Here is a 57,671-nt window from a genome sequence, read left to right as displayed (position 1 = left end):
GAGCTCGTTTTTTATTTTATTTTTTTGAGAAGAAGGATTGGCAACCGGGCGAAAGGCCACCCCTTAATGATATTGTTAAAGTGAAAAATGTTTCCCCTCAAGCGGTTCGCAACTTTAATCAATTTTTGAATTGGCGACTAGAGCGTATCGCCCAAATGATGGAATTACTTAAAAATGCTCATGATGACTGGGCAGTCACCGGTTGGAAGGATCATATCTTAATGGAGACCGAATCTTTTGAGTTTAATAAGGCTTGCAAGATTTTAGAGGAGAATGGCTTTGGAGATGATGAATTTGTCTTAGATGTGGAATATACCCGTCTTTGGGGCGTTCTCTAAGCTTATATCCTAGAACAATGATACAGAAATCTCTCAGGGAACACTATTTACCTGAGAGATTTTTTTATTATTTGACAAAATGTCATGACAAAATGTCATGCCATTTTGTCGATTTTGCCATTTTGTCAAAAGAATATATAACAATAGATTAAACTCAAGGAAGCATTTAAAGCATAAGAAAACCCTATTAACTGTATTTGAAATTACTTTACTTCGTTTTAGGAAGGTTGGCATGAGAATTGCATTTAATTTGGGAAGAAGTACTTTGCTAAAGCATTATAGGTACTAGATTTCATATTCACATAGGAGGTGGTATGCCTAATCGAAGATACTGTTCGATCTGTAGCATTATATTTATTCAAAAGTCTTAATTAGGTATTGGAGGTTTAATAGTAATGGCTGTACAACAGGAAAAAAAGCCCACATCGCCTTCTGGAGGATTTTCAGCTCTCTTCAAAAAGGAAGATTATTGGGCGGTTTGGCTCGGACTTGGCATAGTACTTATCTCAATCCTTTTATGGGCAAGTGGAAGTTCGTTCATGAAAGGGATTGCTATTAAAGTGCCTACTTGGAGTGAATTCGGTACTGCAACAGAGTATTTGGGCAAGAATATCCCTGGAATTATTGGTTTATTCTTAGGTTTTTTACTTCTTTTTTCAATTGCGATAAAGATCTTAGGGCATAATGTTTCTAAGTTCGTTGTTGGTTTCGCAGTTCTCTTCATCTTTAGTCTTTTTGTAACAGTAATGGGTTCTTGGACTGTTGCTAAAGATTTTAACTTGGAAGCTCCGTTGCTCGCACTTGCTTTTGGGCTTATCATTGGAAACTTTGTGAAGATTCCTGCCTGGCTTGATTCGGCGCTAAAAACAGAGTTTTATGTTAAAACGGGTATCGTTCTCATGGGTGCAACCCTTCCCTTTACCCTTATTATGAAGGCTGGTCCTGTAGCATTTTTACAAGCTACAATAATTTCCGTAGTCACTTTCTCAACAATTTATTTCGCTGGAACACGATTATTCGGACTTGACCGCCGTTTTGCTTCTACTCTAGCAGCTGGTGGTTCCATCTGTGGTGTATCTGCCTCAATCGCTATCGGTGGTGCAGTTAAAGCAGATAAAAACTATGTGTCTGTAGCAATCTCACTGGTTGTGGTATGGGCTGTCGTTATGATCTTCAGCTTACCCATCCTAATTAAAATGTTCGGTATCGATGCTGGCCCTGCTGGGGCATGGATTGGAACTTCGGAGTTCGCTGATGCAGCCGGAATGGCCGCAGCAGCAGCTATCGGTGAGCAATCGATTAAGACCTTCACCTTAGTTAAAGTTGTTGGCCGTGATATGTTCGTTGGAATTTGGGCCTTCCTTATGGCCATTATCTCTGTTACCCAATGGGAAAAAAGAGTCGATGGAAGTAAGCCAAACGCTGGTGAAATCTGGGGACGTTTCCCTAAATTCGTTCTCGGTTTCTTCGTTGCCTCCATTATTGTCACGATCTTAGTTGCCTCTAATGGTGACGCTGCTCAAGCAGGCATTGAAGCAGCCGTAATTAAGCCTTTAAAAGAGCTAAGAAACTGGGCCTTTATCTTCACCTTCTTGTCCATTGGCTTTACGACACGTTTCAGAGATTTAACCTCAGTTGGTTGGAAGCCTTTTGCAGCATTTACCACAGGTGTATTAGTCAATGTTCCCCTTGGCTTCCTCTTATCCGTACTCGTTATGGGAAATTATTGGGCTAACGTTTAATTTATTGAAAAACTAGCTTGAAAAGGGATGGAGGCTCAAAAAGTCTTCATCCCTTTTTATTTACATGATAAACTAGAATAGATAAGTGGGGACAACCACGATCAGGTCATTGATTGAGCGCGACTTTCTTCAGAGTGGAAATTGGCCTCACTGAAGGTTAGTCTGTGACAACGGATAGGGTAAGTGGAAAGTAGGTAAGCGCGTGAAAACCAGCACTAGTCCTTGGTGGATGCGAATAAAGGCTCATGTTCTTCTCTTTGGTGTCTGCATGTCGATACTCCCTGTATTTTTTCTAGGGTATCTGAGCTTTACCTCTGTGAAGCAACATTTAGAAGAGAATATTTATGAACAAAATCATCAGCAGATTATAATGCTAGCAAGAGAATTAGAAGCGTTTTATACAAATCTAGAGATTACCTTAGCCCAAACGACAGAGGCCAATGCCAGGACCTTATTAGGCCAAGACCAAAGCATGCGTCGGATTGTGTTAGGTACCCTCATGCGAACTGAGCCTTTTATCGATGAAATAAAGGTCGCAAATCTAGATTATATGACCATTGACCATGTAGCACGAAGTGAGGATGTACCAAGGAATTTTTCTTCGGGAAAAATTGAGAATCCACTCAAAAATGATGAGTCTATCGGCTCAAGCCCTATGCTTTTTTCTCAGGATGGGCGACCGGCTATGTATTTAACTATAAAACTGAAAGACCCCCTAACTCATATGCCCTTAGGGTATCTGCAAGCTAAAATTGACCTAAAGGTAATCAACGATAGGTTTGTAAGTACGCAGCTTGATCCTTTAGAGTATATTTATCTTATTGACGAATCAGGGAATCTAATCGGTCATACTGATTTTAGCCTCGTTTTACAGCAGACCAAGATAAATAATGACTCTGTGCAAGGCTTCTTCGAGGGAGAAAACTATTCTTTCGGAAGTAGATATAAAAATATCCAAGGGATTTCTGTTATTGGGTCTTTTGTATCCTTAGACAATCCTAAATGGGCTATATTTATTGAACAGCCTACCAGCGAAGCCTTTAAGCCTATTCATAACTTTGCCCTAAAGCTTATCGTCATAGCACTCTTAATTATGATTATTGTTCTTATTTTGAGTATTGGATTTGGGCTAAAGCTTGTGGATCCGATCGAAAACGTGGAAAGTCGAGTTAGAGAAATCATCTCAACGGGTAACTTAGAAAATCATTTGCCTATTGAAAATCGAAATGAGATAGGACGTTTAGTCCAATCTTTCAATCAGCTACTGAATTTCTTAGATCAGAAAAATCTAGACCTTGAAGAGGAAAAGGAGCTCTTGACTACCGTCGTCGACGGAATTGGAGCGGGGATGATCCTTTTAAACTCCGAAAGAAAGATTATCTGGTGGAATCCAAAGTTTGTCGAATGGTTTGGCGATCAAATTATCAATTTACCTTACGACAATGTTGTTCGTAATGTTACCCTATCCTTTAATGGTGTAAGTCGCCACCTTCGCCAGATGGAATATAAGCTCTCACCTGATAACCCAGAAAATGCAGCCTATCTTCTGCTCATTGAGGATGTCACTCAAGAGGTAGAATTAGAGGCTAGAATGCTCAAGACGGATAAGATGGCTGCCATTGGTCTTCTGGCTTCGGGTGTTGCTCACGAAATCAATAACCCCTTAGCTATCGTAGCCGCTCATAGTGAAGATCTGCTTGATCGCCTTGAAGAAAAAGACCCTGAGCTTACGGATGAGGAAATTACCCAAGGTTATCATATAGTTTTAGAACAAATTGCCCACTGCAAAAAAATCACAGCGAATTTATTAGGCTTTGCACGTAAAAATCCAACAGAAGAATTGGTTGATCTGAAAGCAGCCACTTTGAAAACCTTAGAACTATTAGCCTATAGGGCAAAACAAAACAGTGTCTTGCTTAAGAATGAGCTTGAAGACGATTTATTAGTATGGGGAAATGAAAATGAGTGGCAGCAAGTCGTTCTTAATATTGTAACCAACTCTTTAGATGTATCAGATAGAGAAAGTATCATAGAAGTCAAGGGATATAGGGATATAGAAAAAGACAGCCCCGATACTATGGAAAATTACGAAAGTAGTACAGATGGTGTAAAAGAAGTCATAAGGATTGAGGTAAAGGATTATGGCCCTGGCATTTCGGCAAGAGATCAAAAAAGTATTTTTGATCCCTTCTTTACCACAAAATCCGTCGGTAAGGGAACAGGGTTGGGATTGTTTGTGTGTTATGAAATTATTCGTAAAATGCGTGGTACAATAGAAGTTGAAAGTATTGAAGGTGAAGGAACCCTTGTAAGAATGACGATACCCCTTCATAAAGAGGTGAGCTTAAATGAAACGCATACAGAAGGTTCTGATCTTAGATGATCAGGATGCTTTACGTGAGATAATCGCCAAAAGATTAAAGCGTAAAGGTTATGAAGTAATACAAGCAGGGACAGCTGCCGAAGGACTAGCACTAATAGAGGATACCTTGTTTGATACGATTCTGTTAGACATCAAATTACCGGATGGAGATGGACTGAATCTTTTGCCTCAGATTAAAGCGCTCCAACCAGACCTTCAGGTTGTAATGCTTACAGGGCATGGGACCATCGAGTCAGCGATAGATGCCATGAAACTGGGCGCCTATGATTACCTAACGAAACCTTGTAATTTATCAGAGCTTGAATTGACACTCCAAAAGGCGATGGAAAAAAGGGAATTGCTCCTTGAAAATACTGGACTTAGACAAGTAGTGCGTCGCCAAGCTTCCGGATTTACCCTTATTGCTGAAAGCCCGAGGATGCTAGAACTCCTCGAACTTACGCGAAAGGTGGCCCAGACGGATGCCTCAATCCTTATTCAAGGTGAGAGCGGTGTAGGCAAGGACCTAGTGGCTCAAGCGATTCATGCTTGGAGTGCACGCTCAAATAGCCCCTACATCCCTCTCAATGCAGGTGCAATCCCAGAGGCCTTGATGGAAAGTGAGCTTTTTGGGCATGAAAAGGGAGCCTTTACAGGAGCGGGAGCTCAGAAAATTGGCCTTGTTGAAATGGCAGACCAGGGAACCCTTTTTCTCGATGAAATTGGGGAAATGCCTTTAAGTTTACAGGTAAAGCTTTTGCGATTTTTGGAATCAGGTGAGTTTCGTCGTGTAGGTGATACTAGGCTAAGACGTGTTAACATTAGAGTCATTGCCGCGACTAACAGCAACCTTCAAGAGGAGATAAAGGAGGAGCGTTTCCGCCAAGACTTTTATTATCGCTTAAATGGTGTCACCCTTGGTGTTCCACCTTTGCGTGAACGGCGTGAAGATATTCTTCCCCTTGCGGAATATTTTCTTGAAAAAGCCAATAAAGAAGAGTTATCCAGTAAATCCTCAGTACTAGCTCCTGAAACAAAGCAAAGCTTGTTAAATTATGACTTCCCGGGAAATGTTCGAGAGCTTTCCCACCTTATAAAAAGAGGACAAATACTTGCCACGAATGGGGTCATTGCTCCCTCAGATATTTGGCCTGAAAAAGTCGAAGTAAACCTTAAGAACTCTATAGCGCTTGATCCTGTCGAGGGAATTAACTCTATTGCCCAAAGTGACAATCTCCTCAAGCTTGAAGAGGTAGAGAAACATTATATCCTGGCAACGCTGGAAAAGCTTAACGGCAATAAAGCACTGACCGCAGACCTTTTGGGAATTAGTCTGAGAAATCTATACCGTAAGCTTCAGAGCTATGAGAGCACTAATGGCTAATGCAGTTCAAATAGAAGATCTATAAGCATTTTCGTTTGTGACATCTAGGACACCTGAAAAGATGTTGTTCTTTCTCGTCACAAAGCTTATAGTCACCGCCTTCGATAAGTATTCTGTTCCCTTGGACTAAAGAGGTTGCTAGTTTCTTGCGAGCATCGTAATAGATTCTTTGTACTGTTGTGCGAGCAACATTCATACGCTCTGCACACTCTTCCTGGGTCATTCCTTCTAAATCAACAAGACGAATGGTCTCATATTCATCCACAGTCATGGTGATCATTTCACTTTCGCTATCGCTCATGTTAAGAGGTCCGAATAAGTTGTTTGCTGGTAAACAGCATACCTTCTTACACTTTCTGGGCCGTGGCATTTTTTCACCCCCGAATAGCTGAGTTATTGACATATGCCATTTATGAGTTTATTATTGTGGTTAAAGGGCATATGTCAATTATATTATAAGACATAAGGCTACTTTATAAAAGTGCTTTGGAGGAATGTTTAATGCTGAAAATTGCCTTACCATCGCGTCAGAATCGTATTGACGATCATTTTGGGCATTGTGAATACTTCACTATATTCACTGTCGATGACACGAGTAAAGAAATCCTTGATCAAGAAACTGTCGCTTCCCCTGCAGGCTGTGGCTGCAAATCAAATATCGCGCAAACCCTCTCTGAGAAGGGAGTAAAAGTCATGCTCGCTGGCAATATGGGCGAGGGAGCTGTAGGGGTTCTAAAAAACTCAGGGATAGAAGTTTTACGTGGCTGTTCAGGTGATGTTAAGACGGTCGCTCTCCAATGGCTGGAAGGATCACTAAAGGATTCCGGGGACTCATGCCACGCGCATGAACATAGTTGCCATAGCTAAAGAAGATTCCAAGAGAATTTGGCGACAAAAATGGAAACAACGATAGCTTAGCTTGCTTCTCAAGTAGCTAAGATATCGTTGTTTTTATTTGCTATTAATTAAAGAAGCAAGACTTAAAATATCTTTTATCTCAAATAAGAATTTATCTTTAAATCATAAACGAAGGTTTTCGCTCCGATGCCGGTGAGAGTGGTGTTAAAACATTTTCTTGTGGATAGACACCACGAATCGTTGTTAGAAGAACGCAACAACAGCATGTTAATATGTGAATGTCAGGGCTAGTATATTTGCGTTAGGAGTTGTGAGAAAATGGACAAAATTAAATACGACTTTGTACCCCACATCATTACTCGGCAAAAGGAGAGGGAACGGGCCTTCTTAGACGATTTCGAGTCCGGTCATTACACACTGAATAATCCACTGGTCAAAGTTAACCCATACGAAATTTGTCCTTTGACAGCCATGGTTATGTTTAAAACTCCGGTAGCTACTGAAGTTACGATCCTAGTAAAAGGTAAGGAACACCCCGGAGATATCCGGCATACGTTCCCGGCTAATACCACGCATGTTCTTCCGATTTATGGCTTATATGCTGGCTATGACAACACCGTTGAAATTATCCTGACTAACGGTAAGAGAAATTCTATGACCATTACAACTGAGCCACTACCTCAGGATGTAGTGCCTGCAACTTCGATTAAGACGACACCTGAGTATTTTGGGGACAACCTGATGTTCCTTACATCTGCCACGTCTCGGACGATGGCAGTGGGTATCGACTATGCCGGTGACGTTCGTTGGCACACCACGGTCGCTTTATCCTTCGATATGAAACGGATGCCCAACGGTCATATTTTGGTCGGTACCGAACGCTTAGTAAAAATGCCTTACTTTACTTCAGGGCTCTATGAAATGGCCTTTAGTGGTAAGGTTTTTAAAGAGTACCGCATCCCCAGCGGCTACCACCACGACCAATTCGTGATGGAAGATGGAAACATTTTGGTGCTTACCTTTGATGGTCATTCCCATACAGTAGAGGACATGTGTGCGCTGATCGACCCTAATACAGGGGAGATCTTAAAAACCTGGGACTATAAAACCGTTCTTCCCCAGGATGTGGCAGGTTCCGGCAGCCAGGATGCTCACGACTGGTTCCATAATAATGCGGTTTGGTATGACAAAAAGACCCATAGCCTGACCTTCTCCGGACGTCACCAGGATGCGGTGATCAATATCGACTTCGAAAGTGGTAAGCTGAACTGGATTATCGGTGACCCTGAAGGCTGGCCCCAGGAAATGGTGGACCGATACTTCTTCACCCCAGTTGGAGAAGGTCTTGAATGGCAGTACGAGCAACATGCCTGCGTCATTCTTCCTGATGGAGATGTCATGCTCCTCGATAATGGGCATTTTCGCTCTAAAAATAAGGACAAATACCTTCCGAATAAGGACAACTATACACGCGGAGTTCGCTACCGGATTGATACTGAGAAGATGACCATTGAACAAGTGTGGCAATATGGTAAAGAGCGGGGCGCTGAGTTCTTCTCCCCCTATATTTGCAACGTGGAATACTACGATGAAGGGCATTACATGGTTCATTCCGGAGGTATCGGTTATGAAAATGGTGAGACCTGTGAAGGAATGGCCGTTATTAAATCCACATTACCAGAATTCAAGGGCAATAAATTTGAGTTTAACTCCATAACCTGTGAATTAGTAGATGATGAGCTAGTCTATGAAATGCAGATTGTAGGCAACTATTATCGCGCAGAAAAACTCCCCCTCTACTATGCTAATGAAACTGCTGAGCTCGGGGCAGGACAAATCCTTGGTAGCTTGCTTGATACAGAAACAACGAAGATGAAAATCAAGGCCACAGAAACTGGCGAGCTTATTCCGGAGGATTATCTCGCAAACATCGTTGAAGAAGAGGATCGCTTTAACTTTAATGCGATAATGGAAACGGGTGAAATGGCCCAACTACTCCTGGTTAACGAAACAGGCGAAACCTTACGCTATCCTATTAACACCGTACCCCAAGTGTTCCAAGCTATGTGTGTTGGAACCTTCCAAAAGGAAGATCCACGTAACGTCGATACCTTCATCAATAAAACCGGCTTGTCTGGTAAATACCAAGTCAAATTGGTTGCGCGTGATCAAGTATTTGAGACGGGTGTGACAATAACCGCTTAAACATTAAACCGCGTATAGAAAGTAGGGCGTTCAATAACAAGGCAACCAAAGCCCTCGCTGGTAGATTTTTCATTCTTTCTACTCGCGAGGGCTTCTCTTGGGATGGTTAAGCTTTATGAAGTTTATATATGGGAAAATAAATATATCATAGAATATTGTGATATTTAGTAGAAAAATGAGGAAAGAAGTCGAATTGTGAAATCAATGAGGTACAACTTATAGGAAAAGCGGGGTATTGACTGATATGAAACTTTCAACAAAACTAATCTGGAGTTATTCAGCTCTTATTTTAATAATGTCAATTATAGTCGGTGTTGTCTATTATCAAGTGAATAACCTTGGGGAACTGGCTGAAGATGTTTCTGGATACCATATTGAGATGCAAAATACGGCCCAAGATATCGCCTTACAATTTGCACTTCAAACATCGGCTCAACGCGGGTATTTTAGCTCGGGTAACGAAAAATTTTATGACGATTTAAAACAAGCGATCAATAAGGCAAATGAAGACTTAAAGAAGCTTCAAGATATTGTATTACCGGAGGATAAAGAGCAGCTTGACGTCGTTGTCGCAGCAATGGCTGAATTTGCTCCCCATCAAGCCAAATTAATCGAATTATACCAAACAAACGGTGGAGTTGTAGCTAACAAATATGGATCAGAGGTTGCCTCAAAAGTTAATGCATCTACAACAAAAGCGCTCCAAGATTTTATCACCTATCAAGCTGATGAGTTGAAGAGTACAGAAATGGAAATGACGGCTCGTATTAGTCAACTTATTACAATGATACTTACTATCTTAGGGATTGCGGTTGTAGTAGCCTTGCTTCTTACATACTACATTCTTCGTTCTGTTAAAGGTTCTATTGCAAAGGGGCAGGCAGTTGCTGAAGCTCTGGCGAACGGTGATTTTACAGTTGAGGTCCAAGGCGGTAACGATGAAATTGGGCAACTCGTAAAAAAATTAGGAATTGCTTCAGATAATTTGAGGGAATTGATTAAGAAATCAATGGTCGTAACCGAAGAAGTTAATCATGGAACCAACGATTGTACTGAGGCGGTTTCAAATGTCGCAAGTAGTTCAGAGGAAATGGCAGCTTCGACGGAACAAGTATCGGCAGGTTTCCAAGAAATTGCAGCGGCTGCAGAAGAAATATCTGCTTCAAGCGAAGAACTCCAACGCAACATCTCCGAGCTTAAAGCTAAGGCAGATGACGGAAGTAATCAAGCCGATCAGATAGAAAAACGAGCCCAAGGATTAAAGAAACAAGCGATTGCAGCTCAAACTAAAGCAGCGGGTATCTACGAACAAGAAAAAGAATCCCTTGAAGTAGCGATTGAGAGATCAAAAGTCGTTCAGAAAATAGGCGAACTGACTCAAGGTATTTCGGCAATTGCTGATCAAACGAATTTACTCGCCTTGAATGCAGCAATCGAAGCGGCTCGAGCAGGAGAAAATGGCAGAGGGTTTGCAGTTGTTGCTGAAGAAGTGCGTAAATTGGCGGAACAGTCCGCCGCCTCGGTTGAGGAAATAGAAGACTTAGTGAATCATGTCATTGGAGCTCATGAGGACCTTTCAGAAGGGGCCCTAAGGACATTGCGCTTTATCAATGAGGTTGTCATACCTGACTATGATCAACTTGTAGAAACTGGGAACCAGTATCAGAACGATTCGGACATCGTATCCAGTTTGACCCATGAATTTTCAAGTACGACGCTAGTATTAGAAGAAATGGTTAAATCTGTGTCTGAAGCAATGAATAATGTTACCCAGACAATTAGCCAAGGAGCTGCCGGTGCAGAAGAGCTTGCTGCATCTGCCGCGACTGTATCAATAGAACTTGAAAAAGTTAACCAAGTTATGGCAAGCTTAAATGATAATGCAAACGAATTGGTGAATACCGTTGATAAATTCGCAGTAAATTAATCGGCAGGACTTTTACATGGAGGCACATCAAATGCTTAGAACAATGCCCTCCTGCGTGCGTTAAACGTTGGAGGGCATCGTGTTGTTTATCCAAGCTTGGTTTAAGCTCTTCCCTGCGCCTGTGATGGACAGCCTCGATGAAGTGGTACTACTAGCTCAAAAAGACGTCGCTCTCTACATGAGAGCCCATCGTAGTGTTTTGCAAAAAGTTATGCGTTAGATTATAATGTTAGTGTAGAATGGGTAGAACAGTAGGATGCTTTGCATAGTAAGATTAAATTTGAGTAGGTCAGTAGGACGGTAGATAGGTTTAAGGTGGTCTAAGTTTGTCCTGCACTCCTATGGGGTGCTTTTTTATTTGCCAGAGATTTTAGTCCGACTGAGCATCTCCCATCATCTACATAAAAAAAGAGAAGAGGAGTGTTCAAATGTCCAACGTTAAGTTTTATTCGGGTGAAAACATCCCCCTCGAAATGCATAAGGTTCGGATTGTGCAAAAATTAAATATCTGGCCGATTGAGCGGCGTTTAGAAGCTTTGCAGGAGGCTGGGTTTAATAATTTTCTCCTGAAAAACCGAGATGTCTTCATGGATATGCTGACCGATAGTGGGGTCAATGCCATGAGTGATAAGCAATTGGCAGCCATGATGGAGGCGGATGACAGCTATGCCGGATCAGAGACCTTTTCAAAGCTAGAAAATAAAGTTCAAGAGATCTTTGGTAAAAGCTTCTTCTTACCGGCCCATCAAGGAAGAGCGTGTGAAAATGTGATTGCCCAATCCTTTGTTAAGCCGGGATCCATCGCTATTATGAATTATCACTTCACGACCACCAGATCCCATATCGTGAGAAATGGTGGTCGTGTTGAAGAATTACTGAGTGAAGAAGGGTATCAAGTCAATAGTGAATGTCCCTTTAAAGGTAATTTGGATATCGCCAAGCTAAGAGCCTTGATTGCGGAAAAGGGCGCTGAAGCGATCTCCTTTGTGCGGTTTGAAGCGGGGACCAATCTTATTGGTGGCCAACCCTTCTCATTAGCTAATCTAAAGGAAGCCCGTCAGGTCTGCGATGAATTTGGGGTGATGTTGGTTTTAGATGCCAGCCTTTTAGCCGATAATCTCTACTTCATCAAGGTTCGTGAAGAGCAATGCCGGGATATGAGTATTCGCGAGATCACCCGCGCTATTGCCAATCAGGCCGATGTCATTTACTTCTCCGCACGGAAGCTGGGATGTGCTCGGGGAGGCGGAATCTGCACGAACAACGAGCAGCATTTTGCTAAGATGCGCGAGCTTATTCCTCTCTACGAGGGGTTTCTCACCTATGGCGGGATGTCCGTCCGCGAGATGGAGGCTATGGCGGTAGGTCTTGAGGAGACCATGGATGAGGATATGATCAACCAAGGCCCTCAATTTATTGCCTATATGACGGAAGAGCTACAGAAAAAAGGAGTTCCCGTGGTCACACCGGCGGGGGGATTGGGGTGCCATATCAACGCAATGGAGTTCGTTAAGCATGTTCCTCAGCAAGAGTACCCGGCAGCAGCCTTAGCGGCAGCCCTTTATCTGGTGAGCGGTGTGCGCGGTATGGAAAGAGGGACTATGTCTGAGGATAGGGATGCTAACGGTGTAGAACCTCTTGCCGACATGGAATTGGTGCGCCTAGCGATGCCCCGTCGCGTCTTTACACTTTCCCAGGTCAAGTACGCCGTGGACCGTATCGCTTGGCTTTATGAAAACCGCGAGCTGATCGGTGGGATGAAATTCGTGGAAGAGCCGAAGATTTTGCGCTTCTTCCTAGGAAGATTAGATACGATGACGGATTGGCCTACGGCTCTAGTGCAAAAGTTCAGAAGTGATTTTGGCGATAGTCTATAAAGAAGGATTATTTTTGATGTTTGGGGAATTAATATCCATTGACCAGTAAATCAGACTCAATAAGGTCTTACTGGATTTCTTGACAAATATCGTTTAAGGAGGCTCCCCAAATGTTGGATCAAAAGCTTTTAGAAGTGCTACAGCACCCTGCCGATGGAGCGATAGCTATCGTGACTCAAGGTGCCGGTGAACCCCATGTAGCCAATACTTGGAATAGTTATGCTAACATCACTGCCGATGATAAGCTCCTTTTCCCTGCTGCGGGGATGAATCAAACTCAGCAAAACATCGAGAAGAATAATAAAGTCCAACTTACTGTTGCCAACCGTCAGGTTCAAGGCAAAATGTATCCGGGAACAGGGTTCTTAGTCAAAGGCACCGCTCGGTTCATAACTGAAGGAGCGGAAGTTGACATGATGAAAACAAAATTCCCTTGGCTGAGGGCAGTGCTGGAGATAACTGTTGAGTCTGCAGTGCAAACTCTCTAGAGCTAAACCCTTAGAAATAAACCTCTAGAACTAAACCTCTACAGCGATATCTTAGAGATGAACTCTACAGCAAATCCTTAAGAGTGATCTAAAGCATGCGGATGCCGCATGCATGGAGTGACTTAATATTAGAAAAATAGAAGCGGCTGACTAAGACATCTACTTAGTAGCTGCTTCTATTAGTATTTCTCCTATGATATTTCTTCTATTGGTAATTATTTATTAGAATTATTGTGCTAAGCTCGTTTATTTGATTGCCTGAATTTGTTTGCCTGAAATACAAACAATAGATAGGTAAATATCTAGAGTCCATATTTTAAAAGGAGAATAGAAGACTATGATAGATGAGCAAGAAATACAAAAAGCCGGATGGAATTTTGACAATACCTATGCATCTCTTCCTAGTTTGCTTTATACGAAGCTTAGCCCAGTCCCCGTCAATTCGCCAGAGTTTGTTATTCTCAATGAAAGGTTGGCGGAGAGCTTGGGGCTTAATGTTCAGTCCCTAAAAAGTGATGAGGGTATAAGTGTGTTTGCCGGCAACAGGCTTCCTGAAGGGGCAGAACCTCTTGCCCAAGCCTATGCCGGACATCAATTTGGTCATTTTACCATGTTGGGTGATGGTAGGGCTTTGTTGCTGGGCGAACAGATGACACCCGAGGGTGGACGCTACGATATCCAGCTCAAGGGTTCGGGTAAAACCCCCTATTCCCGTGGCGGGGACGGCCGGGCGGCACTTGGCCCCATGCTCCGTGAATACATCATTAGTGAAGCAATGTTTGGGCTGGGCATTCCGACGACGCGCTCCTTGGCGGTAGTGACAACTGGTGAGTCGATTGTTCGTGAAACAATGCTACCCGGTGCGATACTTACCCGCATAGCCGCTAGTCATATTCGTGTAGGTACCTTTCAATATGTTTCACAGTGGGGTACTGTCGAGGATCTCAGGACTCTAGCTGAATATACATTAGAAAGGCATTATGGACATAGGGAGGCTAAAAATCCCTACCCAACCTTGCTTCAGGAGGTCATTAAGCGTCAGGCTTCACTCATTGCCCAATGGCAGCTTGTTGGATTTATTCACGGGGTAATGAATACCGATAACATGGTGGTTAGTGGAGAGACCATTGATTACGGGCCTTGCGCCTTTATGGATACTTATGATCCTGCGACCGTATTTAGCTCGATTGATCGTCAAGGTCGTTATGCCTATAGGAATCAACCCTATATGGCTGCTTGGAATCTCGCAAGATTCGCTGAAACCCTTTTGCCCCTGCTTAGTGCAGATGAGGAGGAGGCTATTAAGATAGCAGAAGCTGAAGTATCGCAGTTTTTTGAACTGTATCAAAGTAATTGGCTTAGAGGGATGAGAGCTAAGCTTGGTCTATTGAGTGAAGAAGCGGAGGATGAGTCTTTTATTAAGGACCTGCTTGATTTAATGGAAAAGCATCAGGCAGATTATACGAATACCTTCCTTGCTCTGACCTTTGATAACCCGGGGGATTCAGCTTTATTTAGCAGTGGGGAATTCGTCGAGTGGAAGGAACGGTGGCAAGGGAGAATTAATAGACAACAGGAATCAAGGGAGTCCTCACACCAGTTAATGAGAAACAGCAATCCTGCCGTCATCCCACGTAACCACCGGGTAGAGGCCGCCTTGGAAGCTGCAGTGGAAGAGGGAGACTATAGTGTATTAAGGCAACTACTCCAGGTCCTTGAAAACCCTTATGCGCACACACGGGAGCAACTTGAGTATAGTCAACCACCGGAACCTTCTAGCTGTGGTTATCGTACGTTTTGTGGTACTTAAGTCGTCCGGCACGCGGAATTCATTAAGCCGCGGAACAATAAAGGCTTTGATGAAAGTCAATCTACATATTGAATAAATATAGAATATATATTATCATACCCCTATGGGGTATATTTTTTTAAAAAATAATCTAGAAGTAAAACCAAGTTAGAGACGAGGAGGAAGGATAAATGAGTACAAATGAGCCAAGCTTTCTAAAAAAAGGGTTCTTTTGGCCATCCAAGAACATCGCTTTCGCCATTCCGATAATGCTGATCATTGGTTTTTTAGCTGGGATATGGGTGGATACGAGCATCCTCAAACAATGGGTTCTACCTATTACCATGCTGATGATCTATCCGACAATGATAGGATTTAAGGCTAAAGAAGTTTTCAATATGTCTCAGGGTAAATTGTTTCTAACAGTTATGGGGCTGAATTTCTTAGTTATTCCTGGGGTCGCGTATATACTGGGAACGGGATTCTTATTAAAAGATCCGCAGCTTTTTGCAGGACTCGCGATTACTGCGCTGCTACCGACAAGTAATATGACCATTGCTTTTACCATGCTGGCTAAAGGGAATGTGCCTGCAGCTATTCAGATGACAACCTCAGGATTACTTCTTGGGTCGGTTCTAGCACCGGGATACCTTTATCTTATGGTAGGCAAGTATGTTCCAGTGGATATTTTTCTAACCCTTAAAACAATTGCCTTAGTCATTATAATCCCATTAATTTTTGGAATGCTAACGTACAAATTTCTCATGAAGCGATACTCACAGGAGCATTTTCAGAAGAAGATCAAACCCTTCTTGCCTGCGGCAAGTACTTGGGGGATGCTGCTGATTATTTTCATAAGTATGAGTATGAATGCGAAACGAATTGCCCAGCATCTCGATATTTTCGCGATGGCTTTGGGTGTGCAGATGGTATTCTATGCCATTAATTATCTCTTGGCCATACTCGTCGGACGAAGATTCTTCAGCGAAAAGGATGCCTTAACCTTAGTGTTTTCTACCGTTCTCCGAAACCTTTCTATTTCGATTGGCTTGGCTGCGACAGCCTTTGGATCGAATGCGGCGCTCATGGTTTCTCTTGCCTTTTTAATTCAAGGGCAAGTGGCCGCCTGGTTTATAAAACTTAACGAGAAATATGGTTTCTTAAAAAGAGGTACGCCGATTAAAGTAGTAAAGGAGTAGTAAGCAATGAACAAACAACAAATGAAGTTAGAAAATCCAAAACGGCTTGAGGAGCTTAATCCGCAAGTGACCTTGGAGCGCATCGGGCTTAAGGGGAGCCATGTCTTATGTGATATTGGAGCAGGGAGTGGTATATTCACCCTTCCCGCTGCCAAAATGACCGAAAAGGTTGTTTATGCTGTAGAGGCAAATCCTGAGATGCTGAAGATTATTGAAGAGAAAGCAAAGGATGAGAAGATTAGTAATGTTGAATATATCTATGTCGATAATGGACGTTTTGATATAAAAGAGAAATCAGTCGATCTAGTCTTATTGGTTACGGTTTTACACGAGATCGAAGACAAATCCATCTTTATGAAGGAAGTAGAGAGACTGCTGAATGATCAGGGTAAAATTGCCGTGATTGAGTTCCACAAACACGAGACTCCCATGGGCCCTCCTATATCCCATCGAATCAGTAAAGAAGACGTTTTGGGTGTCTTAAATGAAATAGGTTTTGAAACACAGGATGATATTGAGTTAGGGGAGAATTTTTATTGCCTCACTTTTACTAGAAAAGACAAATAAAAATCGGATAAAACGTCATACTAAATACAACTCATGAAAGGAGAATTTAGTATGAAGAATGTAACCATGTTTACAACCAAAACCTGACCGCATTGTACTATCGCGAAGAAGTTTCTTTCGCAGAACAATATTCCCTTTGTTGAGAGGGATGTCAATGTGGATTCTGAGGCGCTTATGGAACTGCAACGAAGAAAGATTGGTGGAGTACCCACGTTCTTTATTGACGAAGAAGTTGTGGTAGGACTCGATAAAAATAAGATTCTAGAGCTAGTTCAGCATTAGGAAATCACTAGTTCTAGAGAAGTAGAAAATTAGGGTTCACGACACGGGTTGTACTTATCCCCCGTCGTAAACCCTTTTAATATTACGGCATAAATGTCATACTTCGTGCAAACTAATGACAAAGTCTTGCCATATTCACCCCCTATAATAACGAACATAAGATTTAAACGTTAATAGAGGGAGTGTTTTTAATGAGTTTGAAGACGAAACTAGACACCAAGACAAGCTTCAATCTTAACAAGGTCGCCAAGTGGCTTAGGCTGTTGATTTTGATCGGCCTACTCGGCCTCGTTACTTACGAATCCTTTATGCATCAAGTTCTTGGCGGGGGTAAATCCCCATCCGTGCATGCTTTATGTCCCCTCGGAGGATTAGAAAGTCTTTATACCCTTCTCTTTATGGGAAGCACTATCCAAAAAATCTATTCTGGAACTGTGGTTATACTCGTTCTAACTGTTGTCTTAGCCCTTCTTTTTCGACGGAGCTTCTGCGGCCTTCTTTGTCCCTTTGGCGCTTTACAAGAGCTATTTGCCCGTATAGGGATAAAGTTATTTAAAAAACGTCGAGTTGTACCCCAGGCCATTGACAGACCCTTAAGATATTTGAAGTATATTATATTAGTCCTTATGGTCGGCATGGCGTGGTACTATGGCACCCTTTGGATATCTCCTTATGATCCCTATGTAGCTTATGGGCATATTACATCGATTCCTGAAGCGATTGAAGAAGATCCCAAGTCGATTATCGGTTTTATTTTGCTTGGGATAACCGTCGTAGGGTCGTTGATTTATGATCGATTTTTTTGTAAGTATCTCTGTCCGGCAGGTGCCCTCTATGGGATCTTGGGGAAGTTTAGCCCTACGAAAGTCGTGAGAAATGAGAGCCTTTGTATAAACTGCAAAAAATGCAATAAGGTCTGTCCTGTTAATATCGATGTAGAAAAAGCGGTCAAAGTGACCGATGCAGAATGTATCAGTTGTAATGAATGCGTTCTCGCCTGCCCTAAAAAAGGTGCCCTAGAAGTTAAAGTCGCCCATAAGGTCAGCCACCCCTTGCTGACACTAGCCATAGTTGTTGGGTTATTCTTTGGGACGGTTTTGGTCGCCGATGCGACAGGGAACTTCCAGACCATACCTGCTCCTTTAAAAGAAGGGGAGATCATCCCTGTTTCTGAGGTCAAAGGGTATTACACCATTGAGGAAGCGGCCTCAGCGACAGGTTTATCCCTGCCCGAACTCTATGAAAAGCTTGGAATTCCGGAAAAAGTTGCCAAGTCTACAAAGATGAGCGAAATTTCTCAGGAAGCTCCGGAATATGACTTTGATGCTGCAAAAGAGAAGGCTGAGCTAGAGGAGAGCTCAGCTGTGTCTGAGGTGAGCAAAGAGGAGCAGGGGGTAAGCAATGGAGATTTACAGGCGGAAAAGTCTGAAGCTGATAATAACCCTAATAAAGTCGATGTGAGTGGGATTAAGGGTTCGATGACCATACGCGAAGCAGCAGAGAGCTTAAAGATGGATCTAAATGAGTTCTACCAACTTTTTAAAATACCGGATGGAGTTCCTGCTCAAACCCAAATGAAGTCGATTGAAGAGGTGTCGCCAGGATATAGTTTCAGTCAGATTAAGGAATATTTAAAACAATAATCATCGCCACCGATGCAGAAGCCACCATTATGGAGAAATATATGACTTTACAACGACAACATTTCGATTAGGAGGCAATTTCTAACTTTCAAGCATGGATGGGGAAATGCCAGCTAAATCGCCCGACAGATATACCATGACGAATGGGGACCCGTGGGGATGATATCAATTTGGTCAAAGACTTCCTTAAGCTCTGACTCCACTTGCTTAATAAAGTTGAAATAATCACCGCCCTCTAGGGTTTCTGCCATATCCGTGATGAAGGAGCGATTTTGGTTATAATCAATAAGGATCACATATTCTTTTGCCACCCTGTTCATCTCCCTGTACATGGCTTTTCTCTGCTCGGCATTTAATCCATGGGCAACAAAAGAAGCTAGGGTCACATCAAAGCTTTGATCAGGAAAGGGTAGGCCGGCTAGCACGTCGGCTCGCACGAGCGGAATCTCTAGATTGGCGAGCTTTTTTGTAGCGACGCCAAGCATGCCTCGACTGGGCTCCACCCCGGTAATTTCCCATCCCTGATTTTGCAGTACATAACATAAAGCACCTGTACCACACCCCACATCCAAGGCTTTTGGGCATATAGGTAAGGGGAACTCTTGCTTGACCTTTTCCAGATTCATCTGATACCTGCGAGTTTGATAATTAAAGTAAAGCCCATACACCGGCGCGATCCGGTCAAACAGAGTAATCCCTCGGTCGTCGTTGGTTCTGCTACTATTATTTTGTGCCATAGGATTTCTGCCTCCTATAGTTATTTTCACCGACAATATTTGTTTCCATTCTATCATTTACCAAGACACCATGGCGAGGAAAAAGCGCAGTCACCAATGCCCTCCTACGTGAGCAACACGTTTGGAGGGCATTTCGTCTATGCGTGAGTAAGACTCTCTTTTTCATATTGAAAAAGAGAGTCTCATTATGGAACGAGTTTGTAGCCTTTAGAAAAGCTAGAGCCCTGAGAAATAGCGATCTGAAGGGCTTTCGTTGACTGGCACGGTTCTTGCTATATTAGTGATTAAGTGCACTTGATTTCAAACCATTGGACCGTGAGCTAATTAAATAGCACTCCGAGCCTTATTGCCTACGGGTAAACTATGGCAATAAGGCCTGGGTAGATTACCCACAGGGATGATTGAGAAATCGAACATCCCCCCGATATGGAAAGGAGGAAATGAAGCCGATAAGGCACTTCTTCATGTATCTCAATTTTCGTAGAAGTGTCTTTCTTTATTGGGAAACTCAAAAGAATCCTAAACTATGTGAGGAGGCAGAAAAGATGATGAATGATAATACGCCGGTTATTTCTTTTGTAGCTCCATCTGGTACCGGAAAAACCACCTTGTTAGTAAAAGTAGTGGCTAGGTTAAAACAGGATGGGATAAAAATTGCTACTATTAAACATGATGCCCACCGCTTTGATATGGATGTGCCGGGCAAAGATTCCTGGAAAATGGCACAAGCAGGGGCCGATATAGTCATGATCGCCTCGGCGGAGAAAATAGCTCTTATTCAAAAGATTGATGAAGAAAAGGAGCTGGATGATTTAATCAGCCGAATCGATAAGGTGGATATTATTCTCACTGAAGGTTTTAGAATAAGTGGGAAACCCAAAATTGAAGTTCATCGTTGCGCCCGCAGCGAGCATCTTATTTCTGAGCCCCAGGAGCTCTTAGCCATTGCCAGTGATAAAGTCTGGAGTATCGGTGTTCCTTGTTACCACATTGAAGACGTAGAAGGCATTGTCAGGGCAATAAAATTTTATATGGAAACTTATAATAAAAATATTAAGTAGAGAGGAGGTCTTTGCTTAAAAAATGGAAGCAAAGTATAGCAGCTCATTCCATAGTGACAGATCGAGCAGATTAAGGCCGATTCTGTTAATGATCATTATCATATTTTTATCAATCATCGCACTTTCTGTCGGTAGATATCCCATTCACCCAGTGGATGTTTGGGGTACATTGGCAAGACAACTATTTGGCGTTGAAACTACAGTATCTTCCACGGTTCAAACCATCATCTTCGATATCCGTATTCCGCGCATTCTCGGTGCTATTCTGATCGGTTTTGCTTTATCCGTTTCCGGTGCGGCTTTTCAGGGTACATTCAGAAACCCACTGGTTTCTCCAGATATTTTAGGTGTATCCGCAGGTGCTGGGTTTGGAGCGACCTTGGCCATCCTTTATTCTTGGGGTAGTCTGGGGATCACAGTATCCGCTTTTGTCTTTGGTCTGTTAGCTGTAGGGCTTACTTATTTTATCGGCAACAAAATAAAAAATTCGGGTGAGATAACCCTTATCCTGGTTCTTGGTGGCATGTTAGTCGGGACGGTTTTTACCTCATTGGTTTCTCTGATTAAATGTGTGGCAGACCCTTATGAAAAACTACCGGCAATTACCTATTGGCTGATGGGTAGTTTGAGTTCTATCCAAATGAAAGATATCACTATGGTTCTTCCGTGCATGATCATTGGCATTATTCCCCTCTGGCTTTTGCGCTGGAAGTTAAACCTCTTGGCCTTTGGTGATGAAGAGGCCAAGAGTATGGGAGTCGACACAGATAGATTACGTTTGATCGTCATTATTTGTGCAACCTTTCTCACTGCTACTGCAGTTTCCATCAGCGGCATGATTGGCTGGGTTGGTCTGGTTATCCCTCATTTCGCCCGAGCAATCACAGGGCCTAATTACCAGAAGTTGCTCCCTGTATCCATATTGGTGGGGGGATCTTTCTTGCTTGTGGTAGATACCTTAGCTCGCAGTTTATTGTCAATGGAGATTCCTTTAGGGATTCTAACCTCTCTGATTGGGGCTCCCTTCTTCGTTTATCTCTTATCACATAGTAGGAGGGGTTGGAATTGAGTTTAGAAATAAGAAACCTTTCCTTTGGTTATAATCAAAGGCTAACTTTTGAAAACGTATCCTTTACGGTAGAAAAAGGGGAGGTTGTCTGTTTGCTTGGGGCAAATGGCGCTGGCAAGACAACGTTGTTCAAGACGGTTTTAGGACTATATCAAGCTAGGCAGGGGCAGGTGATTATTAATGGTAAGGACGTAAGTCATAGTAGTCGTCGAGAACTTGCCAAAGTCATGGGTTATGTTCCTCAAAACCACATTCCCCCTTTTCCCTATTCTGTGATGGATGTAGTTCTCATGGGGAGGACGGCTCACATTAATAATTACGCGGTCCCTTCTGATCGCGATCTAGAGCTTGCTCAAGAGGTTATGAGGAATGTAAATATTTCCTACTTAGAGGATAAAAATTACACGGAAATCAGCGGTGGTGAACGGCAGTTGGTTTTGATTGCTCGAGCCCTGGCCCAGCAGCCGCAGATTTTAGTCATGGACGAGCCGGCTTCAAGTCTTGATTACGGTAACCAAATCCGGCTGCTCAGCCATGTCAAACGTCTAGCTAAACAGGGACTCAGTATTATTATGTCAACCCATTCCCCCGAGCATGCCCTTTATTGTGATGCTAAGGTAATTATGTTGAAGGATGGTCATATTTTGTGCTCGGGCGCAGCGGAGGAAGTGATTACTGAAGGAAATTTGCACAAGATTTATGGTATTGATGTGGAGATCACTAATGCCACGGTAAAAAACGGTGAACAAAAGAAAATCTGTATTCCAGTCGTAGCCTAAAATTAAAGGAGGATATAGCGTCATGAAACGAAAAGCTTTTATCAGTATTACCCTAGCTTTATTCCTAGTGACTTTTTTGGCTGGATGCAGTCAGCAAGGAAGCAGTCAAGGGCAAAGCGAGCAACCCCCCAGTGCGAAGAATCAGGTGATTACGGATATGGCCGGCCGTCAAGTTGAAGTGCCGACGATCATCAACAAGGTATATTCCACTTCAGCTACGGGTAGTGTTTTTCTATATACTTTATCACCCCAAAAACTCGCCGGTTGGAATAGTAAATTGAGGGATGATGAGAAACGATTTGTCGCCACAGAATATCAGAATTTACCGGATCTAGGACGGTGGAAAGGAACTACGCCTACAGGAAGTATTGAAGAATTGCTCAAGGCTGCTCCGGATATCATTATAAGTGTAGGAGATGTATCTCCTGAATATATCGGTGAAGCGGATGAGATCCAGAAGCAGACTGGAATTCCAGTGCTTATGATCGATGGCAGCCTTGAGTATACAGCAGAGGCTTATCGTTTTTTAGGTAATTTAATCGGCGAATCTGAACGGGCAGAGCAATTAGCCACTTACTGTAACAAAACTCTAGAAAGAATAAAGGCCAACTCTCAATCATTAGCTGACGCAGAAAAGGTCCCGGTATACTACGCCGAAGGGGTAGAGGGATTAGAAACAGAAATCAGTGGAACAGTCAACTCAGAAGCTTTTGATCTCTCTGGAGCGAATAATGTTGCCGTACCAGCGACACAAGATGTTCGTCGTATGCAAGTGTCCATCGAACAGATATTAAAATGGAACCCTGAAGTGATCATCATTAGTACCGATGGGGATACGACACATGCTCTATACGAGAATATCTTGAAAGATAAAAGTTGGGCTAATCTAGATGCCGTTAAAAATGGGGAAGTCTACGAAATCCCCAGTGCTCCCTATGATTGGATCAATCGCCCACCTTCCGTTGTACGGTTTATCGGCGTACAGTGGTTATCCTCGTTGCTTTATCCAGAGCTTGTTCAAAATGATATTCGGCAAGATGTTAATGACTTTTATTCGTTGTTTTTCAACTATGATATGAGTGACTCCGAAATTGATGAACTACTGGCCACTTCTATGCGCAAATAAACACAATAAACCAAGTATAGTGTAGATAGGCCATAAAAGGAGTAAGGAATGCCCAATAATCTACTGATCACTGGACAGATTAGGTCAGGGAAATCCACCCTCTTGAAATCCATGATTGACCCTCTAAAATCTATGACGGGCGGATATTTTGTCCAAAGACTATTTGTCCAAGAGGAAACTCGAGCTTTTCGCCTTGTGGATATAGCTCAAGAAAGTTATTTACCCAATCGTCATGTTGAAGATGTAAAGGCTTTTTCTGACATCATCATGATCAAGGGGGAGGGAAGTCCCATAAATTATGAGGTGTTTAGAACCATAGGGACATCCTCCTTAAGGTCCGCTGGTGAAAAAAAACAACTGATACTTATGGATGAGTTGGGAACAATGGAAACTGCCGTTCCGGAGTTTAAGGAAGCAGTAACCCAAGCTTTAGATAAGGATATCACTGTTTTAGGAGTATTAAAAAAGAAGGCCAATCCTTTTCTAGATCAAATTAAAGCCCGACCTGATGTTCTTGTCTTAGATATGGATTATTGGGGCCCTGATAGGGTACGGGAAGAAGTACGCAAATTCTTAGCGAAAAATCATTATTTAGAGGTAAACAACGACGCTTAGAAATTCCCCCTTTGGTCTAGATATCATTCCTATTTCTAACCATCACCTTGAAGTGTCAATGAGGGGATGGTTTTTTTACTATTGTACTATCATGTGCTTGTGGGAACTTGAAGAAGGTGAAATTAGCCTGAATCACAACCAGGGTGTCTCAAAATGAAAATTTTATTCCCCAAATTGAAATTATAACTGCAAAAGTCAAAAGATCTTTTCTAGTGAAAATGGGCATTTAGTACTAATACAGGGATTTTCTCACATTGGCATGATTCTTGCTGTAAATAATGTTAGGGCCTAAAGAGAATAGCCATGACAATTGAAAAAAGCAAGATTCATAACAAGAAAGGAGGCCAATAGTACACACATGGCTGTAAGAATTACGTTTGCTCAAGACGAAGAGGAAGATCAAGTGATGAAGATCGTCACGGAGTATGAGATGGGAATGCCTGGCGAGATTGATGAGATTTTAATAGCTAAGCGAGGACAGGAGGTCCTAGCGGCAGCAAAGATCGTAGAGTCCGATGATGGACAGTTTTTCTTAGAAGTCATTGGGGTTAAAGAGAGTTTCCGCTCCCAAGGACTAGGGAAAAGCCTTCTTGGTAGGATTCTTGAAAACCCATGGAAGTGCTGCAAATATTCAATTTCAGAAGCAGAGGACCAAGAAGAGTATTCCTTATCCACTTTAGCTCGAGGGTACGCCGTGGGATTCTATCAAAGGTTGGGTTTTCGAACCTGCAGCCTCTCGGAGATACCGGAATATTACAGGGAACAATGTGAAGAATGTACTGACCGTCTAGAGTGTGAACCTATGCCGATGATTTATTGTGGAGGGAATAAGAAATGAAAAAAGCAATACTGGTATTCACAAAAGTACCCAAAGTCGGGGACTGTAAGACTCGTTTGACTGAAGCCCGGGGAGGTATTCTTACTTACGAAGAGGCGACCGAATTCTACGAAGCGTGTTTATTAGATGTCATAGATGTTTGTCTCACTGTAGAAGAAGCCGATTTCTGGATTTGCTATAACCAAGAAGGCGATCGAAATTATCTGAATACCCTTATAGCTCACTTGAAGCATTCGAAACGCATTGCTGGAGTATTTCCTGATCAAGGTGGCTCCTTCGATGAATGTATGCAATACGCCATGGATTACATCCTTAAGTCCGGAGCCGAAGATCGTCTTGCTGACGCTCTTCTCATCAGCGGTGGAGATTTGCCCACCCTTCAACCCTATGTTCTCAAAGATGCTCTGAAAAAGTTGGAGTATTTAAACCAGACTGAAGCAGGTCAGAAAGTAGCCTTCAATAAGGTCCAGGCTAACGATGGAACGGCTATTGGGTCAGCATTAGTCGAAGGAGCCTGCCAAGAAGGGGGATTCTCCTTAGTGGGACTAACCTGTACCACAGACTTTAACTTCTATTCCGTGTTCTACAACATGGAGGGGGTTACTGCATTAGATATGCTGGCAACTAAGGCCATCAAGGAAGAGATTCCCCTAGCCTATGTGGAGGAAGTCCCCGATATCGATATTCCTGTGGACCTAGCCAGTCAGCTTCCCATGCTTCGGATTATCGAGCATGCTGCGAAATATGATTCCTCCCTTACAGTGCCTCGTAGAACCATCGATATCTTAAACAAAATGGGGATCGAATCCGTTGCATTACCACCGGATAAAGGAAACTAACTTCAAAAGGAGTAAATTCTTCTAAAGTTTTGGCCGGAATGGCCAGGGGGTGATGATTATATTACCACTATATACTCCTATCCAAATAAAAAATTTAGTCATCAAAAACAGAATTGTCATGGCTCCCATGGCCTTGGATATTGCTACTGAGTTAGGAGCAATAAACCACAAGATCATCGAACACTACAGGATACGTACTCGCGGGGTCGGAATGGTTATTGTCGAGCACACTTACATCAACCCCGTGGGGAAAGCTCATCCCTATCAATTAGGGATATATGACGATTCTTTGATTCCAGGGCTAGAGCATTTGGCGGCCGAGATTAGTGGGCAGGGAGTCGCTGTAGGCATCCAGATCAGCCATGCTGGAGCGCGTTCCTTAGACTATCCTTATGCTCCGTCCAGTATCCAGTCCCAGTATCTAACGCGTTTCGGATGTAGGGATAAAAATAGCTATCGCGTCCTGCCCAAAAAACTAAGCCCTTTAGATATCGAGGATATCGTAATTGACTTTGCCCGAGCAGCACGTCGAGCCCAAAAAGCAGGGTTTGACTTTGTAGAAATTCACGGTGCTCACGGGTATTTACTTAATCAATTTTATTCACCACTCACTAATCTCCGTCGCGACGAGTACGGTGGCTCCTTAGAGCGACGTCTGACCCTTCCGGTTGAAGTCGTGAAAAAAGTTAGGCGGGCTATTGGCAAGAATATGCCCATATTTTATCGGTTAGGTGCCGACGATCGCCTCCCCGGTGGCAATACTTTGGACAATAGTGTTATTGCAGCTCAAGTCTTAGAGGCAGCAGGGGTGGATTGTTTAGATCTCTCCGGCGGAATCTCTGGCTATCTCCAAAACGGTCCAGAAGGTTTCTTTGCCTATATGGCGGAAAGGATCAAACCCCATGTCAACATCCCCATCATCACTACGGGAGGGATAAAGACAGGAAACAGAGCCAATGAGATCATTGCCAGTGGAATAGCTGATTTCGTAGGAGTTGGCCGGGCGCTGCTCAAGGAAAGTGAGTGGGCCTACAAAGAATGGGTCAGAATGGGGTCGGGGACTCAGCCATACAAAGTGATCTAATACACAGCTTTTTAAGCTGGACTAGAGAGGGAGAATCATGAAAATAATGCGTCTAGGGATAATAATATCTCTGATAATTGGTCTGTTATTAACTGGTTGCTCAAATTCCAGTAACAAAACCTCTGCAGGTAATATTACTAATCCTATTGAGAAGAGTTGGGAAACCATTCTTGATGAGGCCAAGGGGACCACAGTAAGTTTTTATGGGTGGGGAGGCGATGAACTTACCAACTCCTGGATCGATAACTATGTAGCTCAAAACATGCAAGAACTCTATGGTATTAAAGTCAATCGGGTACCGATGGGCCCTGATGAATACCTCAACAAACTGCTAGGGGAAAAACAAGCCGGCAAAGCCAAGGGAACCATCGACCTCTTATGGATCAACGGCGAGAATTTCCGCACAGCACGTCAAGCAGATTTGCTTTGGGGACCCTTTGCCGAAGATCTCCCCAATTTTCAGAAGTATGTTGACCAGGATGCCCTAGACATCGCTTATGACTTCGGTTATCCTGTCGAAGGCTACGAAGTTCCATGGGGTAAGGCTCAATTTGTCTTTGCCTATGATAGTGCCAAAATCCAAAACCCCCCCAAATCCAGTGCTGAACTCTTAGCATGGGTCAAAGAAAACCCTGGTCGCTTTACCTATCCTGAGCTTCCTGATTTTACGGGTAGTGTTTTTGTCCGCCATCTTATGTATGAACTCTGTGGCGGTTATGAAAGCTTTCCCTACACAGAGGAAGTAGATAAAACAGCTATGGAGACCCAACTCGAACCCTTATGGGATTATTTTACAGACATGAAAAGCTATCTCTGGCGAGAAGGTACTACTTATCCTGCCACGATTAGCGCCCTGCACCAGCTTTTCCAAGATGGAGAAGTGGATATCACCATGACTTATATTCCGGCGTTAATGTCCAGCATGATCGAGCAAGGGCTTGTTCCAGATACGGTGCGCACCTATGTCTGGGATAAGGGGACCATCGGCAATACCCACTTTTTAGCCATTCCTTTTAATGCACCGAACCGAGAGGCGGCGAAGGTATTGGCTGACTTTTTGTTAAGTCCCGCTGCCCAATTGAGTAAATATGAACCGGTGAATTGGGGAGATCTCATAGCCTTAGACGTCAGTAAGCTGGAAAGTGAGAGCGTAGCAAAGCTTGAATCCATGGACCAAGGGGTTGCCACCTTGTCATCAGAAGAACTACAAAGCCATAGCCTTCCGGAAATTGCTTCCGGTTATATACCCGTAATCGAAGAACTCTGGAAAAAAAGAGTTGTTCAAAATGCTAAGTAAGTTTGTCAGTAGAGATACTCTGAAAGGGTACTTATACTTGGCCCCGGCCTTGGCCGTGATCCTATTCTTCTTTTTAGGAGGGTTCCTGATTGCCTTTGTCCAAAGCTTAGGATATTTCCCGGTCATCGGTATGGAAGAATTTACTCTAAAGTATTATAAGGAAGTGTTTCAGAATCCTGAGTTTCTAGAATCCCTGCAGTACACTCTGCATATTTCCTTTATCTCGACGGCCATCGCCACAGTGTTCGGAACAGCTTTAGCTTACTTCTTCTTAAAGACAACTCCTCATAATCCCTTGTTCCATTTTATTCATAAGGTACCAATCGCCGTTCCACACTTAGTTGCTGCCTTGATGATTGTCTTTATCTTATCGCAAGGGGGAATCATCTCCCGTTTATTTGTGAAGGTTGGCTGGATTACGGAAACTGCGGATTTTCCTGCAATTTTCTACACCCAAAATGCCATCGGGATTATCCTGATCTATATCTGGAAAGAGGTACCCTTTGTAACCTTGATGGTTTATACCGTCATGAAGAATATCCACACCAAGTTGGGGGAAGCCGCCGCCACCCTTAAAGCCTCTCAGCTGCAAGTGTTCTGTCATGTAATCCTGCCGTTAAGTATGCCAAGTATTGTCTCTGCATCGGCAATTATCTTTGCCTTTTCCTTTGGGGCCTTTGAGATACCTTTTCTCTTAGGTGCGACTTATCCAAAGACTCTACCTGTTTGGGCTTATTTGAATTTTATCTCTGTCGATCTGTCGGCCCGACCGCTTGCCATGGTGATCAATATGCTAGTCTCCTTGGTCTGTACTGTCTTGATTTTTATCTATTACTTATCCATGCGCAAGTATCTGCGCAAATGGAGCTAGTGACGGTAGCAAAGAAAATCACATGGAGTTTAAGCTATGAAAAATCTAAAAACCCTGCGAGCCATAATTAACCTCATGATCCTCATGGTCATAGTTGTTCCGTTCCTGGTCCTAGTGGTTTGGTCCTTCAGTCAGGGCTGGCCTACCAACGCCCTTTTCCCAAAAGAATGGGGGCTGCGAGGTTGGTCTTACCTCTTTTCACCCGAGAGTAAAATGCTCTCGAGCATAGCTACCAGCACTTTGATTTCCTTAACGGTAACCGTACTGGCCATACTACTCAGCATACCGGCTGGAAAAGCCTTAGGAGTCTATGAATTCAAGGGCAAAAAAGTAGTGGAAATCATAGTCCTAGCGCCTTTGATCATCCCTACGATTACGGTGGGTATGGGGATTCAAATAGTCTTTATCCGCTATGGTCTTACAGACACTCTCTTAGGGGTGATCTTAGTTCATTTGCCTATCGTATTGCCTTATGGTATTCGGATTTTTGCCAGTAGCTATAAGGCTATGGGCATAAAGTGGGAGGAGCAAGCCCAGGTCCTTAAGGCTAAACCTTGGCAAAGGTTTTGGTACGCCACTTTGCCCTTTTTATATCCGGGAATCATTTCAGCCGGAGTGCTCATGTTCAATGTTTCTTTCAGTCAATATTTTTTAACTTATCTGATTGGTGGCGGAAAGATTCTTACTTTGCCGATTTTGCTCTTTCCCTTTGTTAACTCTGGAGATCGGGTGATTGCATCTGGCTTAGGGTTGGTGATTGTAGCCGTTTCCGTAGCGTTTATGGTGATCGTCGAAAAGATAATCTCCAGTCCCGAACAGGAAACTAATTTTTACTATCTATAAGGATTTGGAAATAGAAAATAGCATGTCTGCAGAAGTGGGGAGATTCTCAATGCCGAAAATTATCTTAAAGGAAATGACCAAAGCTTATGAGGGTAATCCTGCCATCGCACGGGTCTCGCTGGAGATTGAGGATGGGGAGCTTTTGGCCTTAGTGGGGCATTCCGGTTGCGGAAAAACTACCTTGCTTCGGCTCATCTCAGGACTTACGGCCGCGGATCAAGGACATATCTGGATTGATGGCGTGGAGGTCACCGGCCAAAAAGCTGAAGAGCGAGACGTGGTGATGGTCTTTCAAGAGAACCTCCTGTTTCCTCATCTTACAGTGGCTGAGAATATTGCTTTCGGTTTAAAAATGCAAAAGGTCCCCCGGAAAAAAAGAACCGAGAAGACCAAGGAAATGCTGGAGCTAATGCAATTACCGAATCTAGGGAAGCGGTATCCTGCGGAGCTATCCGGAGGACAACAGCAAAGAGTAGCTTTAGCCAGGGCCTTGGCCTTGGAGCCCAAAGTTCTGTTATTGGATGAACCCTTATCTAACCTGGATCCCAAACTAAGGGATGAACTAAGGGAGCTTATTTTGCGGCTCCATCGTGAACTGCAGATGACGACTGTTTTAGTTACCCATGATCGGGATGAAGCTATGATGATGGCTGATCGTATCGCAGTTTTGTACTATGGAAAACTGTTGCAGGTTGACCAACCGGTCAATATTTATCGCTACCCTGCGGCACGGGAAGTGGCCAGTCTTTTTGGACAGTGCAATTTTATCCCTGGTTTATTAAAGGACGGGGAATTCCAAACTGAAGACTACCGCTTCACCGTACCGGCTCTGAAGAGAGGAGGCAGAGTGGAAGCTTGCATCCGCAGCGAACACATCAAGATTGCCAGACCACAGGAAGATCGGCCCACGGGAGTGATCCTCGAGAAAAAATACTTGGGCGGCCAAGGAATTCTCAAGATCGGGGTTGGCAACCTGATCTTTGTGGCCCGAGGCAACAACTACTTCGATCTGGATATTGGCAACCAGGTGAGTTTAGATATCGATTGGTCCCAGGTATCCTTTACCAAGGGTGATCATTTTCCCGGCGACCAAACTTCATGCGGATAATCTGGAGTGAATGGAAAGTTTGGTTCCAGGGCAAGCGTTCTTAGGTCACTATTTTCCAGGGCAGGAAGGGTTTGTTTGAAGGGAGGGGTCGGATGTTGCACCAAAATCTGGAGGACAATATCAGAAACTATGTTAATCAACCGGAATTCCAGGATGCACTCCAGGTTAGGGGCGCGGTAAATGTGCAGTTTCTTGCTCAGGGTGAATATAACATGAACTATATTCTCAGTGCCAGGGATCGAAAATTTGTCTTTCGCGTTAATACAGGTAGTCAAATGAATCTGGATAACCAGATCGGCTATGAATATCAGGCCCTGGATCTTTTAAGGGACTCGGGAGTGACCCCTCTTCCTCTTTATCTGGACGCTGAAAGAACAGACATCCCCTATGGTTGCCTGGTGATGGAATATTTGCCTGGAGAACCCTTAAATTATGCTCGGGATCTAATGAAAGCATCCCAGACTTTTGCCAAGATTCATAGCCTTTCTTTTCCAAAAGGGAAGACCGACTTTTTAATCCAGGTGAATGGACCGTTTTCAGTTATATACGATGAGGTGGGGAACTTACTCAGAACCTACATGGAATGCCCACGAGGGAATCTTAAGACCAAAAAACTCTTAGAGAAGGTATTTTTAGTTAGTGGGGATAAGGTCAAGGACGAAAAGTATTTTGGCAATCAGTCCTGGCGGGCGGTCCTGAACACCGAGGTCAATTCCCATAATTTTATTGTCAACGATGAGCAAGGCGCCTGTCACCTGATAGATTGGGAAAAGCCAATCTACGGAGAACCGGCCCAGGATCTCAGCATGTTTTTGATTCGAACCACCACCTTGTGGAAAAGAAATGTCATTCTTTCCGTAGAGCAAGAGGAGCTCTTTTTAGAGAGTTATCTTAAGTCCTACCAAGCCTTTTTGCTGAGACAGAGTTTTCAGGATTTATATGACACCTCTCTAGAACCGACATGCTTTGATAGAGCATCGCCGGAGAAGCATGAACAATACTATTTCGGTCTCGGCAGTAATTTTGAAGATTTAGCGCCAACTCTGCGTGAACGCGTGGAAATGTTTAAGTTTTTTAACCTTCTCAGAGCAATATCCTGGTGTGCCATGGCCTGGACGGAATACACCCAACCGGGCCGCCCTTTAGTCAATGAGGATACTTTCGCTAAAATCCAGATGTATTTAGACGAGGAATTTATTAAAGGAAGCTTTCCGGCAGTTTTCTAAAATTCAAGCACGATGGTGTAGAAGGAGTAAGAGCTGATGAATGCTGTACTAGAGAAAATTGAGAACAGTGAAGCCCATATCCACTTTACTATTAACTACAAGCTATTTGAGGATGCGCTCGAAAAGACCTATAAGAAAAATAAGAAGAACTATCAAGTAGCCGGGTTCCGCAAAGGGAATGTCCCCAGAACTGTGATCGAATCACAATACGGCCCCACTGTCTTTTATCAAGAAGCCTTGGACCTGATCATGCCTGATAAATATCAGGAAGCTTTGGTTAGCCTGGATCTAAAAACGATTGGGGATCCTGATATTGAAGTAGGGGAGATTCAAAAAGATCAAGCCTTAAGTGTGAAAGCCCTTGTACCTGTAATGCCAGAAGTGATTTTAGGCCAACTGGAAGGGATAGAAATCTCCCTGCCTAAGGCCAAGGAGGTAACGCAAGCCGAAATTGAAAAGGTCCTCGCGGATCTTCAACTCAAGAACAAAAAGATATCCGATAAAGAGCTGGATCCTGCGCAAGTGGGTGACACAGTAACCGTCGATTATGATTGTGAATTAGATGGTTCAAAATTTGAACCGGTTGTTGATTACCAGACGATCATTGATGACGACATAGATACTTTAGGCTTTGAAAGTCAACTCATCGGTGCCAAAAAAGGAGATTGTCTTAATCTCGAAAAGACGTTTCCTACAGATTATAGGCAACCACAGCTGGCGGGAAAAACAGCGTACTTTAAAGTTAAGGTGAAAAAGGTTGAGGATATCGAACTACTCCCTGTGGATGACAACTTTGCGCAAAAAGTAGGTAAGGTCAGCACGTTGGAGGAGTTTCGTTCTGAGATCAGGGAAAGTCTCGAGCAAGGAGCAGAACAACGAGTAATTATGCAGCGCAATAACTTGATTCTGCAAGAACTTTTCAATAGATGCCAGCTAGACCTTCCCGAATCGCTGGTTATGCAACGTGCCATGAGCATGCTCGAGCAATTCTCCAAACAGCTGGAGGCCGAAGGGGGAACAATCGACCTTTATCTCCAAATGATGAATAAGAAAAGTGCCGACTTTAAAAAGGAAGTTTGGGAGGATGCTGAAAACTCTCTTAAAGCGGATTATATTCTGGCTAAGATCGTTGAAGAAAAAGGCTATACGGTCAGTGAAGAGGAACTCAACGAAGGGTGCAAGAGGTTTGCCCTCAGTATCAATATGGATCCGGAGAACGCCCAGCAAAACCTTGGACCTCTCGTCAACAAGGTTGAGTATGACCTTAAGGTCGAAAAAGTATTTGATTATCTAGTGGACCAAGCAGCCATTGCTATCGCTGAGTGAGCATCACTTTAGTTAATGGAAAGCTGCAGAAATTATTAACAATTGGGAGGAAGATACACTATGGACAGCTTTAAAGTGATCACTAAAATGGCAGAAGAAGAGGAACTACCGAGCAACCGATTTCCTGAATTTGCAATGCTTTGCCATAAGTGCCAACATGAGTTCAAACTGGAAACAAGTTTTGAAGAAATCGAAAATGCTCAGTGTCCAGCTTGCCAAAGCCAGGATGTGGAAAGCCTCTATGTCGCGTTTCCGGATGATGGACCCGGGTTCCGCAAGAATTTTAATGAATTCAAAAATGGCGGCTGTGATTAAGGACTTAGTGCCATTTCAAAATGCAAGTTGTTTTCACCAAAATTTACAATTAGGAGGAGCCTAGATGAATTATGAGTCTCGGAGATGGGTATCGCTTGTTGCGAGTATTCTTGCCAGTATGTGTGCCGGTCTTGCCTATTCATGGAGTGTTTTTCTCAAACCGCTTAGTAGTATTTTTAACTGGTCGGCGACCGATACGGCATTGTCATTCACACTTTTGATGTCAACAGCGGCTGCTACTGCAATATTCGCCGGCAAAGCTCAGGATTATTTACAACCTAAGTCGGTAATTTTAATTGGAGGAATATTATTTGGTGCAGGTCTTACTGCGATCGGATTTATTCAATCTCTTGCCCAAATGTATACTTGTGTGATTATCGCCGGTATAGGCTTAGGTGCTGTGTATCCCGGAGGAACTATGAGTAATATGATTAAGTTTTTTCCAGATAAGTCGGGCTCAATTTCCGGTTTTGTTTCAGCTGGCTATGGGATCGGCCCTGTAGTTTGGGCACCAATTTCGGTGGCACTGCTTGATCGCTTTGGCATAATTAGTACAATGAAGATTTTGGGTATTGCCTTTATGGTGATCATAGTATTACTGTCACGGCTCGTGACAAAATGTCCGGAGGGATATCGGCCTGAGGGATGGGTTCCTAAGAGTAACATATCTCAGAAAAATACATCAGATAAGAACTGGAGAAAGATGTTGCTGGATCCTTTGTTCTGGCCACTTGCGATTATATTTACTTTAGGAGAAATCACCGGAATGATGATCATTGGTCATGCTTCACCAATAGCACAGGATATGCTTAGAATTACACCAGCTGCAGCAGCGGCAATAGTCATCATATTATCCCTTGCAAATACACTTGGCAAGGTGATTTGGGGTGCTATATCCGATAGAATCGGTCGTTATCCTGTTATTTCTTTCTTGCTGTTGCTTGGAGGAGCTGCTATGTTCGCCTTAACTGTTGTAAATAGCTACAGTACATTCGTTATGTGCTTTATAATCATTGGCTTATGTTATGGTGGTTTTTTATCGGTTATGGCACCTTTAACGGCTGACTTATTCGGTCCTAAGAATCTACCTGTCAATTATGGGATTATGTTTCTTACCGTTGCGATAGCCGCATACGTTGGCCCTCTTCTGGCTTCAGTAGTTAAAGAGGCGAATAATGGAAACTACTCTGATGCCTTTATTATTGCTGCATTACTTAATCTTTTGGGGCTGATTATTTATGGTATATTCCTATTTTTTAAAAAACGCAGGGAGAGTTCCTTAGGAGCACGGCAGTCGATAATTAGTTAGGGGAATTTGCTGTGGAAGTAAGTCTGGGCCTGTGGGCCTAGAGTGAAAAACCATCCGATCTGTTGCGCAGGATGGTCTTTTTCTTAAGGTGAGTTTTTTTCATATTACTAGATTCCACTGTAGATTTGGTTGTAGATTCTTAAGAAGCATAGAGGAGAGATAATGGTGGGATTAGTAGCTAAAGAGTGGAAGAAAGAGATTGCGGAAAATTGCCTAGGCTGCGGTGAATGTGCTGAAAGCTGCCGTATCTTAACCAAGCTGGCTGAGTCGCCAGTAGATATAGCCACAAGAGGAGTTGACTCTGCTGAGGCCTATGGATGTGCACTGTGCGGAAAATGCGAAGCAGTGTGTTCTCTTGGTCTGAGCCCTTTCCGAATGTTTGAGCAGCGCAGGGTTGAAGCCGTGAAAAAAGGAGAGATTGACCTTAACGAGTACCAATATTTGTTTCCGGACCGAAAAGTCACTGTCATGAGCATTTTTAGAGACTATTATGGGATCGATTATTCTGAGCTTAATTCCTCCACTCCGGCGGAAACGGCCTTTTTGCCCGGCTGTACAATGTTAACTTATTCACCGAAGCTCACGAAAAAGGTCTATAGTACGCTAGCCCAGAAGTATGAAAACCCTCTGTTTTTTATTGATTGCTGCGGTATCCCAATGTATCATATCGGATTGCCGGAAAGAGGAGATAAGCTCAAGGCAAGTTTAAGAGATAGAGCTCAGCAATTAGGGGTAAAGCGGTTAGTTGTTGCTTGTCCCAATTGCTATTATCAGTTCACAAAGGAAGCTGCTTTTCAGGATTTAGAGATTATTACTGTCTATGAAGCCTTACAAGCTCAATTTATTACAAGCGAAGGTGATGCAATATATGCCATCCATGATTCTTGTCCTGACCGCTTTGTAGGAGTTTATGCAAAACAGGTTAGGGAGGCTCTTGATTGTAAAGGCTTTCAGCGGGTAGAAATGCAGCATTATGGTCGAGACTCAGTGTGTTGTGGCAGCAGTGGACAACTTGGCCATTTTCGGCCGGAATGGTCGACGGAGCATGAGGTACAGAATATCGAAGAAGCGAAGGAAGCGGGAGCGGATACCTTACTGGCCTATTGTCATGCTTGTGTGCTGAATTTTGGTAATATTACCGATAGCAAGATCAAAGTGCGCCATGTCCTCAATACTTTGCTAGGGTTTGGAGAGAACTATGATGAAGTGAAAGGAAAAGCAGCTGCCATGTTTGAAGGCGAAGCTGGTTATGAACTTTATCTTCAGCTCTTTGCTGACTGAATTGTGGCAGGCCATTATTATTTAAGGACATTTAAGTGGGAAAAGTAACTTGAAATAATTACTTTGAGGGGGGAAATGGCATTGTCCAGCAATGATGAAGTACAATTTGCTTGTCAAGAAATTATTGAGAAATGTGTAAATTGCGGAAGGTGCGTTTCTGAATGTAAATTGTTACAAGATATAGGTGAGGATCTGATAAGTCTGGCGACCCGCCAGCCCACTGTCGGTGAAGCCTATTCATGTACCTTATGTGGCTTATGTGAAGGAGTATGCCCCCTCTCCTTAAGTCCCCGGAAAATGTTTGTGGCGACACGTCATAAAGCGGTTGACGAGCAGGAGATTGACATTGACGACTATAAATATATGTTTCCCGATCGTGAGCTGAATGTTATGAAAATGTATCGGGAAGTCAATAAGTTTGATTACAAAGACCTTAAGGTTGATCAGGAAGGTGAAGTAGCATTTTTTCCAGGTTGTACCCTCCTGACCTATGATCCGAAGTTGATCTATGCTATTGTGGAGAACCTGGAGGCAGAATATCCGGGGGTTACCTTAATAACAGATTGTTGTGGTATACCTTTATACCAACTCGGCTTAAGGGAGCGGGGAGAGAAGTTTAGGCAAGCCTTAAAGGAAAAGCTAAGGCGGTTAAAGGTGAAGTCACTTATTCTGGCGTGCTCGAACTGTTACTATCAGTTAAAAGAGGATGTAAAGGAATTGGGGATCAGACCGCTGACGATCTATGAAGCTCTGAGCGACTCGAGGATTTTCAATACACCCATCGAGGCTAAGGAGGCCCGGGTCGTAACAGTTCATGATTCTTGCCCGGATCGCTTCGCAGGGATATTTGCGCGACAAGCCAGGCAGGCTCTAGCCAAGAAGGGCTATGTATTGGTCGAAATGGAGCATAACAGCGCAAAAGCACTTTGTTGCGGAAGTGGAGGACAGGCGTCTCATTTTGCACCTGAGCTCGCCCGGGGTCTGGTCGAAGCTCGTTTAGAGGAAGTGACCGGATTAGAGGTTGATATTTTAGCCTCCTACTGCTTGGGGTGTGTGCTTAATCTGAGCAAAGATCAAAATGATATCCCTGTTCAGCACGTCTTAAATTTGCTTTTAGATTTGAAACAAGATTTTGCGGGCTTAAAAAAGCAATCGAAAACCATCTTCGAAGGACCTGAGGGAGAGAAATTGTGGGAAAGGATCATGGCTGACTAGCTAATATATAGACCAAGGCAAAGTGTGCAAGGAAAATGCTCTAGGCTAAACTACTTCTAAAAGGAGACATCCAAATGAACTATAAGGAACTAAACAAAATTTTCAAAGAGGCTCTCTCTCTTCGTTGGGATCCCGTCGCTGTGCGAATGATGAGGAATGGGGAAGAAAGACCGCCACAGATGATCGAACCCCCTGTGCCCTTAAGGCACTGTCAATCTATTATTACCGCTAGACGGGGGAATTGTCTCTATATGCCCCCGCGCAGCCATGCTTGCCCTGATGGAACGGGGGTTTTGGGTCTAGTCGAGATGTCTCCTAAGCTGCGTTCAGGCGATCTCTATCTTCTCTTTAAGAAGATGCCCAACATTGAAACTGCTCGTAAAATGATCAGTACCCGTCCAGAGTTTGAGGTAGGAAACTATGAGGCTACATTAGTTGCACCATTGCCTAAGGCGACTTTTGATCCGGATGTGGTGATATTTACCCTTTGGCCAGAGCAGGCAATGTGGCTTTGTTGTGCTCAAACCTATGCCACCGGTCAACGCCAAAACTTTAAAACTTCGGGATTTAATTCAGCTTGTGCGGACTTAATTGTTCAAACTATGAATTCCGAGGAGATGAACATTTCTTTTGGTTGTTACGGAGCACGTGCCTCTAGTGAGATTGACGACTTTGAACTTTATTTGTCCATACCCACGGCCTTACTTGAACCTATTGCCCAAGCTTTGCTAAAATTGTCCGAAAAAAGTATTCCCGAAGAACGAAATAAGATTTATCTCCACCCAGTTATGGATAAAGTGGGCTCCCGCAGATCCCAATCTCAGGCAGAGGGAGATGGGGCAAGGGTCGAACTGTATATTGACACTGAGCAATGTATAGGAGATGGGCTTTGTGTAGACTTTTGCCCTTCCGGAGTTCTGGAAATTGTAGATAGAGAAGGTCGAGAGGTTGCTCAAGCCCTTCACCCTGATCGATGCAGCGCTTGTTATACCTGTGTGGGACAGTGCCCAAATAAGGCAATTCAACTTTCTTATATTTAGGAGGGAAGAAGATGGTAGCTGAATTCAAGCTATTGGGAACCAGCGCGGGCCTCGGTGTCCCTGCCTTTCATTGTAATTGTGTTGCCTGTCGGGAAGCTTTGGCGAACCCTAAGTGGGCAAGAACCCGTAGTGGCGCAGTAATCAACACCGAAGAGGAAACTATCTTAGTGGACGCTTCACCTGATATGAGGGGTCAGTTGCTAAAAGAGGGTATCAAGGCAGTGGATTCTTTATTTATTACCCATTGGCATTATGATCACTTTGGAGGAATTGGCGATTTGGAGTATTACGTTAAGCTAGAGCGCAAGGAACCCGTTAAGTTATTTTTGCCACCTAGCGCTGTTGACTCGTTCTCTAAGGCTTATCCATTTCTGGAAGATGTTTTTGATATTGATACTTGGGAATTTGAGCACAGCTATACCTTCGGTGAACTTAAGCTAACTGTTTTACCAGCAAATCACAGTATTGAGACGGGCGGGATTTTACTAGAAGCAAGAAAAAGTATAGCTTATTTCACAGATACTGCTGGCCTCCCTGAAAAGACTGTTCAACTTATACATGGGGTCGATACCCTAGTTTGTGATGCTACCTTTAATGGCCCGAATTGGTATCCCCATAGTCATATGAGTTGGGAAGAAGCTATCATATTAGGACAAAGTGTTAATGTGAAACAAACGGTACTTACCCATATGGCTATGCACTATAGTGAACCCACCACTGTTGCGGAGATCCAGGATAAACTCAAAACAAATAAGCAAGTAGCAATTGCTTATGATGGCATGTCATTTGAGATATAAACTATAAATAAGCTCTGATAATGGTGAAGAGAACTAAAAAAGTAAATGCTTAATCATATATAATGACACTAATGTAAAACCCTAATCAAAAACCCTAATCACTTAGGGTTTTTTCATTTAAGAACATTCGATTTATACAAAATTGACACAGAAATCACAAAAAAAGACTAAGAGGCAAAAAGGCGTTGTTTAGCGGTTTGTGAAGAACCATACAATCACGCCTATCTCAAACTAGGATTTAATTAGGAAGTAATAGGCAAGGCAAAAGAAGTGCTAAAGCCGCTGATAATGCGGTTTGTGCATTTTAATATTAAGTTGGCACAGTTATTGCTATATATAATAATCGTACAAGTGATTTATTTATACCAGCCAAAAACTTAATGAATCTGTCTATATGGAAGGTAGGCTGGAATCCAAGGGGGTGTACATTAAATAACATAGATTCTTTAATGTATCATCAAGAATTACGAAAGGGTGAGAGTACGAAAATGGAAAAAGAATGGAAGAAATCTCTGGATGACGGTTCTTATACCGTGAGAACGTGTGGATGGTCACCGCCGGGAGATCACCCCGTCGGTTGTGGAATGATTCTGACAGTCAAAGAAGGTAGACTTATCAAAGTTGAAGGAGACCCTGAGCATCCTATCACAAACGGAAGATTGTGTGTAAGATGTTTAACTCTCCCAGAATATACCCATCATCCTCAACGTATCATCTATCCAATGAAGCGTGTTGGTGCCAAAGGTGAAAATAAATGGCAACGGATTTCCTGGGATGAAGCATGGGATACCATCGTCGATAAAATTAACTATTTCAAAGAAAACCATGGTGCTGAATCCATTGTCGTATTTGGTGGAACTGGACGTGAAGCCTGTCTATACTATTACCCACTTGGCTTTGCTTCTATCGGAACACCAAACGTTTGCTACCCACAAAGCGGTTGGTCTTGCTACGGTCCACGCTGTGCTATTACCGATTATATTCTGGGTGCAGGGTATCCCGAGATTGACTTTGCAGGTCACTTCGAAGACCGCTATAATCATCCGGGTTGGAAGCATCCTGAATACCTCATGTTATGGGGTAAAGAACCCTTAAAGTCAAATCCTGATGGTTTCTTTGGCCACTCAGTTATTGATATGATGAAGTTGGGAACAAAGGTCATCATGGTCGACCCAAGAATCAGCTGGTTGGCTACCAGAGCTGAGCATGTACTCCAACTAAGACCTGGTTCTGATACTGCTCTGGCTTTAGGACTACTCCATGTCATCATCAAAGAAGATCTTTATGATCATGATTTCGTTGAAAACTGGTGCTATGGTTGGGATGAATTCGTAGAGAGGGTTATGGAATACCCACCTGAGAAAGTTTCCGAAATCACCTGGGTTCCTACTGAAAAGATTTATGAAGTTGCTCGAGTCTTCGCAAAAGCTAAACCTGCAAGCCTTGGCTGGGGATTAGCTGTTGACCAAAATCCAAATGGGGTCCAACTGGGTCATGCCTTGCTTGCCCTTATCGCTATCACGGGTAACCTCGATACACCTGGTGGTGTTACAATTGGACCACCTGCATCCCTCATGGGAAAATGGCGTATGGAATCTCGTGCCAACCTATCAGAAGAACTTTGGAATAAGAGAATTGGTGCAGAGCAATGGCCGGCAGTTAGTACTGCTTTAGCGACAACTCACCCTGATGAAACCTTGAATACTTTAGAAACAGGTAAACCTTATAAATTGAGAATGGGTTGGTTCAACAGTAGTAACTTTATCACTCCCACTAACTCTGCTCAACCGGACCGTTGGTATCGTGCCCTTCAGTCCCTCGAGTTTAGTGTTGTGCAAGATACCTTCATGACCCCAACGGCAATGGCTTTTGCAGATATTTTCTTACCGCTGCCTACCTTTGCAGAGCATGATGGAGTGGTACTTACTCACTATGGACGTAATGCCGTATTTGCCGGCGCTATGAATAAAGCCTTAACCGTGGGCGAAACGAAGTCTGACCTCGAAGTTTGCTTCGAGCTTGGTAAGAGACTCAATCCAAAAGCATGGCCTTGGGACAATGTTTCCGATTTCTTCAGCGAGCAACTCAAGCCAGATACCGGCTTCGGCTTTGAAGAATTACGTGAAAAAGGTCTCTATCAACCCGGTTATACCTATAAAAAACACGAAAAAGGTCTCTTGAGATTTGATGGTGAGCCCGGCTTTAATACTGTTACTGGAATGGTTGAACTATGCTCTACACTCTTTGAATCTTGGGGCGATGATGCGCTACCCTACCATGAAGAGCCACCTTATAGCCCATACAGCACACCGGAGCTTGCTAAAGAGTATCCCTTAACCTTAACCACAGGAGCTAGAAAGTTTTCTTCCTTCCATTCAGAGCACAGGCATCTCAAAACCTTACGTGAAATTGATCCTAACCCAGAGATGGAACTCCATCCGGAAACCGCAGCTAACCTGGGTATTAAAGAGGGAGATTGGGTCGTAATCGAAAACATGTTTGGTAAGGCCAGGATGGTAGCTCATCTAACTGAGACTATTCATCCGAGAGTCGTCCATGCAACTCATGGCTGGTGGTTCCCAGAAAAAGAGGCCGCAGAGCCTTCACTCTTTGGAGTTTGGGAATCCAATATCAATACCTTGATGCCACATCAACATAATGGAAAACTCGGATTCGGCGATACCTTCAAGAGCATTCTCTGTAAGGTTTATAAAGAAGCTTAAGATTAACTGAAGAAAGGAGGAACTTAGAATGGCTCAATATGGATTAATGATCGACTATGAATACTGTACAGGTTGCCACTCCTGCGAAGTCGCTTGTAAAAACGAAAAAAATCTTCCTGTTGGAAAATGGGGGATTAAACTCACAGAGGTAGGTCCCTGGAAAATTGATGCTGAAAAGTGGGAATGGAACTATGTTCCTGTTCCGACCAACTTCTGTGATGTCTGTGAAGATCGCATTAAGGATGGAAAGAAACCCTCCTGTGTCCTTCATTGCCTAGGTCAAGCTATGGAATATGGTCCAGTTGAAGAGTTGGCTAAAAAGATGGCTGAAAAAGGCAAAAAAGTTGCTATGTTCCTTCCATAAGGTGCTTGGGTATAGTGCCATGACGGTTATTGCAGTAACCGTCATGGCTCCTGAACCCTGTCTCCGACATAAGTAAGCTCGAATGTTTAGCTAAAACATGCTGAGCCCCCTCCAAAGTGAATATCCTAGTTTTCAAACCCTATGGAATCTAACTTTTCTAAGGAGGTTAAATGTCATGACTAACCAAGAATTTTTGGCTCTTGATGATAAAGCGCAACTAAGATATCTTAATGAAGAAGCTGCAAAAGGCGTAAGTTTCAATGAGATTTCCGCTGGAATCAAGATGACTAAAAAGGAACTTGAGAAAATTGGTTTCTACTATGTTAAAGATAAATTTATGCAAAAGCCTATGAAGGGCTATCAAACTACCAAACGTAGTGGAAATGAAGAAAAAAATTAAAAATAGTATTTTGCCGTGTTAGAAAATGAGGAAATTACCAACAAAGTAGGCGGGTTTGCTTGCGTAAGGGTGATTTTGTGTGGGGGGCGTTGCTTTTATGCATTCTGGCTTTCCTGTATTTTCCCACAACAAATAACCCTTCCCTACTTTTGGATTTGGGCAAATTTTGTAACCTTTCTTGTCCCTCCTGAGTACCGGATTATTTCTGCAGCATTTATGTCCATTTGCCTCGGGGGGATTCTTTCTTCAGCCAATAAATTAAAAGCAAGGCAAAAAGGTGTACCAGCTTAAGGTAACTACAATATATTTATTGGTTGACCTGTGTTACTTTTCCTGGATACACAAAATCGGGACAGAGAGTATTACTAATGCTATAATTTAGGAGGTGGTATGAATGTGTTTCAGACCAGCATCTGCATCCAAGCCGATTGAATGTCCCAGTTGCGGGAAGAAAATTCCTGTTGTTGGGGGAGTTAAACAAAAGATATGCCCCTTTTGTAAAGTAGAAATACCACAAAATGAAGAGAAGAATTCTCTCGAAAAGTAAAGTCAGGAAAAGCATTTTCGAAAATGAGAAACTAATCACAAAGATAGACGCGGACGGAAAAGGCGCAGCGGAGCCGTTTGGTAAGCCCCAGACCATGGAGAACATCTCAAATTAAGATCAGTCGCAAATTCGGAAAGAGTGCGAACAAGGGCAGAACCCGGTCGTCATGGGGGTATCCTTAGATTCATATCAATCTTGAGTATACCTGAAATCAGGAATGGTGGAGCGATCACATTGAAGAAAGAATGAAAATAATCCTTGGCTGTCACTACTTGACCGCTTTCTGCCTTTTCCTTAAAAAAGGAGGAAAATATGGACGAAAAAAAGACATTTTCCGTATCCGATGTCATTGATTCCTTAGGCGTGAACAAATTTACCTGGATTACATTTTGTTTCCTCGGTCTGGCGATGATTTTCGACGGTTACGACTTTATGATCGTCAACACAACCAATGCCAAGGTGGCCAGCACGTTCTGGCCGGACAACCCCAACCCCGGCGCTCTTATGGGTTCCTTAACCACGTGGTCGCTCATGGGTATGGTGCTCGGAGGCGCGGTCGGAGGCATCCTGTCCGATAAGTTCGGGCGCAAAACCATGCTGACCCTGGCCGTGCTGTTCTACGGCGCTTTTACCTTGCCGCAGGCGTTCGCCTCCAGCTATGAAATGTTTGCCCTGTTCCGTTTCATCGCCGGCTTCGGTGTCGGTTCCTGCATCCCGGTGGTGACCACGGTATTCGCTGAAACCATGCCGTCCAAAAACCGCGGCGTCTTCGTCACCTTCGGCATGGCGTTCATGGTAGTGGGCTGGGTGCTGGCCGGACTTGTAGGCAATGCCATCCAGAATGTTTCTACTCCCATCATTCCCGGGCTTACCGAGCTCGTCACCTACATGACGAAGGATCCTGTCACCAAGGAGGTCGTGCAGGCGACCATGTACGCCAATTGGCGGATATGTTACCTAATCGGAGCTATCCCAATAATCTACGGCATCTTTCTGCACTTCTTCATGAAGGAAACCTCGGCCTGGTACGTCTCGAAGGGTCGGCTTCAGGACGCCGCCGCCAGTTTGGAACAGATTCAGAAGTCTGTCCGTGGCAGCGCGGATAAGATCGATCCCTCCTCCCTCATCATTCCTCCCAAACCGGCCCGATCCACGCCGGATACCCTGTTCTCCAGGCGCTACATTGTGGCTACCTGCGCCATCTGGTCCTGCTATTTCATCGGCCAGTTCTGCGTTTACGGTATGAACGCCTGGTTGCCGACTTGGTTCAAAGGGATTGGTTATTCGCCGGCTCAGGCTGTCAATCTTCAGACATTCAACAACGTGGCGGCCATAGTCTCCAACATCTCGGTCGGTTTTATGTCGGACTTGGTGGGGCGCAAGCGCAACCTGGCGTTTTCCTGGCTCTTCGCCATCTTTGCCATTATCCTGTGTTCGTTGTTCGTGGTTCCGAACAACTACGGGCTCTGTATCGCCCTCATGCTGCTGTTCGGGTTCGCGCTCAACTATGCCATCACGGCGGTTCAGCCCCTCATGCCTGAGAGTTATCCCACCCAGATGCGCAACATGGGCGTGTCATGGTGCCAGGCTTTCGCGCGCTTCGGCGGCGCGGCCTCACCGATCATTCTCGGTACCCTGTCGACGTCACCCATGTTCTCTTCCGGTGGCACCACCAACTGGTCGTCGCTGGTCCTTGTCCTGATTATTCCGCTGGGGCTCGGCTTTATCTGTACGATGCTGTTCGTCCAGCGGGAGACCAAGGGTAAGTCCATGGACGCTCTGCAGACCGAGATGGAGACGGCCTGACCGTCAGCTAAGGGGACAAAAAGGAGGTTCTTATGGATAATAAGGAATTGTCGAATATGGAATTATCAGGAGGTACCGCGTTCTACGCCATGCTGGGAGTCCTGATCTTTATGGTCATCGCATGTATCGTGTGCCCCCTTGCTATTCCCGGTTTCTCGAAGCAAGGTTACGCGGTTCCGCTGATGGCCGCCGCATTAGGCTTGCCGTTTGTGCACTTCTTTATCTTCGGCGGGATGGAAATCGTGCGGTCGCGGAAGAAGTAAGTACTAAATATGCAGTAGTTATGGAGGTTCCAAAGATTGAGGCCAGAATTTACGCTAAGCCTTGAAAAACACTTGGTTGCTGTGTCAAAATAGACTTTGATCTGCTGCTTGCAACAGCGAATCCGACAATCGGCGTTGAAAAAGTACCTGACCACTTCGCAGAGGGATGGGGCTTGTTCGGCGCCTTCTTTATTGCACACCCATCAGCGTAACAAAGAAGGGTTTTCGCCGTGAACAAGAGTTCCACATGTGCAAAATGGGCGGCTTCAGGCTGAGCATAACACGATGTTAATCCAAGATTCTGCTTAGCCATACGGTAAAAAACTTCAATTCTCCATCTCCTAGCATAGGCAGTTGTAGCCTCTTCCGGAGCATCGACTCGGTTACTTATCAAGAGATACGCATCCTTGAAGGTTAGCTGCCTTCTTCTTTGTGAGAAACGAAACCAAGGGAAAAACAATCGACCAAATTCAAGAAGAAAATGTTATAAAAGCTGGTGTCTAAGTCGATGTCCCTGAGGGTTAATATTTTCTAAAATACAATACTGCTTTCGGACTTAATTGCCGGGAGCAGTATTTGTTTCAATAGGTAATTCCTAAAAAGACACTGTTTTTTTCAAAATGAAAGAAGCAGTGCAATACCAATAATGAAATAGCTTGGTTTTAAGCCTTTTTTCACGAATCACTACCTGGCATAGAAATTGCAAAGTAATGATGTAGGACATTATTTATTATTTCACAATCTATTTGCAATGGAGGGAAGAAATGAGCACGAAGTTTGATTTAGAACAAGAAGGAGTCGAAGTCAAAAAAGCTTGCTGCTATTTCTGTCATCAGAACTGCGGCTGCTTAGTTTATGTAAAAGACGGCAAGATCCTTCATTTCGAGGGTGACACTGATTACCCCACAAATACAGGCGGCCTGTGCTGCCGTGGGAACGTTAATCTTATTCATCTGGACCATGAAGCCCGAGTTAATTTCCCCTTAAAGCGTAAGGGGGAAAAAGGTTCAGGCGAATGGGAAAGGATTACTTGGGAGCAAGCCATTGATGAGATTGGAACCAAGCTGGAAGAGATCCGCAAACAGTATGGGGCAGAGGCTGTTGCTACAGCCGGTGGAACTTCTCGTACAGACGACTGGGCAAGACGTCGCTTTATGAATCTCTTTGGTAGTCCCAATGGTTTTCACAATTCTCATTTGTGCTGGATTCCTACCTTTATGATTGAAACAGCAGTTTATGGCTGGAGTCCTTTTGAGATTGACTTAGGAACGAGCAGATGTCTAGTACTCTGGGGCCAGAACCCGGGGATATCAACCTTGCCGGAAATGAGTGGAGTCAGTGCCCTTAAAGCCAAAGGGCTCAAGGTAATTGTAATTGATCCCCGCTTTACGGAGACTGCAGCAAAGGCTGATCTCTGGATCCCAGTAAGACCGGGTTCCGACTTGGCCTTAGCCTTGGCTTGGATTAATGTCATTATCTATGAGGGACTAGCTGATTACGAATTTGTGTACGAACATTGTGTAGGCTTTGACGAGTTAACAGCTCATGTGGAAGAATTTACACCGGAGTGGGCTGAGCCTTTAACAGGAGTAAGCGCAGATATTATTCGGGAAGGCGCACGGATGTATGCCACGAATAAGCCGGGCAATATTCAATGGGGGACGGCTGTTGACCAAATCGGCAAACCGGCCGGAGCAACCCAACATGCAAGAGCCATCTTAAGAGCCATCACCGGCAATTTGGATTGCCCCGGGGCAGATCTTTTGACCGGTCCTAGCAAAGAGTTTGTCACTGACGAAGAGATGGAGCTCAATGAGTACTTAAGCGAAGAACAACGGGCTAAACAACTGGGGTCAGATAAATTTAAGCTTGTAACCTGGCCAGGATACGGACGGATCGCCGAGATAACGAAAAAATACTGGGGTAAAGCTCCTACGGCAGAGTGGATGTGTGAGGCTCATCCTCCCTCGGTCTATAATGCAATTTTGACAGAAGATCCTTACCCTGTGAAAGCCTTGTTGGTTTCGGCCACAAATCCTGTGAATTCCTATGGCGAGAGTAAGAAAGTCTTGGCAGCCCTGAAGGCCTTAGATCTTCTGATTACCTGCGACTATTGGTTAACCCCAACAGCCATGCTTTCCGATTATGTACTGCCCATGGCGGGTTCCTTCGAACGTCCGACCATTACCTCTACGTACGGTTGTTCTGATTTCTTAATGTGTTCGCAACGGGCTATTCAGCCTATGTATGAGCGTCATACGGACTTTGAATTTTGGCGGGATCTTGGTATAAGACTGGGTCAAAAAGAACACTGGCCTTGGGAAACGCTGGAGGATGCCTACTTCTACCGGATTAAGGATCTGGGCTATGGTGTGGAGAGCTATGATGAATTTGTTGAGTTTTACCGCTTCCATTTCCCGGAAAGAGAATACTTCAAGTATAAAGAGCGGGGCGGCTTTGCTACTCCCTCAGGTAAAATAGAGATTTACTCCAGCGTCCTTGAAGAACTCGGTTATCCTCCTTTGCCCCAATACATTCCACCCGTGGAGAATGAGATTGACCATCCTGAACTAGCGAAGGAATATCCATTGGTTCTGACCACAGGAGCAGGGGTCATGCCTTTCCATCATTCTGAACACTTTAATATTCAAGAGCTTCGTTTTATTCGTCATGAACCTCATATGGAAATCAATCCAGATACGGCTGCTGAGTATGGTATTCAAGAAGGGGATTGGGTCTGGATCGAGACCCGACGTGGGCGCATCAAGCAAAAAGCCAGCCTTACCGAGGGAATTAGGCCTGGTACAGTCTTCACTGAACGTGGCTGGTGGTACCCGGAACGGGATATGCGCGATCCGGAGTTGGGTGGCTGTCTTGAATCCAATGCCAATGTTCTTACCAGTGTGGCAGATGAAGATTGTGATCCCATGAGTGGGAGCTGGGCAAACCGTGGTTTATTGTGCAAAATCTATAAGGTACAAAGCTCAGACAGAAAGGAGGATAAATAAACATGGCACGTTATGCAATGGTTATTGATACTCGAAAATGTTCGGGCTGCCAATCTTGCACAGTGGCTTGTCGAGTGAATAATGAACTTCCCATCGACATGATTTATAATCCAGTAACAACCCATGGACCGATCGGAAAATTCCCCCATGTGCGAATGGTTCATCTCCCTCTACTATGTATGCATTGTGGCAATTCTCCCTGTGTAGATGCTTGTCCCACCGGGGCATCACAGCAACGGGAGGATGGTATTGTCTGGGTAGAAGAAAGCAAATGTGTAGGCTGTAAGACCTGTATTATGGTTTGTCCTTATGGAGCTCGTGTTACTAATGCTAAAAAGGGTACTGTACAAAAATGTAATTTCTGCAAAGACGAACGGGTGGATCAAGGGAAAGTTCCCTGGTGTGTGCAAACCTGTCACCAAAAGGCACGTGTTTTCGGAGATATCGAGGACAAGGATAGTGAGGTCTATCGATTAGTAAATACGACTAAGACAACTGGACGCCTACTAGAAGAGTTAGACACTGAACCCTTTGTCTATTATCTTTATTGATTGGAGGGATTGAAATGAGCCAAAAACATGAAACATGGGGCTGGATGTTAGCTTTCGACTTCTTTTTTGCGGGCATGGGAGCGGCAATGCTCCTCTTTGCTGGAATTGCTGAGTTATTTGTAGGTAGCAATCTCTCTACTTTGGGGATTTTGGCGGGGGCTGTGTTTATCGCTTGCGGGGCTGGTTTACTGGTTCTGGAGTTAGGGCGACCCTTCCAGGCCTTGCGGGTATTTATGAATCCCAAAGCCATCTTAACTTTTGGAGCCTGGAACATGTCCATTGCCATTGTTGCTGGTCTTTTACTAGGTACCAGTTGGATTGAACTATTTCCTTGGTTTGGCATCGTCGGTCTTCGTAAAATACTGGCGATTCTTTGTGTCATTACTGGGTTTATCGTCGCCACTTATCCGGGAGTTTTATTGGCAAGGCATAAGTCACGTCCCTTTTGGAATGGCCCCGGTATGATGGTTCTCTTTTTAACTTCTTCATTGCTGACTGGTCTAGCTGCCTATATCGTATGCGGTTGGGTTAGTGTGGCAGCTCCTGCGGTCTATGCTCTATTTCCCCAACTGGCCGCTGGACTTTGTGCTTTCCAATTTGTTATTTGGATCGGTTATCTCTGGATTAAGAGTAGTGGAACTACGGCACGTGAGGTAGCAGCCGTGAGACGCTGGACCACCGGAAATTATGCTAATCCTTTCCGTGTCGGTTTTATGTTCCTAGGCACCGTAGTACCCTTGGCGCTTTTCCTAATCCCCAATGGTGTTTCCATTGGAATTGCTGGGATTTTGGCTATTCTTGGGGGTCTGCTCATGCGTAATCTCGTCGTATATTCAGGTCAAGATCGTACTTGGTTACCCGGAGAAGAGAAATATCGCTCGCGACTCCCTCATGGGGATGAAACCTTCTTACAAAAGGTTTGGACAAAGCAAATTTAAATTAGAAATGAGAGTGCAGCTTCTCTGAAGCTGACCCAGTGGGCTCACTGGCTATGGAGAACCTGCACCTACTCATTATTTTTTTAGGTTTCAAGTGACGGAAATAACTTGATCGGTAAAATGGAGGAATCAATATATGAAGCAGCATTGGGAAGAGGGTATGATCCTTGATCATACCCAGAGCGTTTGTCCGATCTGTCTAAAGGTTGTTCGAGCCCAGATCGTGGTTCGTGATCAGGCGGTCTATATGGAGAAAAACTGTTCCGAACACGGAGCCCATACGACCTATCTATGGCCGAATGTGGAGCATTATCAGTGGATGAATCAGTTTAAACTACCAGCAATTTCTCCTCATTCACCCATTCCTGTGAAAGACGGATGCCCAAGTGATTGCGGGTTGTGTGAGGCTCATCTGCGCCATCCAACCTTAGTGGAGATCGAGGTAACCGAAGGGTGTAATCTGCGTTGCCCGGTCTGCTTTATGGCCGCCAATGATTTTCGCCCTGACCCAAATCCAAGCTTAGATGCACTTGCTGAGAAGTTCCGCTATATTCTTAAAAACACTAGTTCCGATACGAGTATCCAATTAACGGGTGGTGAGCCCACTACCCGCAGGGACTTAGCCGATATCATTCGTTTAGGTCGGGAGATTGGTTTTCAGGCCATTGAAGTCAATACCAATGGGGTAGTCATCGGTCAGAACCTAGATTATATAAAAGATCTTGCTGAGGTTGGTATTAGTGGGGTCTATCTCCAATTTGACGGTATGACAGGGGAAGTCTACAAGCAAATACGCGGTGAAAATTTATTGCCAACAAAACTTAAAACTATTGAAAACTGCCGTGAGGCAGGGGTTCAAGTAGTTTTGGCCATGACAGTAATTGAAGGAATCAATGAAGATCAAATGGGTCAAGTGCTTAATTTTGCACTAGAAAACAGAGATGTCATTGTGGGGATTGCCTACCAACCAGCCTTTGGTTCTGGACGATTTGATGTACCCTTGCTTAAACGGTTAACCATGGGAGATGTAATTTTTATGATCTCTGAGCAAAGCAAAGGTATGATTGAACCCTCAGACTTTTGGCCCTTGGGATGCTCTAATCCTTTATGTTCCAGCTCTACTTACTTAGTGGAAGATAAAGGAGTGATTCAGCCTCTTTCCAGGCGCCTGACTATCGAAGAGTATATTGAATCCTTTAATCCCCAGAGTCCTCAAGGCTCGGTTTTTGCCGATATCGCTGATATGCAATATCCTGAGCTTGAACCGGGTTTGACCATCTTAATTGAAAATTATATTGATGCCGGAAACATGGACCTTAAGAAGCTTCGCGAATGCAGCATGATCGTTGCAGGAAAAGCAGGGGGATTAATTCCTTTTTGCGGGTATCAGTTGACCAATATTGAAGGGAAAAAGTTATCGGATATTATGAGACAGCAGGTGAGGGCGTATGAGTAATAGAAAAACAGTTCCAACTAATTGCCGTTTTTGTGGATATCAATGTGGGCTCATTGCCACAGTAGAGGATGGAAGAGTGCTCAAAGTGCAGCCTGATGCTAACCGCTTCCCTTATAATGCCGAAATTATGCGGGGGTGTAAGCGCTGGCCCATGATTGCTGAGGTTATGGATCATCCCCAAAGGATCAATTATCCTTTAAAGAGAGTCGGTGAACGGGGTAGTGGCCAGTGGGAAAGAATCTCCTGGGAGCAAGCCCTCGATGAAATTGCCGATAGACTCCAATCCCTAAAGGAAGAGTTTGGTCCTGAGGTATTGGCTACCAGTATCGGCGGACCGCATACGACTTTCTGGCCACTCCATCGCTTTTTGTCCCTATTTGGAAGTCCCAATAATATGGGCATTGGGCAAATCTGCTGGAATCCCGGGATATGGGTTAATTCCATTACTTATGGCTGGCCTGTGGATAACGAATTGTATCCAGATAAGACAGAATGTGCGATCCTCTGGGGCATAAACCCTTCCCAATCAGATAATTCTCTGTTCTGGCATGCTGTTCAAGAATTCGCTGGCAGTGGGAAGAAATTGATCGTTGTTGATCCACGATGTACCGGGACTGCAGAGATAGCCCATTTATGGCTACCCGTACGTCCAGGAACAGATGCTGTACTAGCGTTAGGGCTATTGCATGTTATTGTCAAGGAAAATCTCTATGATCAGGATTTTGTCAGCAAATGGTGTCATGGTTTTGAGCAATTGGTGAACCATCTCACGATATATTCTCCTTCTTATGTAGAAGAAATTACAGGTGTAAAAGCAGAGGATGTCATAGAGACCGCCCGCTTATACGCCCAAAACACACCCGCGTGTTTATATAGTGGAAGAGGAATTGACCAATTAGGGCTGAATAGCTTTCCTGCCCATCGTGCTCTAGCAATCTTAAGGGCAATCACAGGCAATTTGGATGTAGCGGGGGCATCTCATTTAGGTGAAATGCCGGATTTTTTCTCGGAATTAGAGCTGGAACTCAGTGAGCCCTTTGCTGAGAAGAAACCCCAATCGGTTTCTCAAGAGAAGTTATCTCTCCAATCCTATCAAGGATATGCTAAGCTTCGCGAATTGACCATGAAACACAATAAACGTTTACCCATGCGTTACTTGACTTCCGCTCACCCTAATCGGGTCTGGAAGGCTATGCTGACCGGAGACCCCTATCCCATTCGCTCGATGATCGTCATGGCCTCAAATCCACTCCTCACACAAGCTGATACAGAGCTAATCTATAGGGCGTTGAAGAGTCTGGATCTTTTGGTTGTTTTGGAATTATTTGAAACACCGACCGCTATGTTAGCAGATTACATTCTACCCAGTGCTGGGGTTTTAGAGCGCCCCATATTGGAGACCAAGGCGGGGGTAGCGAATACGGCCTACGGGGGAGATCAAGCTGTTGAGCCCTACTACGAGCGGCGACCAGATTTTTATTTTTGGAAAGGGTTGGGGCTCAGACTCGGTCAGGAGGAGGAATGGCCCTGGGAAACCTATCAGGAAGCCCTTGAATATAGTTTATCCCCTCTCGGTTATTCTTGGGAAGATTTCTCTCTTTTCGGATTATACGTTGATGAAAATCGGTATAAGAAGTATCAAGAGCCGGATGCCGAAGGGCATCCCCACGGATTCGCTACAAATAGTGGCAAGGTGGAAATCTATAGCGAATTTCTCAAAGAGATAGGGGGAGATCCTCTGCCTAGCCCTCGTCAGCTTCCTGCAGGTGAGAAGGACTTCCCATTAATTCTTATGAGCGGTGCTCGATTCCAGCCGTATTACGCTTCTAGCTACCATCAGCTGGAAAGATTTCGTCGGATGCATCCAGAGCCTATCGTGGAAATGGGTCCAGAGACAGGTAAAAGACTGGGGATTGACGAAGGGTGCTTGGTGGATGTGGAGACTGAGCGAGGTAAAGGTCGCTTCAGGGCCCAATTTACTACTATGTGTGAAGATGTCTTGAGTGTAGAGTATGGTTGGTGGTATCCCGAGATGAAAGCTTCTGAGCCCGAACTGGGTGGCATTTGGCTTTCTAACGCTAATCTTCTCACAAGTGGAGACTTTGAGACTTCTGATCCACTAGTGGGGACCTGGACCTATAACGGAATTTCTTGTCGAATTAGAAAGGCCTAAGTATGTGTTGGCTTAAGGTGGTTTCCTTTATCTTAAGCCTACACACCTAATAATAAATTTCATAGGAGGATTTTACATTTGCATGTGGAATTTTATTCCTTAAGTGAAACTTTTCTAATAGTATAGAAAAGTCATGATTATAGAGGAGGATCTTATGGTGATGAATGACCGGGATTTTATCCCTATAAAAAGTGACACATTGCGTTCAGCTCACATCACTTCTGAGCGTATTGACAGAGTTTTAGATTTGAAGGAAAGGTTTTTAACCGATCCTCATAATGTGGATCCTCGTGAAAGTAGTTACATTAGCAAGGAGGTAGCCGAGTCCTGGCTAAGATGCCGGGACAAGGGCATAGATCCTCATAATAAAGCACATATACCGCATATCAGCGCTGCAGAGCATGCTGAGATAGTCGAGAGTAATCGTCCACTAATTGAGGTTACTATGCCTCTAATGAACAGGTTTAAGGAAATGGCTGTTCTACCATGTGGATATATTATGTATTTATGTGATAAAAATGGAACCTTCATACTTCAAGTCGGGGATATGTTGAGAATTCCTATTGAGGGGATCGTGTGGAATGAAAACACGATAGGGACCTGTGTCCATTCTGTATGCGCGAAACTTAAACAGCCTGTACAATTATATGGTCCGGAACATTATTGTGTCCGGTTGCACGATATTGTGGGCTCTGCGGCCCCTATTCTAGGGGACGACGGGGAAGTCATTGCTACGATTATCTTGGGTCAGCCAATCCAGTACAAATTAGAGGAGGACTATTTCCAAAACTTGCTTTCTCATACTCTGGGTTTAATCACTGCTCTGGCTAAGGCTATTGAGACTCAGATAAAGCTCAACAAATCCAATAAGTTGCTTGTTGAGAGCAATGAGAATTTGCTCAAGACACTTCATGAGTTAAACACTACCGCGGATACCTTAGAGGCAACCTTAGAAGTAATTGATGAGGGGATCATTACCATTGATCCCGCGGGTAAAATCCTGACTCTGAATCGAGAAGCTAAACGAATCTTTAAAATTAGAACCGAGGATAAGGGAAGTAGGAACATTAATGAGTTTCTGAGTCCTTACTCGCAAGTTATTGCTCTTGTAGGTGCAGGGAAAAATACTGATCTTGAGGAAAATATTGTTGCTGGCAATGATGAACAATCATATATGATCAATATTCGTCCGATATGCGACCATAAAACTCGTCAGATCGAAGCAGCGGTGCTACGGCTGAACCATGTAGAGAAGGTAAACGCAGCGGCGACAAACCGCACTGGTTCAATTGCAACCTATACTTTTGAAAATATTATTAGTGAGGATGAAGGGTTTAAAAGAGTTCTTTCCCTTGCCAAGCGTTTTTCGACCTCACCGGAAAATATATTGCTAATCGGTGAAAGTGGCACGGGAAAAGAGCTATTTGCCCAAGCCATTCACAATAACTATTGTCCTCAGGGACCTTTTATGGCGGTCAATTGTGCAGCTATGCCTCGGGAACTCATTGAAAGCGAGCTTTTTGGCTATGAGGGCGGTAGTTTCACCGGTGCAGAGCGTACTGGACGTCCGGGCAAGATTGAACTAGCCCATGGTGGGACGCTATTTCTTGATGAGATCGGAGATATGCCCCTTGAGTTGCAGGCAGTTTTACTCAGGGCTTTAGAGGACAAACAAGTGATGAGGATCGGTGGTCGTCGCTATAAGAAGGTGGATTTTAGACTGATCGCGGCAACCAATAAAAATCTCTTTAAAATGGTCAAGGAAAAGCAATATCGGGAAGATCTATATTTTCGGTTATCAGTGTTAACTATAAACATTCCTCCCTTGAGGAATAGAAAAAATGATATCGATGTGCTCAGTCAGTTTTTCATTAAAAATTATTGTCTAAAGCAAGGCTGGAAGACACCTAAAGTTACAAAAACAGCCATTAAAAAGATTCAAGAATATGAATGGCCGGGTAACATTCGTCAGCTTCAAAATGCTTTGATTTTTGCCGTAAATTCAGCTCAAGATAATGTAATCGATCTTGATAACCTGCCCCAATATATTTTATTGGACTCAGTTCCTGTAAATGAGGGGCATTCCTTTGAAAAAGACTCTTTATCTCTTGAATATCTAGAGAGAAATGCAATTAGAACAGCATTAGTACATTCCAAAAACTCTATACCGGATGCCGCTAAACTTCTGGGTATAAGTAGGTCCACCCTGTATAGAAAACTGAAGGATTATGGTTTCGACCATTGATTTGTGAGATGCTTCCTATAAGATAGGAGGCATTTTTGCATATGAAGAAGGTGGTAGTTTTCTTTATCAAAATGAAATTGAAGTGTCCGAAAATGACATTTCTTCGGTATATCTAAACATAGGTGTAAGATGGAAAAGGCTTAGAATGAGGGTTTTAGGTCTTTTTATTATGGCATGATTATTGCAAATAGAAGGGTAAGACAAAATTTCTTCAGCGAGGGAGATTGATATGAAAGTAATTATCGACTGTGATAATACCATGGGAGTTCCGGGTTCTGATATAAATGATGGGCTGGCCATATTCTATTTAATGGGACAAAAGGATATCGAATTGAGCGGAATTACCACAACCTATGGTAATGGTAAGATCGATACCGTTTATCGAACTACTGAAAATATGCTTAAAGAAATGGGTCGTATGGATATCCCGATCTTACGCGGGTGTGCTAACCGCTACGTCCTTGAAAGTGAAGCAGCTGATTATCTAGTTGAGATGGCTAATGACTATCCCGGTGAATTATCTATCATAGCGACGGGTGCTTTGACCAATCTGTATGCAGCATATGTCAAGGATCATGATTTTTTTAATAAAATTGCCCATCTCATTATCGTGGGAGGAATACCTCGTGATCTTATGATCAGCGGGAAGCTCCTTGACGAGTGGAATTTTTCGGCAGATCCTTTCGCTACCCAATGGGTGTTGAGGGAAGGTAAGAGACTCACAGTCATTAATCATAATATGGGCTTCAAGTTGTTTATGAATAGTTCTGAATTCATGAATCGTCTTAATTTCAGAAAAAGTCCGATTGGGTGTTATATTGTCAATCGTAGTCTATCCTGGCTAGAGTATAGCAAACTTAGTTTGAGATCGGATGGCTTTTATGTGAGGGATCTTTTAGCCGCAGTGTATCTTGCTCATCCCCAATTATTTGAAGACATTGAGCAAAGTGTTTCCTTAAACCACAAGAATCTTAGCAAAGGGCTATTAGGTCAAGCTGATGAGGATGAGGAATGCTGTCAAATAAATATGCCAATAATCAGAGAACTTGATGCTATAATCGAGGATCTCTACGAATCCTGGCTCAGAGTACCATTTGACTTCAAAAAGCAGTTGAGGGGGCAAAATAATGTGCTGGTCATGTAACCCTTTCTGTGGAAATTGCAAACCGCCTAAGCCTAGGCCAAAAATATGTCCCGAGTGTAACATGTTGAATCTTGATAATCCAGATGAACCCATGAAGTGTAAGAAATGTGGCGCCGAATTACCGAAACGTCCCCCCAGACCCGTCGTCAACTGTTTATATAGCGGCACGATATGTGCCAATCCGTGCAAGAAATATGAAGTAGTGCCCAAGGATGGGGTCACCAGACCGTGTAAATACAATCCACAGCCTTAAGGACAGCTTTGATTATCGCACCGAGGAATCGGGATTGTTAATCTTATAGATGACTGGGTAATTTCCTAGGAGACTTTAGTGCTAAATTATCCTATTTATTTAATAAGATAATAAAGTAGCCGATTGATCCAGCAATAAGATACTGATCCGCCCCTGTCAAGGTAGACCAGGGAAATAAATAAACAAGGTTATAGAAATAGCTACTGCCAAATTGGTGGTAGTTATTTTTTATGCGGCAAACTTTGCCTTGTACCTCAGAATACGCTTGTTCTCTGGAATGGGATATTGTGCAGGAGAATCTGTTTCAAGTGCAGCAGCCCGAACTTCCATAGGAGCACGGTTGTCGAAGCGTTCCTGAAGCCG

General features: G+C 43.8%; 52 protein-coding genes and 1 riboswitch (1 of these 53 running past the window's edge). Of the genes, 49 read left to right on the top strand and 3 right to left on the bottom strand.

All coding sequences use genetic code 11. From position 1 onward, the window contains the following. From AAC978_RS12720 to AAC978_RS12705, 4 genes are all read left to right on the top strand, one after another. Positions 1-338, top strand: the 3' portion of a protein-coding gene (locus AAC978_RS12720; RefSeq protein WP_341548438.1) for a hypothetical protein. Its footprint begins 31 nt before the window's first position; 338 of the gene's 369 nt are visible here — the last part of the coding sequence; its start codon lies beyond the left edge, outside the window; its stop codon occupies positions 336-338. Positions 339-733: 395 nt separating this feature from the next. After that, positions 734-2,080: a YeiH family protein gene (locus AAC978_RS12715; RefSeq protein WP_341548437.1), complete on the top strand. Its 1,347-nt coding sequence runs from the start codon at positions 734-736 to the stop codon at positions 2,078-2,080. A gap of 202 nt (positions 2,081-2,282) precedes the next feature. Beyond that, positions 2,283-4,463 carry an ATP-binding protein gene (locus AAC978_RS12710; protein ID WP_341548436.1) on the top strand — a complete coding sequence of 727 codons (2,181 nt, stop codon included), beginning with the start codon at positions 2,283-2,285 and terminating at the stop codon, positions 4,461-4,463. Beyond that, a complete protein-coding gene (locus AAC978_RS12705) occupies positions 4,429-5,826 on the top strand; it encodes a sigma-54-dependent transcriptional regulator (RefSeq protein WP_341548435.1) in 1,398 nt (465 codons plus the stop codon). The genes AAC978_RS12710 and AAC978_RS12705 overlap by 35 nt, the downstream gene beginning before the upstream one ends. Positions 5,827-5,845: 19 nt before the next feature. Here AAC978_RS12705 and AAC978_RS12700 read toward each other — a convergent pair whose 3' ends face one another. Next, the gene (locus tag AAC978_RS12700) at positions 5,846-6,196 is read right to left on the bottom strand and encodes a DUF134 domain-containing protein (protein ID WP_341548434.1); all 351 of its coding nucleotides are present in this window, start codon (positions 6,194-6,196) and stop codon (positions 5,846-5,848) included. Between the two features lie 134 nt (positions 6,197-6,330). On the opposite strand from AAC978_RS12700, the gene AAC978_RS12695 reads away from it, so the two are divergent. From AAC978_RS12695 to AAC978_RS12645, 11 genes are all read left to right on the top strand, one after another. Continuing rightward, complete coding sequence (locus tag AAC978_RS12695; RefSeq protein ID WP_341548448.1) at positions 6,331-6,693, top strand: NifB/NifX family molybdenum-iron cluster-binding protein; 363 nt, start codon at positions 6,331-6,333, stop codon at positions 6,691-6,693. A gap of 309 nt (positions 6,694-7,002) precedes the next feature. Next, positions 7,003-8,889: an aryl-sulfate sulfotransferase gene (locus AAC978_RS12690; RefSeq protein ID WP_341548433.1), complete on the top strand. Its 1,887-nt coding sequence runs from the start codon at positions 7,003-7,005 to the stop codon at positions 8,887-8,889. A 244-nt stretch (positions 8,890-9,133) separates the two neighbouring features. Then, positions 9,134-10,816 carry a methyl-accepting chemotaxis protein gene (locus tag AAC978_RS12685; RefSeq protein ID WP_341548432.1) on the top strand — a complete coding sequence of 561 codons (1,683 nt, stop codon included), beginning with the start codon at positions 9,134-9,136 and terminating at the stop codon, positions 10,814-10,816. Between the two features lie 79 nt (positions 10,817-10,895). Continuing rightward, entirely contained in the window at positions 10,896-11,036 is a 141-nt protein-coding gene (locus AAC978_RS12680; RefSeq protein WP_341548431.1) for a hypothetical protein, read from the top strand. 208 nt (positions 11,037-11,244) lie between these two features. Continuing rightward, complete coding sequence (locus tag AAC978_RS12675) at positions 11,245-12,693, top strand: tryptophanase (protein WP_341548430.1); 1,449 nt, start codon at positions 11,245-11,247, stop codon at positions 12,691-12,693. A gap of 110 nt (positions 12,694-12,803) precedes the next feature. Beyond that, positions 12,804-13,181, top strand: a complete 378-nt coding sequence (locus AAC978_RS12670; protein ID WP_341548429.1) for a pyridoxamine 5'-phosphate oxidase family protein — start codon at positions 12,804-12,806, stop codon at positions 13,179-13,181. 337 nt (positions 13,182-13,518) lie between these two features. Beyond that, entirely contained in the window at positions 13,519-14,991 is a 1,473-nt protein-coding gene (locus AAC978_RS12665) for a protein adenylyltransferase SelO (protein ID WP_341548428.1), read from the top strand. Between the two features lie 170 nt (positions 14,992-15,161). Further along, positions 15,162-16,169 (top strand): arsenic resistance protein, encoded by a 1,008-nt coding sequence (locus tag AAC978_RS12660; RefSeq protein ID WP_341548427.1) that lies wholly within the window; start codon positions 15,162-15,164, stop codon positions 16,167-16,169. A gap of 6 nt (positions 16,170-16,175) precedes the next feature. Next, positions 16,176-16,736: a class I SAM-dependent methyltransferase gene (locus AAC978_RS12655; protein ID WP_341548426.1), complete on the top strand. Its 561-nt coding sequence runs from the start codon at positions 16,176-16,178 to the stop codon at positions 16,734-16,736. 51 nt (positions 16,737-16,787) lie between these two features. Then, the gene (locus tag AAC978_RS12650; RefSeq protein ID WP_341548425.1) at positions 16,788-17,018 is read left to right on the top strand and encodes a glutaredoxin family protein; all 231 of its coding nucleotides are present in this window, start codon (positions 16,788-16,790) and stop codon (positions 17,016-17,018) included. 191 nt (positions 17,019-17,209) lie between these two features. Beyond that, the gene (locus tag AAC978_RS12645; RefSeq protein ID WP_341548424.1) at positions 17,210-18,661 is read left to right on the top strand and encodes a 4Fe-4S binding protein; all 1,452 of its coding nucleotides are present in this window, start codon (positions 17,210-17,212) and stop codon (positions 18,659-18,661) included. A 113-nt stretch (positions 18,662-18,774) separates the two neighbouring features. On the opposite strand, the gene AAC978_RS12640 is transcribed toward AAC978_RS12645, so the two are convergent. Beyond that, complete coding sequence (locus AAC978_RS12640; RefSeq protein WP_341548423.1) at positions 18,775-19,398, bottom strand: class I SAM-dependent methyltransferase; 624 nt, start codon at positions 19,396-19,398, stop codon at positions 18,775-18,777. Between the two features lie 322 nt (positions 19,399-19,720). Next, positions 19,721-19,851, top strand: a riboswitch (molybdenum cofactor riboswitch). Between the two features lie 92 nt (positions 19,852-19,943). Between AAC978_RS12640 and mobB the strand changes: the two genes are divergently transcribed. From mobB to AAC978_RS12505, 27 genes are all read left to right on the top strand, one after another. Further along, the gene (gene mobB, locus AAC978_RS12635) at positions 19,944-20,459 is read left to right on the top strand and encodes a molybdopterin-guanine dinucleotide biosynthesis protein B (protein WP_341548422.1); all 516 of its coding nucleotides are present in this window, start codon (positions 19,944-19,946) and stop codon (positions 20,457-20,459) included. A gap of 88 nt (positions 20,460-20,547) precedes the next feature. After that, positions 20,548-21,528, top strand: a complete 981-nt coding sequence (locus tag AAC978_RS12630; protein ID WP_341548421.1) for a FecCD family ABC transporter permease — start codon at positions 20,548-20,550, stop codon at positions 21,526-21,528. Then, complete coding sequence (locus AAC978_RS12625; protein WP_341548420.1) at positions 21,525-22,307, top strand: ABC transporter ATP-binding protein; 783 nt, start codon at positions 21,525-21,527, stop codon at positions 22,305-22,307. Before AAC978_RS12630 ends, AAC978_RS12625 begins: the two co-directional genes overlap by 4 nt. Positions 22,308-22,329: 22 nt before the next feature. Then, positions 22,330-23,433, top strand: a complete 1,104-nt coding sequence (locus tag AAC978_RS12620) for an ABC transporter substrate-binding protein (RefSeq protein ID WP_341548419.1) — start codon at positions 22,330-22,332, stop codon at positions 23,431-23,433. A 48-nt stretch (positions 23,434-23,481) separates the two neighbouring features. Continuing rightward, complete coding sequence (locus AAC978_RS12615; RefSeq protein WP_341548418.1) at positions 23,482-24,048, top strand: nucleoside-triphosphatase; 567 nt, start codon at positions 23,482-23,484, stop codon at positions 24,046-24,048. Positions 24,049-24,406: 358 nt separating this feature from the next. Beyond that, on the top strand, positions 24,407-24,886 hold the full coding sequence (locus AAC978_RS12610) for a GNAT family N-acetyltransferase (protein ID WP_341548417.1): 480 nt from the start codon (positions 24,407-24,409) through the stop codon (positions 24,884-24,886). Beyond that, positions 24,883-25,725: a TIGR04282 family arsenosugar biosynthesis glycosyltransferase gene (locus AAC978_RS12605; protein WP_341548416.1), complete on the top strand. Its 843-nt coding sequence runs from the start codon at positions 24,883-24,885 to the stop codon at positions 25,723-25,725. The genes AAC978_RS12610 and AAC978_RS12605 overlap by 4 nt, the downstream gene beginning before the upstream one ends. 52 nt (positions 25,726-25,777) lie before the next feature. Then, positions 25,778-26,809: an NADH:flavin oxidoreductase gene (locus tag AAC978_RS12600; protein WP_341548415.1), complete on the top strand. Its 1,032-nt coding sequence runs from the start codon at positions 25,778-25,780 to the stop codon at positions 26,807-26,809. A 37-nt stretch (positions 26,810-26,846) separates the two neighbouring features. After that, on the top strand, positions 26,847-28,106 hold the full coding sequence (locus AAC978_RS12595; RefSeq protein WP_341548414.1) for an ABC transporter substrate-binding protein: 1,260 nt from the start codon (positions 26,847-26,849) through the stop codon (positions 28,104-28,106). Next, the gene (locus AAC978_RS12590) at positions 28,096-28,977 is read left to right on the top strand and encodes an ABC transporter permease (RefSeq protein ID WP_341548412.1); all 882 of its coding nucleotides are present in this window, start codon (positions 28,096-28,098) and stop codon (positions 28,975-28,977) included. Before AAC978_RS12595 ends, AAC978_RS12590 begins: the two co-directional genes overlap by 11 nt. 36 nt (positions 28,978-29,013) lie before the next feature. Beyond that, positions 29,014-29,820: an ABC transporter permease gene (locus tag AAC978_RS12585; protein WP_341548411.1), complete on the top strand. Its 807-nt coding sequence runs from the start codon at positions 29,014-29,016 to the stop codon at positions 29,818-29,820. Positions 29,821-29,869: 49 nt separating this feature from the next. After that, positions 29,870-30,928 (top strand): ABC transporter ATP-binding protein, encoded by a 1,059-nt coding sequence (locus tag AAC978_RS12580; protein ID WP_341548409.1) that lies wholly within the window; start codon positions 29,870-29,872, stop codon positions 30,926-30,928. A 92-nt stretch (positions 30,929-31,020) separates the two neighbouring features. Then, positions 31,021-32,154 carry an aminoglycoside phosphotransferase family protein gene (locus tag AAC978_RS12575; RefSeq protein WP_341548408.1) on the top strand — a complete coding sequence of 378 codons (1,134 nt, stop codon included), beginning with the start codon at positions 31,021-31,023 and terminating at the stop codon, positions 32,152-32,154. A gap of 36 nt (positions 32,155-32,190) precedes the next feature. After that, positions 32,191-33,480 (top strand): trigger factor, encoded by a 1,290-nt coding sequence (gene tig, locus AAC978_RS12570; protein ID WP_341548407.1) that lies wholly within the window; start codon positions 32,191-32,193, stop codon positions 33,478-33,480. Between the two features lie 60 nt (positions 33,481-33,540). Next, positions 33,541-33,795, top strand: coding sequence for a hypothetical protein (locus AAC978_RS12565; protein WP_341548406.1), 255 nt, complete (start codon positions 33,541-33,543; stop codon positions 33,793-33,795). A 64-nt stretch (positions 33,796-33,859) separates the two neighbouring features. Continuing rightward, positions 33,860-35,104, top strand: coding sequence for an L-lactate MFS transporter (locus AAC978_RS12560; protein ID WP_341548405.1), 1,245 nt, complete (start codon positions 33,860-33,862; stop codon positions 35,102-35,104). A 162-nt stretch (positions 35,105-35,266) separates the two neighbouring features. After that, on the top strand, positions 35,267-36,385 hold the full coding sequence (locus AAC978_RS12555) for a (Fe-S)-binding protein (protein WP_341548403.1): 1,119 nt from the start codon (positions 35,267-35,269) through the stop codon (positions 36,383-36,385). 75 nt (positions 36,386-36,460) lie between these two features. Beyond that, entirely contained in the window at positions 36,461-37,600 is a 1,140-nt protein-coding gene (locus AAC978_RS12550; RefSeq protein ID WP_341548402.1) for a (Fe-S)-binding protein, read from the top strand. A 74-nt stretch (positions 37,601-37,674) separates the two neighbouring features. Further along, positions 37,675-38,640: a DUF169 domain-containing protein gene (locus AAC978_RS12545; RefSeq protein WP_341548401.1), complete on the top strand. Its 966-nt coding sequence runs from the start codon at positions 37,675-37,677 to the stop codon at positions 38,638-38,640. Between the two features lie 11 nt (positions 38,641-38,651). Next, positions 38,652-39,437, top strand: coding sequence for an MBL fold metallo-hydrolase (locus AAC978_RS12540; protein ID WP_341548400.1), 786 nt, complete (start codon positions 38,652-38,654; stop codon positions 39,435-39,437). Positions 39,438-39,925: 488 nt separating this feature from the next. Next, positions 39,926-42,160: a molybdopterin-dependent oxidoreductase gene (locus AAC978_RS12535; RefSeq protein ID WP_341548399.1), complete on the top strand. Its 2,235-nt coding sequence runs from the start codon at positions 39,926-39,928 to the stop codon at positions 42,158-42,160. Between the two features lie 28 nt (positions 42,161-42,188). Next, the gene (locus AAC978_RS12530; protein ID WP_341548398.1) at positions 42,189-42,524 is read left to right on the top strand and encodes a 4Fe-4S dicluster domain-containing protein; all 336 of its coding nucleotides are present in this window, start codon (positions 42,189-42,191) and stop codon (positions 42,522-42,524) included. 175 nt (positions 42,525-42,699) lie between these two features. Beyond that, positions 42,700-42,924 carry a hypothetical protein gene (locus AAC978_RS12525; protein ID WP_341548397.1) on the top strand — a complete coding sequence of 75 codons (225 nt, stop codon included), beginning with the start codon at positions 42,700-42,702 and terminating at the stop codon, positions 42,922-42,924. 15 nt (positions 42,925-42,939) lie between these two features. Next, a complete protein-coding gene (locus AAC978_RS12520) occupies positions 42,940-43,215 on the top strand; it encodes an Mpv17/PMP22 family protein (protein WP_341548396.1) in 276 nt (91 codons plus the stop codon). A gap of 227 nt (positions 43,216-43,442) precedes the next feature. Then, on the top strand, positions 43,443-43,586 hold the full coding sequence (locus tag AAC978_RS12515; RefSeq protein WP_341548395.1) for a hypothetical protein: 144 nt from the start codon (positions 43,443-43,445) through the stop codon (positions 43,584-43,586). Positions 43,587-43,783: 197 nt separating this feature from the next. Then, positions 43,784-45,277, top strand: a complete 1,494-nt coding sequence (locus AAC978_RS12510) for an MFS transporter (protein ID WP_341548394.1) — start codon at positions 43,784-43,786, stop codon at positions 45,275-45,277. Between the two features lie 32 nt (positions 45,278-45,309). Further along, complete coding sequence (locus tag AAC978_RS12505; RefSeq protein WP_341548393.1) at positions 45,310-45,540, top strand: hypothetical protein; 231 nt, start codon at positions 45,310-45,312, stop codon at positions 45,538-45,540. A gap of 49 nt (positions 45,541-45,589) precedes the next feature. Here AAC978_RS12505 and AAC978_RS12500 read toward each other — a convergent pair whose 3' ends face one another. Continuing rightward, a complete protein-coding gene (locus AAC978_RS12500; protein ID WP_341548392.1) occupies positions 45,590-45,934 on the bottom strand; it encodes a hypothetical protein in 345 nt (114 codons plus the stop codon). Positions 45,935-46,304: 370 nt separating this feature from the next. Here AAC978_RS12500 and AAC978_RS12495 point away from each other — a divergent pair, with 370 nt between their 5' ends. From AAC978_RS12495 to AAC978_RS12465, 7 genes are all read left to right on the top strand, one after another. Then, a complete protein-coding gene (locus AAC978_RS12495) occupies positions 46,305-48,548 on the top strand; it encodes a molybdopterin-dependent oxidoreductase (protein WP_341548391.1) in 2,244 nt (747 codons plus the stop codon). Between the two features lie 2 nt (positions 48,549-48,550). Then, positions 48,551-49,099, top strand: a complete 549-nt coding sequence (locus tag AAC978_RS12490) for a 4Fe-4S dicluster domain-containing protein (protein ID WP_341548390.1) — start codon at positions 48,551-48,553, stop codon at positions 49,097-49,099. 14 nt (positions 49,100-49,113) lie between these two features. Next, on the top strand, positions 49,114-50,037 hold the full coding sequence (gene nrfD / locus AAC978_RS12485) for an NrfD/PsrC family molybdoenzyme membrane anchor subunit (protein ID WP_341548389.1): 924 nt from the start codon (positions 49,114-49,116) through the stop codon (positions 50,035-50,037). Positions 50,038-50,173: 136 nt separating this feature from the next. Continuing rightward, positions 50,174-51,493: a radical SAM protein gene (locus AAC978_RS12480; RefSeq protein WP_341548388.1), complete on the top strand. Its 1,320-nt coding sequence runs from the start codon at positions 50,174-50,176 to the stop codon at positions 51,491-51,493. After that, complete coding sequence (locus tag AAC978_RS12475) at positions 51,486-53,666, top strand: molybdopterin-dependent oxidoreductase (RefSeq protein ID WP_341548387.1); 2,181 nt, start codon at positions 51,486-51,488, stop codon at positions 53,664-53,666. Before AAC978_RS12480 ends, AAC978_RS12475 begins: the two co-directional genes overlap by 8 nt. A gap of 154 nt (positions 53,667-53,820) precedes the next feature. Next, positions 53,821-55,911: a sigma-54-dependent Fis family transcriptional regulator gene (locus tag AAC978_RS12470; protein WP_341548386.1), complete on the top strand. Its 2,091-nt coding sequence runs from the start codon at positions 53,821-53,823 to the stop codon at positions 55,909-55,911. A gap of 229 nt (positions 55,912-56,140) precedes the next feature. After that, positions 56,141-57,055 carry a nucleoside hydrolase gene (locus tag AAC978_RS12465; protein ID WP_341548385.1) on the top strand — a complete coding sequence of 305 codons (915 nt, stop codon included), beginning with the start codon at positions 56,141-56,143 and terminating at the stop codon, positions 57,053-57,055. Positions 57,056-57,671: the final 616 nt, after the last annotated feature.

This window comes from Desulfitobacterium sp. THU1 (genome assembly GCF_038181555.1).
In the GTDB taxonomy this organism is placed as follows: domain Bacteria; phylum Bacillota; class Desulfitobacteriia; order Desulfitobacteriales; family Desulfitobacteriaceae; genus Desulfitobacterium.
The sequence above is the reverse complement of the archived record's forward strand: the minus strand, read 5'-3'. Positions and strand labels throughout refer to the sequence as shown.

Bases quoted from the DNA above. Each gene is read 5' to 3' on its own strand.
- AAC978_RS12715 (WP_341548437.1), top strand. From the start codon at position 734: ATGGCTGTACAACAGGAAAAAAAGCCCACATCGCCTTCTGGAGGATTT.
- AAC978_RS12705 (WP_341548435.1), top strand. From the start codon at position 4,429: ATGAAACGCATACAGAAGGTTCTGATCTTAGATGATCAGGATGCTTTA.
- AAC978_RS12700 (WP_341548434.1), bottom strand. From the start codon at position 6,196: ATGCCACGGCCCAGAAAGTGTAAGAAGGTATGCTGTTTACCAGCAAAC.
- AAC978_RS12690 (WP_341548433.1), top strand. From the start codon at position 7,003: ATGGACAAAATTAAATACGACTTTGTACCCCACATCATTACTCGGCAA.
- AAC978_RS12685 (WP_341548432.1), top strand. From the start codon at position 9,134: ATGAAACTTTCAACAAAACTAATCTGGAGTTATTCAGCTCTTATTTTA.
- AAC978_RS12675 (WP_341548430.1), top strand. From the start codon at position 11,245: ATGTCCAACGTTAAGTTTTATTCGGGTGAAAACATCCCCCTCGAAATG.
- AAC978_RS12670 (WP_341548429.1), top strand. From the start codon at position 12,804: ATGTTGGATCAAAAGCTTTTAGAAGTGCTACAGCACCCTGCCGATGGA.
- AAC978_RS12665 (WP_341548428.1), top strand. From the start codon at position 13,519: ATGATAGATGAGCAAGAAATACAAAAAGCCGGATGGAATTTTGACAAT.
- AAC978_RS12660 (WP_341548427.1), top strand. From the start codon at position 15,162: ATGAGTACAAATGAGCCAAGCTTTCTAAAAAAAGGGTTCTTTTGGCCA.
- AAC978_RS12655 (WP_341548426.1), top strand. From the start codon at position 16,176: ATGAACAAACAACAAATGAAGTTAGAAAATCCAAAACGGCTTGAGGAG.
- AAC978_RS12645 (WP_341548424.1), top strand. From the start codon at position 17,210: ATGAGTTTGAAGACGAAACTAGACACCAAGACAAGCTTCAATCTTAAC.
- AAC978_RS12640 (WP_341548423.1), bottom strand. From the start codon at position 19,398: ATGGCACAAAATAATAGTAGCAGAACCAACGACGACCGAGGGATTACT.
- mobB (WP_341548422.1), top strand. From the start codon at position 19,944: ATGATGAATGATAATACGCCGGTTATTTCTTTTGTAGCTCCATCTGGT.
- AAC978_RS12630 (WP_341548421.1), top strand. From the start codon at position 20,548: ATGATCATTATCATATTTTTATCAATCATCGCACTTTCTGTCGGTAGA.
- AAC978_RS12620 (WP_341548419.1), top strand. From the start codon at position 22,330: ATGAAACGAAAAGCTTTTATCAGTATTACCCTAGCTTTATTCCTAGTG.
- AAC978_RS12615 (WP_341548418.1), top strand. From the start codon at position 23,482: ATGCCCAATAATCTACTGATCACTGGACAGATTAGGTCAGGGAAATCC.
- AAC978_RS12610 (WP_341548417.1), top strand. From the start codon at position 24,407: ATGGCTGTAAGAATTACGTTTGCTCAAGACGAAGAGGAAGATCAAGTG.
- AAC978_RS12605 (WP_341548416.1), top strand. From the start codon at position 24,883: ATGAAAAAAGCAATACTGGTATTCACAAAAGTACCCAAAGTCGGGGAC.
- AAC978_RS12600 (WP_341548415.1), top strand. From the start codon at position 25,778: ATGATTATATTACCACTATATACTCCTATCCAAATAAAAAATTTAGTC.
- AAC978_RS12595 (WP_341548414.1), top strand. From the start codon at position 26,847: ATGAAAATAATGCGTCTAGGGATAATAATATCTCTGATAATTGGTCTG.
- AAC978_RS12590 (WP_341548412.1), top strand. From the start codon at position 28,096: ATGCTAAGTAAGTTTGTCAGTAGAGATACTCTGAAAGGGTACTTATAC.
- AAC978_RS12585 (WP_341548411.1), top strand. From the start codon at position 29,014: ATGAAAAATCTAAAAACCCTGCGAGCCATAATTAACCTCATGATCCTC.
- AAC978_RS12580 (WP_341548409.1), top strand. From the start codon at position 29,870: ATGCCGAAAATTATCTTAAAGGAAATGACCAAAGCTTATGAGGGTAAT.
- AAC978_RS12575 (WP_341548408.1), top strand. From the start codon at position 31,021: ATGTTGCACCAAAATCTGGAGGACAATATCAGAAACTATGTTAATCAA.
- tig (WP_341548407.1), top strand. From the start codon at position 32,191: ATGAATGCTGTACTAGAGAAAATTGAGAACAGTGAAGCCCATATCCAC.
- AAC978_RS12565 (WP_341548406.1), top strand. From the start codon at position 33,541: ATGGACAGCTTTAAAGTGATCACTAAAATGGCAGAAGAAGAGGAACTA.
- AAC978_RS12560 (WP_341548405.1), top strand. From the start codon at position 33,860: ATGAATTATGAGTCTCGGAGATGGGTATCGCTTGTTGCGAGTATTCTT.
- AAC978_RS12555 (WP_341548403.1), top strand. From the start codon at position 35,267: ATGGTGGGATTAGTAGCTAAAGAGTGGAAGAAAGAGATTGCGGAAAAT.
- AAC978_RS12550 (WP_341548402.1), top strand. From the start codon at position 36,461: ATGGCATTGTCCAGCAATGATGAAGTACAATTTGCTTGTCAAGAAATT.
- AAC978_RS12545 (WP_341548401.1), top strand. From the start codon at position 37,675: ATGAACTATAAGGAACTAAACAAAATTTTCAAAGAGGCTCTCTCTCTT.
- AAC978_RS12540 (WP_341548400.1), top strand. From the start codon at position 38,652: ATGGTAGCTGAATTCAAGCTATTGGGAACCAGCGCGGGCCTCGGTGTC.
- AAC978_RS12535 (WP_341548399.1), top strand. From the start codon at position 39,926: ATGGAAAAAGAATGGAAGAAATCTCTGGATGACGGTTCTTATACCGTG.
- AAC978_RS12530 (WP_341548398.1), top strand. From the start codon at position 42,189: ATGGCTCAATATGGATTAATGATCGACTATGAATACTGTACAGGTTGC.
- AAC978_RS12525 (WP_341548397.1), top strand. From the start codon at position 42,700: ATGACTAACCAAGAATTTTTGGCTCTTGATGATAAAGCGCAACTAAGA.
- AAC978_RS12515 (WP_341548395.1), top strand. From the start codon at position 43,443: ATGAAGAGAAGAATTCTCTCGAAAAGTAAAGTCAGGAAAAGCATTTTC.
- AAC978_RS12510 (WP_341548394.1), top strand. From the start codon at position 43,784: ATGGACGAAAAAAAGACATTTTCCGTATCCGATGTCATTGATTCCTTA.
- AAC978_RS12505 (WP_341548393.1), top strand. From the start codon at position 45,310: ATGGATAATAAGGAATTGTCGAATATGGAATTATCAGGAGGTACCGCG.
- AAC978_RS12495 (WP_341548391.1), top strand. From the start codon at position 46,305: ATGAGCACGAAGTTTGATTTAGAACAAGAAGGAGTCGAAGTCAAAAAA.
- AAC978_RS12490 (WP_341548390.1), top strand. From the start codon at position 48,551: ATGGCACGTTATGCAATGGTTATTGATACTCGAAAATGTTCGGGCTGC.
- nrfD (WP_341548389.1), top strand. From the start codon at position 49,114: ATGAGCCAAAAACATGAAACATGGGGCTGGATGTTAGCTTTCGACTTC.
- AAC978_RS12480 (WP_341548388.1), top strand. From the start codon at position 50,174: ATGAAGCAGCATTGGGAAGAGGGTATGATCCTTGATCATACCCAGAGC.
- AAC978_RS12475 (WP_341548387.1), top strand. From the start codon at position 51,486: ATGAGTAATAGAAAAACAGTTCCAACTAATTGCCGTTTTTGTGGATAT.
- AAC978_RS12470 (WP_341548386.1), top strand. From the start codon at position 53,821: ATGGTGATGAATGACCGGGATTTTATCCCTATAAAAAGTGACACATTG.
- AAC978_RS12465 (WP_341548385.1), top strand. From the start codon at position 56,141: ATGAAAGTAATTATCGACTGTGATAATACCATGGGAGTTCCGGGTTCT.